Annotated in this window: 62 protein-coding genes and 3 tRNA genes (2 of these 65 running past the window's edge); 31 read left to right on the top strand and 34 right to left on the bottom strand. The window is 51.3% G+C overall.

The features are described 5' to 3' along the window. From gpJ to H3L95_RS01310, 21 genes are all read right to left on the bottom strand, one after another. Nucleotides 1–3,755, bottom strand: the 5' portion of a protein-coding gene (gpJ, locus tag H3L95_RS01410; protein WP_003757689.1) for a TipJ family phage tail tip protein. Its footprint begins 1,390 nt before the window's first position; only the first 3,755 of its 5,145 coding nucleotides appear in the window; its start codon is at nucleotides 3,753–3,755; its stop codon lies off the left edge, out of view. 135 nt (nucleotides 3,756–3,890) lie between these two features. Beyond that, nucleotides 3,891–4,613 (bottom strand): tail assembly protein, encoded by a 723-nt coding sequence (locus H3L95_RS01405; RefSeq protein WP_003757687.1) that lies wholly within the window; start codon nucleotides 4,611–4,613, stop codon nucleotides 3,891–3,893. Further along, nucleotides 4,610–5,365 (bottom strand): C40 family peptidase, encoded by a 756-nt coding sequence (locus H3L95_RS01400; protein WP_003757685.1) that lies wholly within the window; start codon nucleotides 5,363–5,365, stop codon nucleotides 4,610–4,612. The genes H3L95_RS01405 and H3L95_RS01400 overlap by 4 nt, the downstream gene beginning before the upstream one ends. Next, entirely contained in the window at nucleotides 5,362–6,084 is a 723-nt protein-coding gene (locus H3L95_RS01395; RefSeq protein ID WP_002217456.1) for a phage minor tail protein L, read from the bottom strand. Before H3L95_RS01395 ends, H3L95_RS01400 begins: the two co-directional genes overlap by 4 nt. Beyond that, nucleotides 6,081–6,413 (bottom strand): phage tail protein, encoded by a 333-nt coding sequence (locus H3L95_RS01390; RefSeq protein ID WP_003757683.1) that lies wholly within the window; start codon nucleotides 6,411–6,413, stop codon nucleotides 6,081–6,083. The genes H3L95_RS01395 and H3L95_RS01390 overlap by 4 nt, the downstream gene beginning before the upstream one ends. A gap of 21 nt (nucleotides 6,414–6,434) precedes the next feature. Next, complete coding sequence (locus H3L95_RS01385) at nucleotides 6,435–9,632, bottom strand: phage tail length tape measure family protein (RefSeq protein ID WP_003757682.1); 3,198 nt, start codon at nucleotides 9,630–9,632, stop codon at nucleotides 6,435–6,437. Further along, nucleotides 9,625–9,897 (bottom strand): DUF1799 domain-containing protein, encoded by a 273-nt coding sequence (locus tag H3L95_RS01380; protein WP_003757680.1) that lies wholly within the window; start codon nucleotides 9,895–9,897, stop codon nucleotides 9,625–9,627. Before H3L95_RS01380 ends, H3L95_RS01385 begins: the two co-directional genes overlap by 8 nt. Before the next feature lie 47 nt (nucleotides 9,898–9,944). Then, nucleotides 9,945–10,256: a phage tail assembly chaperone gene (locus H3L95_RS01375; RefSeq protein ID WP_003757678.1), complete on the bottom strand. Its 312-nt coding sequence runs from the start codon at nucleotides 10,254–10,256 to the stop codon at nucleotides 9,945–9,947. 63 nt (nucleotides 10,257–10,319) lie between these two features. Further along, complete coding sequence (locus tag H3L95_RS01370; RefSeq protein WP_003757676.1) at nucleotides 10,320–10,961, bottom strand: phage tail protein; 642 nt, start codon at nucleotides 10,959–10,961, stop codon at nucleotides 10,320–10,322. Between the two features lie 31 nt (nucleotides 10,962–10,992). Further along, nucleotides 10,993–11,412, bottom strand: coding sequence for a hypothetical protein (locus H3L95_RS01365; RefSeq protein WP_003757674.1), 420 nt, complete (start codon nucleotides 11,410–11,412; stop codon nucleotides 10,993–10,995). Next, nucleotides 11,393–11,695: a head-tail joining protein gene (locus H3L95_RS01360; RefSeq protein WP_003757672.1), complete on the bottom strand. Its 303-nt coding sequence runs from the start codon at nucleotides 11,693–11,695 to the stop codon at nucleotides 11,393–11,395. Before H3L95_RS01360 ends, H3L95_RS01365 begins: the two co-directional genes overlap by 20 nt. Then, a complete protein-coding gene (locus H3L95_RS01355) occupies nucleotides 11,688–11,915 on the bottom strand; it encodes a hypothetical protein (protein ID WP_003757670.1) in 228 nt (75 codons plus the stop codon). The genes H3L95_RS01360 and H3L95_RS01355 overlap by 8 nt, the downstream gene beginning before the upstream one ends. Nucleotides 11,916–11,972: 57 nt before the next feature. Continuing rightward, complete coding sequence (locus H3L95_RS01350) at nucleotides 11,973–13,865, bottom strand: phage major capsid protein (RefSeq protein WP_182096187.1); 1,893 nt, start codon at nucleotides 13,863–13,865, stop codon at nucleotides 11,973–11,975. Next, complete coding sequence (locus H3L95_RS01345; RefSeq protein ID WP_003757665.1) at nucleotides 13,846–15,408, bottom strand: phage portal protein; 1,563 nt, start codon at nucleotides 15,406–15,408, stop codon at nucleotides 13,846–13,848. Before H3L95_RS01345 ends, H3L95_RS01350 begins: the two co-directional genes overlap by 20 nt. 8 nt (nucleotides 15,409–15,416) lie before the next feature. Next, nucleotides 15,417–15,671 (bottom strand): DUF6148 family protein, encoded by a 255-nt coding sequence (locus H3L95_RS01340; protein ID WP_003757663.1) that lies wholly within the window; start codon nucleotides 15,669–15,671, stop codon nucleotides 15,417–15,419. A 2-nt stretch (nucleotides 15,672–15,673) separates the two neighbouring features. Next, nucleotides 15,674–15,880, bottom strand: a complete 207-nt coding sequence (locus tag H3L95_RS01335) for a hypothetical protein (protein WP_003757661.1) — start codon at nucleotides 15,878–15,880, stop codon at nucleotides 15,674–15,676. Between the two features lie 211 nt (nucleotides 15,881–16,091). Next, nucleotides 16,092–18,113, bottom strand: coding sequence for a phage terminase large subunit family protein (locus H3L95_RS01330; RefSeq protein WP_241429716.1), 2,022 nt, complete (start codon nucleotides 18,111–18,113; stop codon nucleotides 16,092–16,094). Continuing rightward, complete coding sequence (locus H3L95_RS01325; protein ID WP_003757655.1) at nucleotides 18,079–18,570, bottom strand: DUF1441 family protein; 492 nt, start codon at nucleotides 18,568–18,570, stop codon at nucleotides 18,079–18,081. Before H3L95_RS01325 ends, H3L95_RS01330 begins: the two co-directional genes overlap by 35 nt. Nucleotides 18,571–18,670: 100 nt before the next feature. Then, entirely contained in the window at nucleotides 18,671–19,333 is a 663-nt protein-coding gene (locus tag H3L95_RS01320; protein WP_003757651.1) for a hypothetical protein, read from the bottom strand. Between the two features lie 295 nt (nucleotides 19,334–19,628). Beyond that, entirely contained in the window at nucleotides 19,629–20,009 is a 381-nt protein-coding gene (locus H3L95_RS01315) for a hypothetical protein (protein WP_003757649.1), read from the bottom strand. A gap of 133 nt (nucleotides 20,010–20,142) precedes the next feature. Then, nucleotides 20,143–21,126, bottom strand: coding sequence for a phage antirepressor N-terminal domain-containing protein (locus H3L95_RS01310; protein ID WP_241429715.1), 984 nt, complete (start codon nucleotides 21,124–21,126; stop codon nucleotides 20,143–20,145). Between the two features lie 334 nt (nucleotides 21,127–21,460). Between H3L95_RS01310 and H3L95_RS01305 the strand changes: the two genes are divergently transcribed. Together H3L95_RS01305 and H3L95_RS01300 are read left to right on the top strand one after the other, a co-directional pair. Further along, nucleotides 21,461–22,102, top strand: coding sequence for a hypothetical protein (locus H3L95_RS01305; protein ID WP_128887912.1), 642 nt, complete (start codon nucleotides 21,461–21,463; stop codon nucleotides 22,100–22,102). 92 nt (nucleotides 22,103–22,194) lie between these two features. Beyond that, nucleotides 22,195–22,371, top strand: a complete 177-nt coding sequence (locus tag H3L95_RS01300; protein ID WP_003757641.1) for a hypothetical protein — start codon at nucleotides 22,195–22,197, stop codon at nucleotides 22,369–22,371. A gap of 41 nt (nucleotides 22,372–22,412) precedes the next feature. Here the strand turns inward: H3L95_RS01300 and H3L95_RS01295 are convergent, their stop codons facing one another. From H3L95_RS01295 to H3L95_RS01285, 3 genes are all read right to left on the bottom strand, one after another. Further along, nucleotides 22,413–22,787: a hypothetical protein gene (locus H3L95_RS01295; protein WP_003757639.1), complete on the bottom strand. Its 375-nt coding sequence runs from the start codon at nucleotides 22,785–22,787 to the stop codon at nucleotides 22,413–22,415. Then, nucleotides 22,762–22,956 (bottom strand): hypothetical protein, encoded by a 195-nt coding sequence (locus H3L95_RS01290; RefSeq protein WP_040668333.1) that lies wholly within the window; start codon nucleotides 22,954–22,956, stop codon nucleotides 22,762–22,764. Before H3L95_RS01290 ends, H3L95_RS01295 begins: the two co-directional genes overlap by 26 nt. Before the next feature lie 385 nt (nucleotides 22,957–23,341). Continuing rightward, entirely contained in the window at nucleotides 23,342–26,182 is a 2,841-nt protein-coding gene (locus H3L95_RS01285) for a DUF5906 domain-containing protein (protein WP_003757631.1), read from the bottom strand. A gap of 456 nt (nucleotides 26,183–26,638) precedes the next feature. Here H3L95_RS01285 and H3L95_RS01280 point away from each other — a divergent pair, with 456 nt between their 5' ends. The 11 genes from H3L95_RS01280 (at nucleotide 26,639) to H3L95_RS01230 (ending at nucleotide 31,033) form a co-directional block, all read left to right on the top strand. After that, the gene (locus H3L95_RS01280) at nucleotides 26,639–27,280 is read left to right on the top strand and encodes a S24 family peptidase (RefSeq protein WP_003757630.1); all 642 of its coding nucleotides are present in this window, start codon (nucleotides 26,639–26,641) and stop codon (nucleotides 27,278–27,280) included. 117 nt (nucleotides 27,281–27,397) lie between these two features. Then, nucleotides 27,398–27,835, top strand: a complete 438-nt coding sequence (locus tag H3L95_RS01275; protein ID WP_003757627.1) for a hypothetical protein — start codon at nucleotides 27,398–27,400, stop codon at nucleotides 27,833–27,835. A 16-nt stretch (nucleotides 27,836–27,851) separates the two neighbouring features. After that, nucleotides 27,852–28,313, top strand: coding sequence for a helix-turn-helix domain-containing protein (locus H3L95_RS01270; RefSeq protein WP_003757626.1), 462 nt, complete (start codon nucleotides 27,852–27,854; stop codon nucleotides 28,311–28,313). Beyond that, the gene (locus H3L95_RS01265; protein WP_003757624.1) at nucleotides 28,310–28,723 is read left to right on the top strand and encodes a hypothetical protein; all 414 of its coding nucleotides are present in this window, start codon (nucleotides 28,310–28,312) and stop codon (nucleotides 28,721–28,723) included. Before H3L95_RS01270 ends, H3L95_RS01265 begins: the two co-directional genes overlap by 4 nt. Nucleotides 28,724–28,965: 242 nt before the next feature. After that, complete coding sequence (locus tag H3L95_RS01260) at nucleotides 28,966–29,181, top strand: hypothetical protein (protein ID WP_040668329.1); 216 nt, start codon at nucleotides 28,966–28,968, stop codon at nucleotides 29,179–29,181. 70 nt (nucleotides 29,182–29,251) lie between these two features. Next, on the top strand, nucleotides 29,252–29,467 hold the full coding sequence (locus H3L95_RS01255) for a hypothetical protein (protein WP_003757621.1): 216 nt from the start codon (nucleotides 29,252–29,254) through the stop codon (nucleotides 29,465–29,467). Nucleotides 29,468–29,484: 17 nt separating this feature from the next. Beyond that, entirely contained in the window at nucleotides 29,485–30,060 is a 576-nt protein-coding gene (locus H3L95_RS01250; protein ID WP_003757619.1) for a hypothetical protein, read from the top strand. 17 nt (nucleotides 30,061–30,077) lie between these two features. Next, nucleotides 30,078–30,275, top strand: a complete 198-nt coding sequence (locus H3L95_RS01245) for a hypothetical protein (protein WP_003757617.1) — start codon at nucleotides 30,078–30,080, stop codon at nucleotides 30,273–30,275. Nucleotides 30,276–30,277: 2 nt separating this feature from the next. Then, nucleotides 30,278–30,418 (top strand): hypothetical protein, encoded by a 141-nt coding sequence (locus H3L95_RS01240; protein ID WP_003757615.1) that lies wholly within the window; start codon nucleotides 30,278–30,280, stop codon nucleotides 30,416–30,418. A 106-nt stretch (nucleotides 30,419–30,524) separates the two neighbouring features. Further along, the gene (locus H3L95_RS01235) at nucleotides 30,525–30,764 is read left to right on the top strand and encodes a hypothetical protein (RefSeq protein ID WP_003757614.1); all 240 of its coding nucleotides are present in this window, start codon (nucleotides 30,525–30,527) and stop codon (nucleotides 30,762–30,764) included. A gap of 2 nt (nucleotides 30,765–30,766) precedes the next feature. Beyond that, a complete protein-coding gene (locus H3L95_RS01230; protein WP_003757610.1) occupies nucleotides 30,767–31,033 on the top strand; it encodes a pyocin activator PrtN family protein in 267 nt (88 codons plus the stop codon). A 74-nt stretch (nucleotides 31,034–31,107) separates the two neighbouring features. Here H3L95_RS01230 and H3L95_RS01225 read toward each other — a convergent pair whose 3' ends face one another. Beyond that, nucleotides 31,108–31,302 carry a hypothetical protein gene (locus tag H3L95_RS01225; protein WP_107813541.1) on the bottom strand — a complete coding sequence of 65 codons (195 nt, stop codon included), beginning with the start codon at nucleotides 31,300–31,302 and terminating at the stop codon, nucleotides 31,108–31,110. Between the two features lie 439 nt (nucleotides 31,303–31,741). Between H3L95_RS01225 and H3L95_RS01220 the strand changes: the two genes are divergently transcribed. The 3 genes from H3L95_RS01220 (at nucleotide 31,742) to H3L95_RS01210 (ending at nucleotide 38,157) form a co-directional block, all read left to right on the top strand. After that, nucleotides 31,742–33,295 carry a glycosyltransferase family 2 protein gene (locus H3L95_RS01220; protein ID WP_003757602.1) on the top strand — a complete coding sequence of 518 codons (1,554 nt, stop codon included), beginning with the start codon at nucleotides 31,742–31,744 and terminating at the stop codon, nucleotides 33,293–33,295. A 164-nt stretch (nucleotides 33,296–33,459) separates the two neighbouring features. Further along, nucleotides 33,460–34,221 carry an endonuclease/exonuclease/phosphatase family protein gene (locus H3L95_RS01215; RefSeq protein WP_039405542.1) on the top strand — a complete coding sequence of 254 codons (762 nt, stop codon included), beginning with the start codon at nucleotides 33,460–33,462 and terminating at the stop codon, nucleotides 34,219–34,221. A gap of 537 nt (nucleotides 34,222–34,758) precedes the next feature. Further along, on the top strand, nucleotides 34,759–38,157 hold the full coding sequence (locus H3L95_RS01210; protein ID WP_241429713.1) for a TonB-dependent receptor domain-containing protein: 3,399 nt from the start codon (nucleotides 34,759–34,761) through the stop codon (nucleotides 38,155–38,157). A gap of 95 nt (nucleotides 38,158–38,252) precedes the next feature. On the opposite strand, the gene dnrN is transcribed toward H3L95_RS01210, so the two are convergent. From dnrN to H3L95_RS01190, 4 genes are all read right to left on the bottom strand, one after another. After that, nucleotides 38,253–38,726, bottom strand: a complete 474-nt coding sequence (dnrN, locus tag H3L95_RS01205) for an iron-sulfur cluster repair protein DnrN (protein ID WP_003757595.1) — start codon at nucleotides 38,724–38,726, stop codon at nucleotides 38,253–38,255. Nucleotides 38,727–38,973: 247 nt separating this feature from the next. Further along, a tRNA-Ser gene (locus tag H3L95_RS01200) sits at nucleotides 38,974–39,064 on the bottom strand. 94 nt (nucleotides 39,065–39,158) lie between these two features. Then, a tRNA-Leu gene (locus H3L95_RS01195) sits at nucleotides 39,159–39,245 on the bottom strand. Between the two features lie 37 nt (nucleotides 39,246–39,282). Then, nucleotides 39,283–39,369, bottom strand: a tRNA-Leu gene (locus H3L95_RS01190). Between the two features lie 93 nt (nucleotides 39,370–39,462). Here H3L95_RS01190 and rnr point away from each other — a divergent pair. Then, nucleotides 39,463–41,952, top strand: coding sequence for a ribonuclease R (gene rnr, locus H3L95_RS01185; protein WP_128887910.1), 2,490 nt, complete (start codon nucleotides 39,463–39,465; stop codon nucleotides 41,950–41,952). Nucleotides 41,953–42,139: 187 nt separating this feature from the next. On the opposite strand, the gene H3L95_RS01180 is transcribed toward rnr, so the two are convergent. Beyond that, nucleotides 42,140–42,964, bottom strand: a complete 825-nt coding sequence (locus tag H3L95_RS01180; protein WP_003757575.1) for a CorC family transporter — start codon at nucleotides 42,962–42,964, stop codon at nucleotides 42,140–42,142. Between the two features lies 1 nt (nucleotide 42,965). After that, on the bottom strand, nucleotides 42,966–43,481 hold the full coding sequence (gene ybeY / locus H3L95_RS01175; RefSeq protein WP_003757572.1) for an rRNA maturation RNase YbeY: 516 nt from the start codon (nucleotides 43,479–43,481) through the stop codon (nucleotides 42,966–42,968). 383 nt (nucleotides 43,482–43,864) lie between these two features. Here ybeY and H3L95_RS13710 point away from each other — a divergent pair, with 383 nt between their 5' ends. From H3L95_RS13710 to H3L95_RS01145, 7 genes are all read left to right on the top strand, one after another. Beyond that, the gene (locus H3L95_RS13710; RefSeq protein ID WP_003757570.1) at nucleotides 43,865–44,026 is read left to right on the top strand and encodes a hypothetical protein; all 162 of its coding nucleotides are present in this window, start codon (nucleotides 43,865–43,867) and stop codon (nucleotides 44,024–44,026) included. A gap of 49 nt (nucleotides 44,027–44,075) precedes the next feature. Beyond that, a complete protein-coding gene (locus H3L95_RS13705) occupies nucleotides 44,076–44,240 on the top strand; it encodes a hypothetical protein (protein WP_003757569.1) in 165 nt (54 codons plus the stop codon). Nucleotides 44,241–44,286: 46 nt separating this feature from the next. Continuing rightward, nucleotides 44,287–45,225, top strand: a complete 939-nt coding sequence (gene hemC / locus H3L95_RS01165) for a hydroxymethylbilane synthase (protein WP_003757567.1) — start codon at nucleotides 44,287–44,289, stop codon at nucleotides 45,223–45,225. Nucleotides 45,226–45,313: 88 nt separating this feature from the next. After that, nucleotides 45,314–45,784, top strand: coding sequence for a hypothetical protein (locus tag H3L95_RS01160; RefSeq protein ID WP_003757565.1), 471 nt, complete (start codon nucleotides 45,314–45,316; stop codon nucleotides 45,782–45,784). A 163-nt stretch (nucleotides 45,785–45,947) separates the two neighbouring features. After that, on the top strand, nucleotides 45,948–46,496 hold the full coding sequence (locus H3L95_RS01155; protein WP_003764609.1) for a carboxymuconolactone decarboxylase family protein: 549 nt from the start codon (nucleotides 45,948–45,950) through the stop codon (nucleotides 46,494–46,496). Nucleotides 46,497–46,650: 154 nt separating this feature from the next. Beyond that, nucleotides 46,651–47,739: an acyl-CoA dehydrogenase family protein gene (locus H3L95_RS01150; RefSeq protein ID WP_003757558.1), complete on the top strand. Its 1,089-nt coding sequence runs from the start codon at nucleotides 46,651–46,653 to the stop codon at nucleotides 47,737–47,739. Between the two features lie 85 nt (nucleotides 47,740–47,824). Next, nucleotides 47,825–47,995, top strand: coding sequence for a rubredoxin (locus tag H3L95_RS01145; protein ID WP_003757556.1), 171 nt, complete (start codon nucleotides 47,825–47,827; stop codon nucleotides 47,993–47,995). Nucleotides 47,996–48,081: 86 nt separating this feature from the next. Here H3L95_RS01145 and H3L95_RS01140 read toward each other — a convergent pair whose 3' ends face one another. The 3 genes from H3L95_RS01140 to H3L95_RS01130 form a co-directional block, all read right to left on the bottom strand. Beyond that, nucleotides 48,082–49,326: a beta-ketoacyl-ACP synthase gene (locus H3L95_RS01140; protein ID WP_003757555.1), complete on the bottom strand. Its 1,245-nt coding sequence runs from the start codon at nucleotides 49,324–49,326 to the stop codon at nucleotides 48,082–48,084. Continuing rightward, the gene (gene fabG, locus H3L95_RS01135) at nucleotides 49,320–50,048 is read right to left on the bottom strand and encodes a 3-oxoacyl-ACP reductase FabG (protein WP_003757552.1); all 729 of its coding nucleotides are present in this window, start codon (nucleotides 50,046–50,048) and stop codon (nucleotides 49,320–49,322) included. Before fabG ends, H3L95_RS01140 begins: the two co-directional genes overlap by 7 nt. 63 nt (nucleotides 50,049–50,111) lie before the next feature. After that, nucleotides 50,112–50,600: a hotdog family protein gene (locus H3L95_RS01130; protein WP_420911904.1), complete on the bottom strand. Its 489-nt coding sequence runs from the start codon at nucleotides 50,598–50,600 to the stop codon at nucleotides 50,112–50,114. A 111-nt stretch (nucleotides 50,601–50,711) separates the two neighbouring features. Here H3L95_RS01130 and H3L95_RS01125 point away from each other — a divergent pair, with 111 nt between their 5' ends. The 7 genes from H3L95_RS01125 to H3L95_RS01095 form a co-directional block, all read left to right on the top strand. After that, nucleotides 50,712–51,470, top strand: coding sequence for a beta-ketoacyl synthase chain length factor (locus tag H3L95_RS01125; protein ID WP_003757549.1), 759 nt, complete (start codon nucleotides 50,712–50,714; stop codon nucleotides 51,468–51,470). Further along, nucleotides 51,467–52,225 (top strand): lysophospholipid acyltransferase family protein, encoded by a 759-nt coding sequence (locus tag H3L95_RS01120; protein ID WP_009174185.1) that lies wholly within the window; start codon nucleotides 51,467–51,469, stop codon nucleotides 52,223–52,225. The genes H3L95_RS01125 and H3L95_RS01120 overlap by 4 nt, the downstream gene beginning before the upstream one ends. Continuing rightward, nucleotides 52,222–52,482, top strand: coding sequence for a phosphopantetheine-binding protein (locus tag H3L95_RS01115; RefSeq protein WP_003757545.1), 261 nt, complete (start codon nucleotides 52,222–52,224; stop codon nucleotides 52,480–52,482). Before H3L95_RS01120 ends, H3L95_RS01115 begins: the two co-directional genes overlap by 4 nt. A 12-nt stretch (nucleotides 52,483–52,494) precedes the next feature. Further along, the gene (locus tag H3L95_RS01110) at nucleotides 52,495–52,746 is read left to right on the top strand and encodes an acyl carrier protein (protein ID WP_003685738.1); all 252 of its coding nucleotides are present in this window, start codon (nucleotides 52,495–52,497) and stop codon (nucleotides 52,744–52,746) included. A gap of 111 nt (nucleotides 52,747–52,857) precedes the next feature. Next, nucleotides 52,858–53,298 (top strand): hypothetical protein, encoded by a 441-nt coding sequence (locus H3L95_RS01105; RefSeq protein WP_003757543.1) that lies wholly within the window; start codon nucleotides 52,858–52,860, stop codon nucleotides 53,296–53,298. 119 nt (nucleotides 53,299–53,417) lie between these two features. Next, nucleotides 53,418–53,957, top strand: a complete 540-nt coding sequence (locus tag H3L95_RS01100; protein WP_003757541.1) for a COG4648 family protein — start codon at nucleotides 53,418–53,420, stop codon at nucleotides 53,955–53,957. Nucleotides 53,958–54,171: 214 nt separating this feature from the next. Next, nucleotides 54,172–55,558 carry the 5' portion of an ATP-dependent nuclease gene (locus tag H3L95_RS01095; protein WP_003757536.1) on the top strand. The gene runs 80 nt beyond the window's last position, so the window shows 1,387 of its 1,467 coding nt (coding positions 1–1,387); its start codon is at nucleotides 54,172–54,174; the stop codon falls past the right edge of the window.

Below are 55,558 nucleotides of genomic sequence, written 5' to 3'. Positions count from 1 at the left end.
TTCGCCGTCAACGTGTTGATTTCAGATGACCGAGCAGCATCATTTCGACTGACGGTTTCTGCAAGACGGTCAATTTTTGCCGATGCCGTATCCGAGTAGGACTTGGCATCCGCCAAGGCTTTATCTGCTTTGGCTTTGGCATCTGCCACTGCCGCTGCAACCGCCGCCGTTTTGGCATTATCAGCATCACGCTTCCATTCTGCCGACAATGCGCTGCGGGCGATAGTGGCAACTTCGTCCTTTTCCGCCTTGGCAGTCTGCAATCGTGTGATCTCTGCCTGATTTCCGGATGCTACTGCCTTAGCCGCACGAATTTCTTCGGTTTGCGCCTTATCGGTTTCAACCTGTGCTGCTTTATAGGCAGTCAATTCAGCCGACAAAGCCGATAACGCAGACGCATCGGCGTTACTGTCCTCCGGTGCAGGACTCCAGTCAGTTGCTACCGTGCCGCGCTCCAGTTTTACACCCGAAACCTTGATGGAATCAGACGTCTGATAACGTGCCTGCACAATCAACCCGCGGACGGCCTTCACATCTTTCGCCACCGTATGTTTTGCAACCAGACGACGCTTCAGCGTCTTCGGTGCATCTTTGACTGCTTCGTCATACCATGCGCTAAAGTAGCCTATCGTGTTGTCCGAATAAGTGACAGAAAGCTCAACACCGATGCGCGGATACGGTTTGCCGAACATGGACGTCGCATTAACAATGTCGAGATCACAAGCAATAATCAGCGCGTCCCCTTGTTTTAAATCCAAACTTGAAGACACATCCAATGCAACGGATTTGGTCTGATTGTTGCCGCTTACCGTAAGAACCTTATCCGCCGCAGCCGTCGATAAGGCGTAGTTCCGTCCGCCGACTTCAACATTCTCCAGCTTCGCCGTCAACGTGTTGATTTCAGACGACCGGGCAGCATCCTGGCGCGTTACGGTTTCCCGCAATGCCGAAATACCGCTTTCTGCATTACCAAGTCTGACAGCCAGTGTTTCACGCGCCTGCGCCTCGGCTCTGTCGCCATCGGTACGGGCTTTTTTTTCGGCTTCCAGCCCGGCGGCGGTATTGCCTTGCGCAGACGTAACAGTTTGGATTTGCTGCGCCTGCTGCTCATTGACAGCTTCTGTTGCGGCAATACGCGTACCGATTTCAGATGACTTTCTAGCAAGCTCGGCAGTCCGGGCAGACGATTCTGCCTGTATTGCCGCCGTGCGGGCAGACGATTCTGCCTGTAAGGCTTTAGCACGTTCCGCCGCCTCTGCTGACACTTTCAATCCCGCTGCCGCAGCCATATCCCGATTCAGCGTATCTATCAGCTCCCTGCTTAATGCAGACTTCCCGATTGCCCCCTGAATCTGCTGCACTATCGGCGCAGGATTGTTGTCTGCCCTACCCTGTACGGCAGCGGTAAATTCCCCCGTATTTCCTGCAATATCACGAATGCGCACCCAGAAATAATAAACGTCGGCAACGCCGACGCCGGTTAAGGTATAACTGTTTTGCGGATACGCCAGCGACGCGAGTTTCGTTGCCGTCTGAAGATTGTTGGTCTTGCTATACCAAAGCTCGGAAACCAACTCGGAAACAACGGTTTGCGGCAATACCCAATCCACGGCCACAGACAGTGTTTTCGGCGTCGTCCTCAATCCGGTAACGGCATAGTCGATACTCCAAGCCTTAACCAACGGTGCAGACAGTACACCCCGTGCATTACGGCCGCGTATTTCCGCCCGATAATTGCCGTTCGGCAGATTTTCCAGACGAATTTCCGCTGTCTGTGCATCAGGGATATGGCGGTATAGGCTGTTGTTACGGTAAATCTTAATATCGTAAGTTAAAACCTGACCGTTTGCGGCTAGGTTGTCCCATGTCATCACAACTGTCCCACCGTCGGTATTGACAGCCGCATCGGTCAACACAGGGGCGGTGTTGTGCAGCGTGGTAATTTCATGGTCAAAATGCGCAAAACTATCCACCGCAGCATATTTTTTCGGGTCATGCAGCAACGCGGTAACGGTATAAGTACCAGCATCCGTATTCTCTTTGATGCCGATGGCACGGTAGAGGCGCGGCTTGACTTTGCCGGATAAAACCCACGTATCGCCAGCCTGCAACGGCACCTCACGCTCCAAAGTAACCTTATTGCCTGCTGCCGCAGTTATCTTCGCTGATTTCAGACTACCTCCTTCAGAATAAAACACCAAGGCTCCGACCGCATCGGATACAGGTCGATCCAGCGTCAGCACATTGCCCGAAATGGCGGCAACACGTCCAGACAACTCTGCACCCGCGTATTGATTGTCCATAATCTGCACGATGTCGTAAGGCAGATGCTTCAACCCCTCACGCCCGATTTCAAACGTTACGGCGTTCTGCTGCCGCAACTCAGTTTGCAGCGTCCATGCGCCGAAACGTGCCGCCTGCCCGCGCGAATCGCAGCCGAACGCAGTAATCTGCTTGATATTCAAACCATAGCGGGCGATGGCTTCGTTGTCGGCTACATATTCTGTTTTAGCGCGATAGCCATCGTATTTGTCTATATACTGCACATGAACAGCAGTATGAATGGACTTCAACGCTGCACCCGCATAATTAAACAGGCCGTCTTTAACATTGGCATTGGTATATTGCGCCACCGGATCGGCGTCGGCATCCATGACGACGGATACTTGCTGTCCGTTCCAAACCGGTAAACCGGTAAAGACGCTGGCAAGATTGTTCAAAAATTCACCTGCCTGCATCAGGTCGGTAATATAGGCATTGCAGACGAAACGCGGCTCTTTGCCGCCGAAGCCGTCATCGACCGGCTCGTCGCAATATTTCCCGATTTGGTACAGACTCCATTTGTCTATGTCTGCCACATTCAGACGACGTGCCAGCGTGGAAAATCTCGGCTGGGTCAGCACATCGTAAAAAACCCATGCCGGGTTGTTTGTCCATGCGGTTTTGAAACTGCCATCCCATGTTCCACCCGTATATTGGCGGGTTTCAGGATTGTAATTGGACGGCACTTTGACCAAGCGGCCTTTCATCAAATAATTGCGACGCGGAATCTGATTCCCGAATTGCGCCGAATCAATCGACAATGCCGCAAACGCGGTATGCGGATAGCTCAATTTCGCATCAACGATTTCAACGTAGGACGAAAAATAGGTATTGTTGCTGACCTTATCGGTCTTGGAATCAGGCGAAATTCGGAAAACACGGATATTGAACGGCACTTGCGGCACCACATCAAATTCGACATCCTGATAATATGTCCCGCTGGATTTTTCATTGAAACGCACCTGATTTGATGCCTGCACACCATTGCTGTTTATCAACTCAACACGCATTAAGGTATCTGCAGGCACGGTGTCGCCATTGTCTTCAACCTGCGCATTCCGCTCGACAGCGACCGTAATCCGCAAACGGCTGACCAATTCGTCGGTGACGGCGCGAACAATCGGCTGATTCTGCTTCACCGCAGCCGAAACGGCTACGGTGCGCTCGGAAGCATCGAAACCCGGAACATAGGACTGGTCTTGCTCGCCACGCTGGAAATAACCCGTAACTCCATTAAAATTGTAGCTGCCGTCGGAGTTTTGGACAGGAGTGTCATCAAAATACACGCTTTTGAACGGTGCATCATCGCCGTTGGCAAACCCCGAAACCACACCTTCGGATACCGCATCAATAATCCGCAGCGACTGGGCGCTGGATAAACTGTTTGGGGCTTCATAAGGTGTCCGTTGTCCTCCGCCCGATTTGCCGCCCATACTATTTCCTTTCCTGATTCAAAACCTTACTTCACGGTATTCAGAATACCGATCAAACCCCAAAAATACACAAACAAAAACAGACACGCCGCGAAGTTTGCCCCTTCGCGGCGTTTCGCTTTTTCAGACGACGTTTCAGCCCGAAAACGCCGCCTTATAATTGCGCGCCCGCACGCTGTCGTCTGAAAAGTCGGTACGGTATTTCTGCCCGTTCGGCGCGGTTGCTGCTACACCTTGAACGAATGTCTTGGACAAACCCAAATTCAACACCGCACCTGACGAAGCCGCCGTCGATGACGGTTCGATACGGCGGGACTGCACACCCTGCGATACAACACGGCTGCCGCAGTAGCAAAGCCCGTAAGCCAACGGCACAGGGCGACCCTGTGCCGCTGTATTGGCAAGGTTGGAAAAAGCAGAATTCTTACTCTCTTCCACCCCCTTGCCGCCGGCATTCAATTTGGGCTGCTTGGTCAACATTTGGGCGACACCGCCCGCTACCATGCCGATACCGACGGCGATAAGCTGCGTACCACCGGCCCAACTCGTAAACGCGCCGACTACAATCAAAACCGCTCCGATAACAGTTTGAATCAACCCGCCATTTTTACCTGCACCCTGTACGCGCGGAACAATGTGCAATACACCGTCAGCAGGCCGTCTGAACACGCTACTTATCGTTTCTTCCGACTGGTCTTTACCGTCAAACCGCACCTGATACACCCCGTCCCGAATCCGCTGACGCAAGCCTTTGATTTGGGTAAACAGAGCGTGCAGGGCTTCGGCGGGCGTCTCGACGTGCAAAACAAAACGGCGGCCGTATTCGCGCAGGCCGCCGTACAGACAAACAGTAATCATGCTTGCTCCATATGGATAAAATCGTTCTCAAGTGCCTGCATCATGGCCGGCTCGAAGTCAGGATGCCGCCAAACGCTGTGCGTAACATCCGCCCAATAGCGGGTATAAGGTACACGGCAGCTCAATTGATTGTAGGCATGGTGCAGCATCCAGTCGTTGCCCAAATACAGGACGGCATGGGACGCATGCCCGCCCGTTGCCGTCAAGACCACATCACCGGCGCAAAGGCTGTCTGAAATACGGAAAAACCCGCAATTTTCCAAATGCTTTTCCAAAAAGTCCGCCGCCGCGTCCTCATCTATATCACCGCGCGGATGGTCGGGGAAAACCAGCCCCATCAACATGAAGGCATCGCGCACCAGCGTGCCGCAATCCGTCTTGCCGTATTCGAAGACACGCCCGCGCAAATGCGGAACGGGGCGGAACAGTTTCAAACGACCTTGTGTAACCAAAATCCAAGGCAAGCCCGTTTCGACCTGCATCTGTCTGTCCGCACCCGATAAAAACGGCTCGCCGCGCGGATGGGAATGCACGACTGCCACAATCTCGCCGACGCGCTCCGCCGCCATCCAGTCGTCAGCGGAAATCTCAAAGGTTTCATGCGGGCTTTCGGCGCAATTGGACAAAGGCAGAAACTCATAGCCTTCATAACTGAAAACCAAAACCCCGCACATTTCAGACGGTACGGCTTCTTCAGCACACGCCAGCATTTTGCGCCGTACTTCTTCACTTAACAAATTCAAATCCATCATGTCGTTACCTTGTCGCTAGACGGGAAACCGCCGAACGGCAAAACCGCCGTCGCACCAAACCGCGCCCTACATCCTGTCAGTGTTTTGCTGCATACGTCTTTGGACGCATCGTCCGTGGGCATATCGAAACGGTCGGCAACCGCACGCCCCGTATAACCGCACCCTTCGCCGCGATACTGCCAGCAGCAGGTATTTGCCAGCATAATACGGGCAGGAATGACCGAACCATCCGATTCAGACGGCGCGGCGAGTTCAAAGGTTGCCGTTTCTGCATTCAATGCCGTCATCCGTTCAACCAAATATTTGCCGACGACTTCCTGCATCGGGTCTGCGGTCGGATTGCGCCCGGACTGGAAATTGACCGCATCTAAAAACTTGGCATAGGTTTGACGGCGCACAACCAGTACGCCGACGAGCTGACCGAACTGATCCGCCGCGCCCGTAATCAAACCCAAGAGATTCGATACCGTCAGCGTCGGACGGTTGCCCGCGCCTTGCGAAGTTGATTCAAAGCCGTCAGCCTTAATCGGATAAGGCTCATATGCCTGTCCCTGCCAGACAACCGCCGTACCCCGCTCGTTGACCTGATTGCAGAAATAGAAAACCCGACCACCCAGCGGCCGCAAGTCCACTTGCCACAAATCGACCAAAACATCCTGCTGCGCGGCAGACAAGGCTTGCAGCATCACGCCCGACATGGCCTTTATACGCGGATTCATGAAAACACCTCCTCAAACGTACAGCTCAATTCGTAGGCTTTGCCACCCTTCGCCGTTTCCTGATATTCCGATACCTTGACCAATACAGGCACGCCGTCGGGCGGTCTCCAATTAAACGGCTCAACACCGCGCCGGGCATCAAAAAAGGCTTTGATTTCTGCCATCAAAGCCTTTTGTCCGACTATCTTGATCTCCCAGCTTCGCAGCTTCGGTTTCAAAGATTTAGGCTGCCGTTGCTCGTAGCCGTCGCCAAAGCGGACGGAACGGACATCGAATTTATGTACAGCCTTATTATCCGAAGCAACACGCCATCGGAATGTTTCAGTCATGATCGGTTCCTTTCAGACGACCTATTTATGGTAAGTACCGTTTTCACGGTACACATTCTTGACATACCACTGTTCCACCATGCCCGGTATGGCGGCGGCAAGATGCTTCGCCATCTCCGTATCGGCACTGCTGTCCGATTCGGTGCTACCGTCCCGATTTATAGTGATGTTGACCTGCATGCCTCCAGCCCCGGTCGAACGGACTCCGGTCAAAACAGACGGCAGTCCTACTGCACCGCCGCCGGCATAACCATTCAACCGCAGCCGCTCGACAGCCGCAACGCCGCCGTGATTACGTACGTCCCGCTGGGAAAATACGACTTCGCCCTTGTGGACAATGCCGGCAGGCTCATACTTCCCGCCGTAGCCGGTATAACCACCGCCGGAAAACAACGCGTCAAACTGCGTACTCCCGCCGCCGACAATACCGCCGTCGGCATAACCCAACGCCGACTTCATTGCATTGACAATCGCCATTTTAATCAGCATTTTTGACAAATCCTGCAAAATGGAAACGGTCAGGCTTCGAAAATCAAGTTTGCCTGTGGCAACAAAGTCTGCCAGCGCATCCCCCATTTTGTCGAAGGTTTGTACGGTGGCATTTTCCATCGCCTGCCTCATCGTTCCGAATGAATCGATGTAGCTTTTCAAGCCGGACTCGATACCGCCGCGCCAATCATTGTCGCTATCTGCACGCGCCTTCTGCATTTGAGAAAGATTGCTCATCCCTTCCGCCTTGCCGCGCTCCAATAAATCGATACTTTCCAACGGCGCACCTTCTTCACGGGCTTTCGCTATCTGTCTGTCCCACAGTCTCGCCAGCGTCAGTTTCTCGATTTCTTCACGGGTTTTGCCGATAAGCGAAATTTCAAACAGCCTGTCATCCAACTTGTCTTTCGAATCGTCGGTCATTTGCTTCACTATGTCGGAATATTTTTTGGAGGCGGCCGTCAAACTATCCTGCGCGTCGGCCTTCTCCGCCAGCTCGCGGGCATCGGCCTGCTGCTTCAGCGTCCAATCGCCGAAAGTCGGGTCGGACAACAACTTCAACTGTTCGCCGATGGCGCGGTTGCCGTTTAAAATTTCCAGCACCCGCTTCGCTCCCGCCGCCGCCGCCCGACGGTTAAAATCCTCCTCCCATTTTTCGTAGCCGGAAGACGGTATATCGACAAAATCACGGCGCGGGTCATGACTTATTTCACCTTTACCGCCGCTAAGCCAATTCATGCGTGCCATTACTTCAGGAGCGTATTTTCTGCCGATAGGGCCGATACGGCCTTTATTTACATTTCCTTCGCCGCTATGATAAGCAGTCAACGCTTTGACAATATTGTTGTCATACCGTTTCAGCAAATACCGCAGATAACGAGCCGCCCCATCCGCAGAAGATGCAACACTACGAACATCAACACCGTACTGCTTCGCCGTACCAGGCATAAACTGCATCGTACCGCGCGCCCCAACTGGTGAAATCGCATTCACATTTCCGCGCGATTCCTGCATCGACAATGCAGCCAGCAGGTTTCTAGGTAATCCGTAGCGTTTTTCTAGACCTCCATAATCAAACCGTGCTGCCTGACTAAGTACGGTTTGATTAACAGTAAACTTCTCTTTCTCAATTTTGTTTTTTTTAGGCCCGCCGTGTTTTTTCTCGGCAAAACTTTCATTAATCTGCTTGACATTTGCCGCGTGCTCATTAATGGCTGCTTGCCGCCCCATCGCGTCAGTGATGCCGTCCAACGCCTTTTCCAGTGCTTTGTCGTTTTCCTGCAGTTCGCGTTGCTTTTGCTGCTCTCGAGTGGCATAACGTTCCGAAATAGCAGCCAATTCGGCCTTACCTTCAGTTCGGTTTTGGTTCTGCTTCTGTTTCTTCCGCAAAGCTTCAGCAGCGGCTGCATCCTTGTCGATTTCGGCAAGCAACCGGGCACGCCGCGCATAGGCTTCCTGCAGCTTACGCTCGCCCTCTTCACCCCAAAACAATTGCGTAACCGGATGTTTTTTGTTGGTTTCGATTTGGGAAATAAACGAATCCAGCGCGGCAATTTCATCCAGCTTGGTCTTGTCCCGGCCTATGGATTTAACAGCATCCCATGCCTCCGACGCACTTTCTTTAATATCTTTCCACGCCCGCTCAATCAATCCAAGATTGCCCAGTACGCGTTTTGCCATATCTTCCGACTCTTCGGAAAATTTCCGTTGCACCAATGCAACCGCGTCCTGCTCCCGACCTTGTGCCTGCAAAGCCTTGACCTGCTCGTAAACATCGGCAGTCATTGTTCGGTAGGTGGCTGATAGGGACACCACGGCTTTCAGCGGGTCTTTGGCGATTTCAGTATATTTATCAACCAAATCGTCAATACTTTGTCCCGTTGCCTGCGACTGGAGGGTAATACTACGGGCGAACTGTTCGTAATTGTCCGCTGCAACCTTGCCGCTTGAGACCAAGGCCGTAATTGCAGCACGCGCATCAGCATAGCCGCCCGTCGCTGCCCCGACCGAAACAGCGATTTCCTGCATCCTGTCTGCAGTAATCCCTGCTGCATCTCCGGCAAGTATCAAGGCTTTACGGTATTCGCGCGATTCCTCTGCACCCTGATACATCGCATAACCCAATGCCGCAATGCCGCCGCCCAACCCCGCAACAGCAAGGCGCATAGGGGAAATGACCGTGGCCAGCCCCTTAAGCATACCGCCGAAGCCGCCATACATATCACGCAACTGCCCACCCTGTTGCATCATGATCAGAAACGGGCTTTGCCCGCCTGCAAGCTGGGTAACGATGTCGGTAATTTGTGCCGGGGTCTGCCGCAATGCGTTATTGAACTGCTTGACAGACTGCGTAGCGCGATTGGTCTGCGTATTATGCCTGTCCAATTGGGACAGTAGCGGATTAAGCCGTGCAATATCGATACCGCGCTGGCGCGCAAGCTCTTCGTAATACTCTCGGTTTGCCTTACCGCCTGCAATCTTAACGGCTATATCGCGACGGATGGCATTTTCCAGAGAAGCCAAAGACCGTTCCGTCCGCTTCGATGCCGCCGACACTACCGTTGTCGATTTCTCCGCGCCGTCGCCACTATGTACCAATCCGTCAGAAATACGCCGCCCCTGGGAAGATGCCACGTCCCCCAAAGACTTGATGGACTGTTTTGCCTTTTCTACGCCGCTGACGACACCGCCTGTTTCGGCGGTAATATAAATCTTAGTTTCGTTATTCATGTTCGCCTGCCCACATTGACAACACTTCAAGCTCCATCATGCGGACTTTCTCCAACAGTGTTTTCCGTTTCTTCGGCTTGATATTGCCGCATTCCATAACCGCTGCGACGGCGGAATAATCCAACCCCGTCGCACCCGACATTCCGATACGCCACTGCGTCGATACTGCAATAAACAGTTGCACCGCCTGCCAGTTGCACGGCCATACGCCAAAAGTGGTCTCCTCTTCTGAAAAATCGTCCGCCGAAAATCCGAATACATTCAATTCCGCCGCGTCAGGCTGCTTCTCATAAAGCGCACGCGCGGCGGCAATCAGTTTCCCTCGCGGGCATTGAAGACTTCCTCAACATAGCCGTTGACGACGGCAAACACCGCCATCGGATAGCTATCCAGCAGGATTTCGACATTCTGCCGGTCGAATGCTTCTTCCAAATCCCAGCCTTGAACACAATCCAAGACGGTATCTGCCGTCCAGCCGTCTTTATGCTTTTCGGTAAATTCTTTCATCGCCTTGCGGCCGCGCGCCTTAAATTCAAATTCGACGTCCGCAGGCTCTGCACCGGGAACAGGGATTTTCACGGTATGTCGGAAAGTTGCATCAGGCTTCAAAGTAAGTTTTGCCATCTCAATACTCCAAATAAATAAGGTTGCCCGAGCAACTCGGACAACCTTGATATGCCGATAAAATCAATAACGGTTTACTTCGCCGGAAATGGCGTAGGACAACGTTACAGCCATTACTTGGTTACGAACCAATTCGGGGGTTTTATTCATGCTGGGATAACCGTTATAGCAAATCAGCCCACCACCTTTCAAAACCACTTTCAAAGGCCACTTGCCGCCTTTATCGCTGCATTTTGCAGCCGCCTTGTAGCCGGGCAACGAAGTATCGTCAGCGATCTTAATCGACATTGACATAGCTGATTTCGTGGACGGGATTTGCTGGTCAAAATCGTCCTCCAGAAAACCAAAATCTACATATTGCTGCTCGCCGCCACTGGTCGAAAATTCTACAATTTGCGAAACTTGCACCCAATCGGTAATTTTCTGAACAGCACCAATACCGCTGCCTGCCGGAAACTCATCTGCATTGGAAGTATCAATGCCGGTCAGCTTGAATGTATCGGTTTTGACATCGCCAATCTGGAAAACGCGTTCATTCAACTTTCCCCAGCCGCTTTTAAACAAAACCAAATCGCCGTTGGCAAACCCGTGTCCTGCTACCGTCAGGACGCATTCGGCAGCATTAGTTGCCACCGTAGCTTTTTTCTCCGCCGCCAAAGCGGTCGCAATGTGAACGGTCGCACCGTTCGGTAATTTCACTGCCATACTTTAACTCCAAATTAAAGGCAATCTGAAATCAGACTGCCGTATCAAAATAAATTGCCTGCCATCCTTGCTGATAATAGACGGTAACGGCTTCGCCGCTTTCGTCGGAATCGATATTCAGCAAATCAGGCACCAGATTTTCCAAATCACCAACACCCAAATCGGAATGTTCGGCAAACAACTGCCCAATCAAAGACAGCATCTCTTCCGCCAGTTCGTCCGCACCGGAAGCAGCCTGCACGCAAACCAACGTAACCAGCCGCACCGTATGCCGGTAGGTAGGCGGAAAATCAAACGTTTCCTGTTCTGTTCGGCGACTGTCAACGTACACCACAACACACGGCAACTGCGATTGCGCAGGCGCGAAACCACGCCCGGAATACACGCGCTGGAACTTCGTTTTCAGCACATCTGTCGCCGCATTGCGGATTTCAGTAAGTCGGCTTGTCATGTATCGCCCTCAATTGCACAACAACCATTCCGCAACCGTCAAAATCGGTTTCCGCCACCGCATAACGTTTGCCGCGCACGGTAACAACCACCGACTTCACGTCTTCCGGCAGGTCGTCTTCAGTAACGATGATTTGCGGGTCGGCATTGGCAACGACAACACCAAACCCGCTATCCGTCATAAATTCACGGTCAAATATCGCGTTTACCTCTTTACCGTCAATCATCACGGTTTCACCGAAATCAGCAGGATTGGTAAACACGTTCAGCGGCTCGTTAAACACTGCCGTCCTCACCGCCTTCACCGGATGCGTTACCGCTATCTTCAGCTTCGCCGCCATCGGCAACAGGTGATTCGGCCTCTTTGGCAGGCGCTTCTACCGCCCAACCTTCGCGGATATAGACAGCCGCCGCAGATTCGTCCACCGAATATTTTTTCCCTGTGGCAAACGTCTGTTCACCATCGAAAAAACTACGGGTCGGGATAATTTTGATTTTTGCCATTTTTAATACCTCAATTAATAAGGTCGTCTGAAATGCAGACGACCTTGGGTTTCACAATCAAGCAGCCACGATGTCTTTAATGGCTGCAAAGGATTCGACATGACGAACGGCAATATCCACATCTTGCAACGTGGTGATGCGTACCGCGCCCGCAGTAGACTTGGTGTACGGATCAACAATCACATCCAAAACGCCCCAGTGCGCAATCATCAGATCAGACCAGTTACCAAAAATCAGCGGGCTGCATTTGTTGGCCGCCGTGCCTTTGGTCAGGTTGGACGGAATTTGGTTTGATACCGCGCAACGGTAGCCGTTCAACGGCGTTGCGCCGTCCTGCCAGATGTAGCCGGACACGCCGTCGGCCTTCAGCTTGGTTTTCAGCAGACCGCGGACGCGGGCATTGGTGATGTAGGCCAAATCGCCGATGTCGGCATTGGCGGCGGCAATGGCACTTTCCAAAGCGACGATATGCTTCCATTCAGGCGCACCGCCGTTCGCACCGATTTCCACCGCGCCGATGCCGGCAGTATTCAGGATGCCGGTCGGTTCGTTGCCGGTACCTTTGCCATTGATGGCCGCCAAATCGATACCCAGCATCATCGCTTTCAACAATTCGCTGCGGGCGAACTGTTCGGCAGACAGCGAGGATTGCAAAATGAATTTGCGGCTCAATTCGGTATTGGCGGTAACGGTTTTCGGTTTCAGGCTCATTTGTCCGAAAGTGGCGTTCGATTCGGTCGCACTGCCGTTTTCATCCACCCATTGAACGGTGTTTCCAGTCAGGTGTTTCGGAATAGTGATGTCGCCGACCAAGCCGTCCAGTACGGTGGCGCCCAACTGGGCAACGGCAAGTCGGTTGCGCAGCAGTTCGATGAACAAGTCTTCGCGGAAGTCGTTTTCGATGACGTTGCCGCCGTTTGCCGCATTGCCTTTGCTGTAAGCGCGGGCAATCAAATCAGTCGGCACAAAGAAGCCTGCCGCTGCGCGACCATGTCGTTTTTCCAACTCTTCCGACACTTCGCGTTCCAAGCCCGCTTTGTCCCATTTGCCGGTTGCGGCGGCAGACATGGCGCGGAGAAGGGAAAATTCACGCTGTTCTTTATCAGTCATGCCGATTTCACCGGCGGTAACGGTCGGCTTCGTCTGCATGTTTGCCATGATGGCGGCGCGTAATTGGGCTTCACTGCCGCCCTCTTTAATAACCTTTTCGGCTGCTTCGATACCGCCGTGGGCGGCGTAACTGCGACCAATGGCCAGCAGTTCGGAAACGCGCGCGCGTTCGTTCTGCATACCGCGTTCGGCGGTGTTGTTGGTATCGGTTGCTGCGATGGCAGGGATTGCAGCAGCGGGAGTTTCCGCCGCGGCGGGAATTTGATTTTTATCCATGTTTCGATTTCCTTTTTCAGGGGTTGGGTTTACAGGGTTTTCAATAAATGGTTCCGCCGATCTGCCGACACCTACTGTCGGGTCTGCCGGAACGGTTACAAAACTGATTTCATACGGCATCCAGCGGGTAACGATGTAACGGTAGTCCTCATCGTCTGCATCGGGATTGTCCAATACCATGTCTTCCACGCGGTAGCCGACGCTGATATGGCGTAGGATGCCGTCTTGCACGTCTTGGAATTTTTCCGCCGCTTTCGCACCGTTGCCAAAACGTACCAAGGCACGGCCGCGCTTGTCGGCATCAATCCAAGCACGTTCGATGACGCCGATTTGGTCGCTCCAGCCATGATTGAACAGCACCGCGCCACCGTCGTTCAGACGGCTTAAGTCAACGGCACCCGCCGCATGACTTAATACTTCTTCGCCGAACCAGCGTTCTACCGGCTCTTCGCTGGAAAACGCTACTTCGACCGTCCGTTTTTCAACATCAACACTTTCGCGCTGAAATACGGCAAAGCGGCTCATTTGCTGCATTAGCGCCTTATCAGGCTTCATTTTCTTCATTCGGGTTATCCTCCGATTCCGGTTCTGCCGCCGATGCGGCCGGTTTTACGTCGGCAATGATTCCTTTTCCTGCCAACATCTGGTTTTCCTGTTCGATTTGGGTAATAACATCTTCAAAATCCAAACCCATTTCCGCGCAAATATCGCGGCGGGATTTGACCGCCAGCGCCACTGCCTCTTTATGCGCATTAATATCTTTCAGCGGGTCAACCCACGACCAGCGGCGCCCCTGCCAGTTGCAGGCCTTGAACTTGTCCAGCTTGCCGGCAGGCAGCGATTTGCCGGACGGCATCTTGATTGCGCCCATTAGCAACGCCGCCTCAATCCAGCGATCGAATACGTCATACAAGAACGCTTCGGCAAACCAGTTTTGCAACGTCATCCATGTGTCGCGTTCCTCCAGCGTCCCGCTGCGGATACTGGAAAAGTTCACGCCCTCAAGGTCGTTCGCCAAGCTGTGATAAGCCACGTTCAGACCGCTGGCGATACCGCGCAGGCTGGCTTTGACGAATGCGTCGTAATTGGCGTGCGGGTAATCCGGGTCGAACGGCGTAAAGTCGTAACCCTGCGGCAGTTCGTGGAACGTACCCGGCTCGACCGAATCGATTAAATCGATGCTGCCGCGCCCGTTATCGACCTCTTGCCCGTCAATCGGCGGCATGAAGTTGTCGGCATCTTCCGTCTGTTTGAAAAAGCCCATTTTCGATGCACCGACACGGGCAGCGATAATGGCCGCTTCCTGATAGCCCGACAGATTTTGCAGGCCGATGATGGCCGAAGCCACCCACGGAAAGCCGCGCCGCTGCTCTGGGCGGTCATGCAGGAAAATATGGCTGATTTGCGCTGCCGGCACCCGTTCGCGCAAATTGCCCGTATTCGTCTGTCCGTATGATTCGCCCGGATGCGCCGTCCGCAACCAGTACGCCACAGGACGGGAATAGCTGTTTAGCTCGACACCCATGCGCACGGCGTTACGCCCGTTTTGCTGCGGAACGTTGTATCCCGTATCCAAACGGTCAATATCCAGCACCTGCAACGCATAGCCGTAATCATTGTCAAACCCTGAAATATGACGAATCAGCACTTCGCCGTCCCGCGCCACGCTGCGAATCAGCAGCCGTTGCAGGTCGGTAAAAGACATCTGGCCGGTAACGTCGCACACACCGCGCCGCGCCCAGCGGGAAAACGCTGCCTCGATGGCCTTGTTCGCCAAGGCATCGGGCTTGTCGGCGTTTTCCAGCAAAACACGCATTTGCAGGGCAAAACCATCGCGCCCGATAACGTTGCTTTCGACCATGTTCAAAAACTTGCGCATGTAGTCGTTGTCGCGAGCAAGGCTGCGGGCGCGGGCGCGCAGGCGGTCAAGGTCTGACCGCGCCAAGGCGTCCGCCGACCAGTTTTGCGGCTGCCATAAAGCCAGCGATCCGCCCGGACGCGCCCCTGCAAAGCTGCGGCGGGCTGTTTTCGGAACGGCTTCCCGCCTGCCGAACAAACGCGCAAAAAAACCGCGCTTTTGCGGCGCGGCATTTGATTGTTTTGCCATAGCTCATCCTAAAATCGCGTGATGATACGGCCTGAACGGCGCGGGGAAACACCCGCCGCCGCTTCCAGCCGCGTAATTTCCCGCTGCCAGAACCGTATCTGCTTCAACAAATCGGCAAGGCTGGAAAATTCCATTTCGCGGTCTTTGATTTTGTACCGCTTGGTCATGCCCCTGCCTGCCGCATGTTCCTTGTAGGCTTTTCGAAGGCTGTTCAGAATTTCTCGCGCTTCTTCAAGCTCTACCGCATACTCATTACCGTTCATTTTCAGACGGCCTCTTTTGCATAAAATTTACTGACGCCTTCCTCGAAACGCTCTTCCACCAAGCCTTCCTCAATCAGCGTATCAATATCGCGGCGGGCAAGAATCCAGCCGCTCCACTTCTGCTTTCCATACACCTCATTGGCAACACCGGTCGATGTGCAACCCGGATGCGTCCGAATGTGTGATAGAACCTGTTCTTTCTCGTTCATGGTTACAGCCGTATAAAGGCCGTCTGAAATCTGCTGTTCAGACGGCCTTTTTCTTGGTTTGCACTTAAAAGGCGGCCGCAAACCTTGGCCGCACCCTCTAACTTCGGGCAACGTCGTATCAAGCCCTAATCTGAAATGTAGCAGAAAAGCGTTTTCTGACGTCCGGTTGACGCTTAACCGGCTGGACAGCCATCTATTCAGACGGCCTAAATCAATAATTGGTAACGAAGTTACCACCCTTACGGCGTCTGGTTGCCGCAAAACCGCTGCCGCTGTCCGCCCTCGTTTTTTCCTGTACCTGTTCGACGGGTTTCGGTTCGGCAAACAGTTCCGACTGCAACAGCGCGTTTTCGTATAACGCCCATTTTGCCGCCGACATGGTATGCGTGCCGACCGAGCGGGCGGCGTGCAGGGCATAGACTTCGCAGTCCAATGCCTCGTTTCGTACGCCGACTTTTTTCTGCCAAACCTTTTTGTGCTTGTTCATGCGGCTGGGTACTTTGACTTCGCTCAACAACTGGCCGCAGTAGTCGGCGCGGACATCTTTGTAAAAGTGCATCCGCCCTGCCCCGCTTCCTTCCAGATTGATGCGCGCATGCTCGTCTATCAGCAAGTCCTTCGCCCGCGATACGCCGACGCTGTACACCTGCACGCCGAATTTGTCGGCCTTGGTGTTTTTGTGCTTCAAGTCAATCGCCCGCGCCCGACTGAAAATCTCTTTATCGGGGTTGGTGCTGCCCTTGACCGCCATCACATTCACCGCTTTCACGCCACGGCAGCCGCGCACAAAGTGATACACCGCGTCGGAGGTATTGCCGTCCGAACTGTCTATCGATACCGCCGCTATTTTCATTCCCGCACCGGTTTCGTGCTTGTAGGCCGTCTGAAATATCATCTCGGCCAGTTTGCGCCACACGTCGGATTTGACGTCCACCGTGTTGCCGTGGATTTCGCCCCACCAAACCAGCCAGCTTTCCTCGCCGCGCCCCCATGCGCGGATGATGACGGCCAGCCGGTCATGTTGCACGTCCACGCCCATAGTCAGAATCAGGCCGCCGCGCGGAACGGTGTTTTCGGCGTAGTCTTCGCCGCGTTCTGCCAGGTCGTCTTCCTTCACGCCGTCATTGGTCATTTCGAACGGGATTCCGATGGACGAATTGACGAAGGCAATCATCGGCGATATATCGCCGTTGTCCGCTTCGTATTGCGCGGTCAACCATTTTTTCATCAGTTCGGAAAACACACTGCCGGGGAACGGGCTGTATAGCTCGTTCAGGTAGAAACCTGCCGTGCCGTGAAAAGGCGCGGTCGCCTGCCACCAACCGCGACGCACATTACGGTTTTTCTGCATGTCGTTCCACACCGCGCCGCAGTTCGGGCAGGTGTAATGCGCCGTTTCCGGCAGCTTTTTGCCGAAAACGGGATGGTTGCCGTTCGGGTCTTCGTCGCAAGAAAGGTAATCGAAGCTCAACACATGGGCTTCGCCGCATTCGTGGCACGGCACCATGCCGACGCGCTTGTCCGACAACTCCATTTCGGCGGCGATTGTCGAGACGCCCGCAATAGTCGGCGTGCCGCCTAATACGATTTTCGGTCGGCGGTAGGTTTTGGTGCGCTCCTTTGCCAGCTTGATACTGTCGCCCTGACCGCGCAGGTTCAGGTTACAGTCGTCCGGCTCCTCCACACACACAATCGGCACCGGCGACGATTTCACACTGGCGGGGCTGTTACTGCCCACCAGCTTCAGAAAACCGCCGGGGAATTTCTTGAACAACTGCCGCTGCCCTTGCGCACGGATACGGGTATCGACTTTCTCGCGCAAGGCGGGCGTCGCTTCGACCATCGGAACGAATTTTTCGTCCATGTACTCTTTAGCCGCCCCCTCTTTCGGGAACAGAACCAGTATCGGACTGGGTTCGGCATCGATGGATTTGCCCAAAAAGTTACCCAACACACCCGAAGTCCACGCCACTTGCGCCGATTTCTGGCAAACAACCACTTGCACGGACGGGTCATCCAGCGCATCAAGCGGGCTGTTTTCCCATGCCAGATACGGTGTTACGTCCAAAACGTATTTGCCCGGTCGGGCGGCCTCTATGCTGGAAAGATAGCGGTACTTTTTCGCCCAGTCGCGGGTTTTAATCTTGCGCGGCGGTGCCCATTTCCGGCACGCCTGCCGCAACACCCGCGCCACCGTTTCAGCCATCCGCGCCTGCATGGTTGCGGCTGTCATCTCCATCGTTTTCTGCTCCGTAATTCGATAATTTTTCCAACGCCCTGTTGATGTACGCCGCAATGGTATCAGGGTCTATTTCCACGCCCGACGTCGCCGTCAGTTCAGCCGCCAACTGCTCGGGCATCGTTAAAAATTCCGTCCGCGCCGCTAAAACATGGTCGCCCCATGCGCGCTCAAACATCGCGGCCGGCGCAAGCTGTCCTAATTTTTCGTCCCGCTCTAGTTCAGCCAATTCAGCCTTCACCCTATCCAGCCGATCGCGCGGCTTTTCCTTGTTCAGCCGTTCCAGTTCCCGCTGAAACATCCAGCGGATAACCGCAACGGTATCGTATTCATTCGCAAGCCCGTTTTTATCTGCATAGGCCGCCACCGGCAGACCTTCTTTCTGCCAGTTGGTCAAAGCCTGTTCCGTAACACCGACAATATCGGCAAGCTGTCTTTTATTCACTTTCATGTCAGTTCCTCATTAACCCAGCAAGCAACCCATACAAACCTGTCGCTTAACAGAAATCGCGGCTCGAATTACCCGCGTGGCTGAAAGTCCGGGAAGTACCTTATCGGGCTGTGGCGAATGCTTTTTCAAGTTCTTCGGCAAAGACTGCCTGCTGATTACTGACGACAGCTTGTTCCGCAACCTCAAAATACCGGAGACGTTTTTCATACTGTGCCGCTGACACATACACAACCAAGGCTTTTACTTTTCTTTTTTGTCGCTTATAAATTCCCGCAGGCAGCTTGCCGCGTCGTTTAAGCAGGGCGAAATGCGTCCCGTCGTTCAATCCGCGCACCATTGCCCGAAACGCAGCCAGCGTGATATTGCCGAAACGGTCAAGCCTTACCACATCTGACGGCACAATCCGATACCCCGCGGGCATCAATCCCCGCGAAACCAGAAACGCCTCGATACCTTTCGCCCGACGGCTCCCACCATAAATTTGCGCCGTCAGATATCTGCCCGCGCTTCTATCCTTTGCACCGTCCTTGAAATCGACCACGGCGGTCAATTCCTCCTTGGTTGCATACTGTCTGACAAACAGACTATTCAACGTCCACGGCTTCGGGTTGAAGAACGAATCCCTCATTTCATCTTGCAGATTGCCGATTGCCTGTGCAGCCAGTTTGTTCACCGCATTTTTAGCGGCAAACGGGACTTGTCGGCGCCGGACATCATCCAAGCGTGCGACCATTTTGCTGACATCGACACGAATTGCCGGCATGACATCTCCAAAAAGAAAGGTCGTCTGAAATTCAGACGACCTTTAATAACAGATAAGGATTCAACAAATGACGTTTCAACACACAGGACGACACATAAAGCGTCGCCCTATGTGCCGTCCTGGTTTGGAAGGGGTTACGCCCCTCCCAAATAAATTCTGATTCTACCGCCCTAAAGGGCGGGGTTTCAACCGAAAGGAAATGAGATGAAAAAAAAAACGCGGCATCGCACCTGAACGCACGAAACCGCAGTTTTCCATAATTTAAACATTCCAGTCTCAAGATTGCAAGCCTTTTTTAACGGCCGTTTAACAGCCTGCCCACCTCACCGTCCCTCAAACGCACAGCCAGCATAGCTTCAGCGTCCGAAAGATAGCGGTAGAACGAAGCCCCGCTGCACCCGCATTCCTTGACTTTCGCACTACGGGTAGCGAATCCGCCCGAATACTGCACCTTAAGCACCTCTTGATGGAAGCGCGGCAAACCCATCACCACCCTGTCCACCGCAGAAAACACCGAATCCGCGTCCACCCCATAAGGCAGCAACGGACGCGTTCCGCCCGTATTCGCATCGCCTGCCATTGCACGGTTTGCCGCACTGGTTGCATAACCCAGTCCGTTATCATCCCGAACCGAACGCCAAAAGCCCCAACGGGCAAGCAAATCATCAATAGTCATTTATCAGTCGATTTCTTCGCGCACCGACCATCCCTAGCCCCGTCGGAGTCCGCAGGGCTTTAATTTTTAAGCGCATATTATAACAAAAATGCCGTCTGAAACCCATCAGACGGCATAATCGGACAGCAAAAAATCAGCAGCAGGACAGCTCCATCACCGTATTTTTCAGGCGCGCCAATTCAAGCATCGCACATTTGAAATCCTCGTCCGTCAAATTTTGGTTTTCATTGGAGAACATAAAGTTTTCATAGGCGTCGCTGACTACCCTGGACAGATTGATGATTTCGTTTGCCGCCGCGCATTCCGCCAGCCCGATTGCCGATTTGTCTCCGTCGTATGTCAGCAGGCGGGCGATGGCGGATTTGTGGCTTTCCGCAATCTCGCGTTTTCTGCATTGGGCATCGCTTGAATCGGCAGGCTTCTTAGGAGCAGCAGACTGATTTTCCTCCGGCGCGGGCAGCGCATCGCAGTTCAAATCATATCGCGCCTCGTCAATCAGGCGGCGCACTTCAGGGCTGCGGTCGATAACCATTTTCGGAATATCCTCAATGATACGGCGGATGACCAGCGACATTTTCCAGAAGTTCAGACTGATGACCCGTTTGCCCGTTTTCCCGTGGCTGTAATCGCGGAACGTATCCGGGTGCATCACACCGTTATCATGCAGCGCAGACTCGATGGTGAAGAATATTTTCTGCATCTCATGGCGCGCATCCTCCTCTTTGATTCGGAACGGATCAGGAATCGCGGGGACGGTAAGCTGTTCGCGCGGGCGGTTGAAATGGTCGTTCAATACGCGGAAGCATTCGCGTTGGTAGGTCAGCAGGCGTTCGCGGATTTCCGGTTTCACACGCTGAGCATCAACGCCGAAAAGCCAGCCGTTGAGGTAGTCTAATGGCAGACAGAGCATTTCACGTTTTTTGCCGTCTTCTGCAACTATGGTCATCATGACCATAGTTGAATTTAAGATTTCGCTGCGTTGGATTTTTTTATGTTGTGAGACCCAATCCAAGCCGATATTTTCAACGATCGGCTTCATGGCGACGTAGTGTTGGTTGTTTTGGGAAAAAACGGATACGGTTTGGCCGTGGAAAGAGATGTTTTGAACTTGGTTCATGATGAAGTTTCCTTTGCTATACATTCGAAGTTGCCCGAAATGGGCGGTCGGGAGGTTCGAAAACCCTAGCAAATGGGCCGTGCTTATTCCCCGCTGGAAGCGGGTCTTGTATTCGCAGCCCTCCCGACCATAGGAAACTTCGGTGGTATCGAAACAAACAACAAAGGAAACCAAAGAATCGAATGGACGTAAAAAATTCACGCTGACGGGGTGAATGCCGTTTGCTAAGAGGTTTTCGACGCCTCGTGAAACTGAATGTAAACAGAAAGAAAATGATTGTCAAATAATTTACAAAAATATAACATTTGACTATCTTTGATAAGGGAATTTGATTGTGAAACATTTAATATTTTTTACGATTTCAGTCTTGATATTGGCAGGCTGCGACAATGGAGACAATACCGTATCCGTACCGTCAGCTTCTGAGGCAAGTATTGCCGTGGCTTCTTCTCCAGATTTGCCAGCTAAAAAAAGGGGGTGGGATTATTCAAAAAGAAAAGATGAAATGCGGAATAGAACTACTTATTTTGCGGTGCTTCAGTCTGAAAATGAGGTTGATATCGGCAGTCCATATGGTTCTGTCGGATTAGATTTGGCTTTTTCAATAAATGATCAAAATGAGAGGTTTCCAGTAGTAATGTTCACTTTATCGGATGGACAGTTTGATGTATGTCACCCTGAGGGCTGCAAGGTTAACTACAAGCTTGATGATGATATGATTATGACGATTGATGGTATGCAGACCAGTTCGACAAATATTGTCGGCTGTTCCGAACGTTTAATGGAAGCTCATGGTGGCATAGGTGGTTGTATGTTGCAGAATTTGGCGTTGTATCAGCCTATTATCAACGGTGCGAAAAAGTTAATTGTAGAGATTGATATTTTCGGTTACGGTAATGCACAGTTCAAGTTTGACGTTTCCGGTTTACAGCCCTGGAAAAAATGGGATGGTTTAGCCGTTCCGATGACATATTAGCCTATTAAATTTTATTGCTGTTATGTCGTCTGAAAACAGACGGCATAAAAAAAGCCCGACAAATCGGGCTTTTATGCTGAAAAGGAAACATCATGGCTCTATCAAGAACGGAAATTCAAAAACGCTCCAATGAAAAACGGGGTATTGTGCAGAAAAATTTCAAGCTGCCCGCCGAAACGGTGGAACTGATTAAGACGGAAGCGGAAAAACGGGGGATTCCGCAAGCCGCGCTAATTGCGCTGGCGGTCAAGTCTTTGTCGGAGGGGTAACAAAATGCCGTCTGAAACAGACGGCATTTTTCAACCAGTTGTTATCTTCGTTTCAAAAAAGCAACGGCAAGTGTGCCGATAGATACCGTTGCAATCGTCATTGCAAGCTTTTCGCTACCCTGATTTAGCGCATAGACAGAACCGAAAACGCCGAAACTGCATATAAAGGCGGCAAGCAGCAAACCACCCATCCGTTCGATAAAGGTAAATGTAACGACCCGCTTTTCCTCTTTTCGGCGGTTTTCCGCCTCTTCGCGCGTCTGATTGATGACAAAATCCACCAAATCGGGACGGAAAGACTGCAACCGCTCCAATGATGCAACATCGATAATCGGGCTGTCGGTCTGACTGTGCGACAGACTGACTTCATTGCCCGTTCTGTTTTTCGCACTAATCCGCGTATTTTTGCTTGCCATAAACCTTTTCCGCCTTCTCGTTGAGTTCACCGGCAACGCGCCGGGCATCCCGTATCAGTCTTGCATGGTCTCGTGCAAAACCGTTCCTTGCGTCAGGATAGGCTTTCGGCTCGGATAATACGGAGGAAATCAGCCCCATACCTTCCCAAATATTCTTCAAATGCTTCATTTTCATCTCCTTGTCCGTATCTTACCACATATCAAAATTACCGACATTTCGAAAAAACCTTAAAAATCAAGATTTAGACGGGGCAACATACCGTTTGGACAGGGTTGAACAACTTTTAAAACACCTTTTTTCCCTTTAAAATCATCGTTTAGACCGTTTGGACATACTTTTTTATAAAAATCCGCGTATAAGAAGAAAAAAATAAAAACAAAATATGACAAGGTGTATAAAAAAGAAAAAAATAAAAGCGCGAAGATGATGTATATCTTCGCGCGTATGGGATAACTACCCTGTCCAAACCGTCCAAACGGTCTAAACGATGTTTTTAAAGGGATTTTTTTCGACTCTTACCCCGTCCAAACGGTGTCCAACCCCGTCCAAACGCCTAAAACCGGTCAGAATCCGAGGCAAGGGCAAATGCTTCTATCTGCCTGCCGTAATAATCTGCCTTTGAAACCGACCCTTCAGAACCACGTTCGGTCTTGTCGGTATTCGGCGGCGGAAACTTCTCCTGATTGTCGGGCGACAGCCACGAATGCGGCACGGCGAAAAACCGTACTTTTTTCGGCTGTCCGTGGATTGTAACCGTGCTTCGCAAATCCGCCAAGCGTTTTGCCATATTTGCATAAAAATTCTTCTGCTGCATATGGAAAGTCTTGGTATCGATGCACCATTTCTTGTATGCCGACCACAAATCGCCTGCCGCGCAGGAGATGAAGGGCAAGCCCAAATCGCCGCGCCACCAGTCGTCCAAAAACGCTTCCCAAGAAGGCTTGTTCAGGTTGATCATCCGCCGTTTGATTTCTGTCGTCAGCGGCTTGGTATGCGGCGTGAACGCCCGCCGCGTATCACCGTCCGAATACATCAGCGGCAGCGCATAGAGAAACCGCGCGAATTCGTCCACTCCGCCATTGTCGATTTCCGCCTGCAATGCCTCGTATTGTGCGTCCGAATACTTGCGGTTGCACGACAAGACCATAAACCGCCTGTCGTTGCTTTCGATGGGGATAGACCGCTCGTCGTTCGAGAAAATGATAAAAGAATTGAAGTCGTTGTGTTTTTCCGCATCGCGCCCTTTACGCTCCACCATAATCACATCCGACGTAATCATGTTTTTCAGTTTGCCGATGACGTTCAGCCGCTCGTCTGACGGACTGATTTCCTCGAATATCGTAACCAGTGCAAACAGCAGCGACGCATTGAAGCGCGATTCCAGCGCGTTTTGGTCGAGTTGGCGCAGATACTCGCCGAAAAGCTCCTTGACGACCTTCTCGCCAAACGTCGATTTGCCCACGCCCTGCGTTTCGGAGATAAACACTAATGCGGTAGCGGGCTTTTCGGCTGGCCGCCTGAAACGGCAGGCAAGCCAGTTCAGAACCCATTCCGTGCAAGCCTCGCTCAAATTGCCGTTGCCCGAACACAAATGCCGTACCAGCCCGATAATGTTTGCACATTTCGGAAAATGTTTTTCCAATTCAGCCAGCGGCGTTTCCGGCGCGAACGGCTTTTCAGGCGCTTCAGCCTTTTTCGGCAAGCCCTTGAACGCATTGATATGGCTTAATTTCTCGTTTTTATACACCACACCTTGCGGCATATCCGGCTCAAACACATAATTGCTCATCGGACAGACGAGGCGCGCGGGCGACTTGCTCCAGTCGTCAAATTCTTCAGGCACGGCAGCCTTGACCGCCGCCAGCGACACGATGGCTTCCAACTGCCTGTCGTAGGCGTCCGTCGTCCCGTCCAGGTAGATATAGCGGGCAAGCGCGTTTTTAAAAACGGGGCTGACATCCGCCATCGCCTCCAATTTTTTCTGTTTGATTAAAATCCCCGCCTCAAGCTCCGATAGCTTGTTTCTATCGTGCAGATGAAACCAAGTCAGCACGGCAGGACGCGAAAACACTTTTTCCAACTGGCTTCGGCTGAAAGATTCCCCTGTTTCCAAGTTTAAAACCTTCTCTTTTAACCCGATTTGCGCGTAATTTTTCAACAATTCCGCCAAACGCGGATTTTCTCCGTCGTATTCCGCATCATCGCCGTCCCCGCCGCCCCCTTTCGTTGCCGTGGGCGCATTTTGCGCCGCACGCTCCTTATCGGATAGGCGCGGGAAAGGCTGCCCGTCAATGTCGTCTGAAAACGGGAAAACCAGCGTATCCGCCATCATTTCACGCACCGTCGTCAGCGGCTCGGTATCCGAAATCACGTCTGCAATATCGTAGCCCGAAGGCCACACGCCCGGATTCGGAATATTCACGATTTTGACCGTACAGCCCGACTCCTTGAGAACTTGGGCAATCCCCAGCGCCGCCTTCATGCCGGGCTGTCCGCGCCACGGCAGATACGGCATATCCGACGGCTTCACACCCGCCGCCTCATCCTTCTTCGACAGCTTTTCCCGCTGAGAATCGCAGTCAGGCCAAATCAGCACATTGCGCCCGGCAAGCGGCGACCAATCCGCCTTTTTCCAGCCGTTGCAACCGCCCAGCCAAGACACGGCAACCCAGCCCTTCAAATCAAAATACGCCTCTGCCGCCAGCTTGCACTTTTCGCCCTCGACAATCAAAACAGGCGCATCAGGTCTTTCCGCCAAAGCATCCAACCCGAACAGCGGCTGTGGATCCTTTAGGCGGCGGCTTGTCCACTTCTCTACACCCTCGCTGTTTTTCGCCCACACAAACGGCAAATCGGATTTTCCGCCGTCCTGGTCGATAAAGCGCTGCACAACGCAAAGCGGCTTGCCGTCCGCATCGCGGTACACTGCCCGCAAGCCTTCCGCCCGCTCATTTTTACAAAGACGGTAAACCTGACTGCCTTCCAGATATTTCAGACGGCCTTCATCGAACGGCGCAATAGGCTGCCAGCTTTCCCGTTTCGACTTGCCCGTCTTCGGCTCGCCGTCCCATTCCTTCCTTTCGACCGCTCCGAAATTGCCGATGCGCAGCCGCTCGGCGACCGCTTTTAGCGCGTCGCCCTGCCGTCCGTTGCAGAAAAGATAGGCATAGAGGCTGACCAAATCGCCGCCTGCATCGTTCGTCGCATAATCCGCCCACGCGCCCGAATGCGTATTGACCGCAAAACTGCCAAGATGCTTATCCGCCCGAGTCGGATTCAGAGCGAAGAACTCATGCCCTTTATATTTGCCCGACGGCAGCCATTCCGCAAGCAGGTTGTCCACCGCATTCAAAGCCGCATCGGCAACCGTTTTAAAATCCAGTTTGTTTTCCATATCCGTTTGTCCTGCATATTTTTTAGGCGTAAAAAAGGCCTGCCCCCCCCCTTGAGAGGGCAGGCTGAATCACTGATTGCGCGTTAATCAGTAATGGGGGAAAAATGAGAAATCCGTACCAAGGCTATGATCTCGTTTCGGAAATCAGGTCGGATACAGAAACCCGACCATTGGTAAGCAAAATTACATTTTCGTAGCACCGCTTCGGTGTTACAGCCCTTCGGTTTTCGATTTGCCACAAAAACGACAGAGACAAACCCAACTTTTGGGCATATTCCGACCTTGCTCCACGCTTAGTCGAAAGCGTTTTAATAAATTCAGCGTGAGTCATATCTGCTCCATTTTTAAACATTAAACAAGTTTAGCAGTCATTAAACGCAAAAGCAAATATATTTATCATTTGTTTGTTTAGTAGAAACTAAATAGAATATAAATAATTACTGCTGGGAGATAGCTATGAATAAGTCAGAATTGAAAGAAATACGGATTGAGAATTTAAAAAAATTCTTTGAAGACAAAACCCTACCGACAAAAGACAAAAGCCTTTTGTCCCAATTGATGAGCGGCAAAGCATCTTTTGGCGAAAAAGTCAGCAGACGACTGGAAGAAGACTACGGCATGGGACCATATTATTTGGACTCCACGCCAAACAGTCCGATTGGTTCAGATGACGATCAACAAATCCGCTTTGAACGCCTCAACATCGAAGCGGCATGCGGCAATGGTATCGAAAACTTGCCCGCGGAAGTCGTCGATTACGTCAACGTATCGCGCCTGTGGGCAAAAGACAAATTCGGCGGAAACCTGTCCCACATCAAAATTATCACCGCACGCGGCGACAGCATGGCAGGAACTATTGATGAAGGCGACGTTATATTTGTCGATACCGCCGTTACTGAAATGGTGGAAGACGGCGTGTACCTTATTCACGTCTCCGACGGCCTGCGTGCCAAACGCCTGCAACGTACCGTTACCGGCGGCGTCAAAATTCTAAGCGATAACAAACGCTACGAAACCGAAACTGTAGAGAAACACGACCTTGAACAGCTTAAAATCTGCGGCAAAATCAAAGGTGCGTGGAAGCTCGAAGAGATGTAGCAGAAAAAAGACTGTTACCGGCAGAAGGCTATGGATTTAAAATACTTGAACAACTGATTTATTACCGCATATTGCGCGGTATAACTAAAAAGATATAATATATAAAAAAGGGCACGCATGGAGCTGACCGTCCACTTTAACGCCGAGCAGGATTTAGACCGCCTCTTTGAAAAAGACGAAGACGCGGTCGGTTATCTCGATACCGTCATTGAGATGATTCAGGCGGACTCTGCTATTTTTGATGGCTTATACGAAAACAGATACTTCAGAGAATATGGCGAACCCATAGGCCCGATTGACTTGGAAGTGAAACCCATATTGTCATTATGGGAAAAAGACATCAAAGTTTTGCGCGTCCGATTTGGCAGCGAAGAAGCCGCCGGATACAGAATAATTTACGCACCATGCCATGAAAAACAGCCAAACGGCGCGTATATCCGCCGCATAGATATATTGGCTGTTGTAAACAAGAAGACAGACAAATTTGACTATCAGGCAGAACACCCAATCACAAAACGGATTATCAAAGACTATGAAGAACTGTACTCCAACTAACGGCACATGGTTTCAAATGGGTGCAACACTCACTGTTGCCGTGGCCGCCTGCACAGTATCAACACCTACATCCGCCACCCCCGTCACCCACATAAACTGCCTGCGGATAAACGGGCAGATTAAATGCATCAAACCGATCAGCCCCAACACTACCCCCGCCGCAGAGCATATTGAACATGTACGGAAAAATCCGCGCCGCAAAGCAGCGATGGACAGGGCGGCAGCGAAAATTGCCGATAAAATAGCCCTCAAAGCAGGCGGAGAGACATTTGTCAGCCTGAGGATGAAAAAGGGGTTTACCCAGTCTGAATTGGCAGCCGCCGCAGGATTGCGTCAACCCTATCTGTCCCGCATCGAAAACAGCAAACAATCCCTACATAATGAGACTGTACAAAAACTGGCAAACGCATTAGGCGTTTCCCCGCTTGAAGTTCGCGCAGCGTTTGAACAGCAGTACGAATATATGGAGCAGGCATGATTCACTTAAATGTCCACTATTGCGATGAAATCATCCGCCATGCGGAAAATGACAAATACAGTCTGATAGGTATATTTCCCGATATATGCCATATCCCGGCGCAACAATCTATTTTAGGTCGTCTATGCCTGTCTATTTCATTTTACGCCGAAGATGAGTATATGCAGACATTGCAAACCCAACCAATCTTTTTAGAGATTGTTCACAACGACGATGTAATTTCCAATTTTGAAATCCCGCCGTATGATAGTGTCGGTCAAGAAGAAAGTATTTCATTCATGCTGCACCAAACAGTTAGCGGCCTTCCCGTTTCTAACGGTGACCGTATTTATGTAAGAATGAAAACACACAACCATATTCTCTCCGAGAGCCACCCTCTGTTTTTTTCTTGGCTTCCTTACCACTCATAACAATCCCAACACCTCAGCCTAAATTCACTTTGAAAAAACCGCCCACTGGGCGGTTTTCTTTCACCTAGACATCCAAAACCGCCTACCGCCAGTCCCGTTAGGCATTTTTTTTTGCAAATTAAATTCCCTTAAAAATCAGATAATTTAATATTTATTGAACAAACAATAAACTTCTTACTTGACTATGAATTAAGTGTTTACTAAACTACATCCATCGAAACAAACAACAGGACACAGTAATCATGAAACCCATCTACGTTAAATTCGGCACCCACGCCACCGCCGGCAAAGTCGAAGTCGCCACATGGCAGGACGGCAAACTAGCCATTCAAAAGCGCAACAGTTCCCGAGAAGGTGGCGGTATTTACAGCGAAACCGCCCGCCGCGAAGCCAAAACTCTGAAAGATGCAGTGCGACTGGTACAAAACATTTACCCCCACGAAATCGTTTCAACATAAAGCAAAAGGTCGTCTGAAAGCGTGAATCTTCAGACGACCTCCACAAAACCCCACCCCGAAAGACCCCAAAATGACCATCACAGAAGAATACTCTATCGACATCCGCGTAACCGCCGAAACCACCCACACTGCCTACGGCCACCCCGTAGAGCACTACGGTTGCGACATCATCAACACCGACGGCGAACTCATTGTCGGACTTGTTCCCGAGTACAAAACTCCCATGGCGGCAGTCAAACAAGCACTGACAGCCCTAACTCAAAACGATCTGCAAAAAGCCTGCTGATTTAAACGGAGATAAAAATGAAACATTTTTCAATTAAAAAAAATCTTTTGAAAGCCGCCGCTGCCGCAGCAGCAAACAACGACCCAAGACATTACATCAACGGCGTTTTCCTCGATAAGGAAACAGGCGAAATCAAAGCAACCGACGGTCATGTACTTTGCATTATCAAACACGAAGAACTGAAAGAAATCGATGAAGACATCTTCATTCCAAACATTGTATTGGGCGCGGTTTTAAAAGACAGAGAAAGCGACATTGCCAATATCGAAATCAGAGACGACTGCATTGCAGTGGGCGCATTAGAGTTTAAAAAGCCTGACACATCCGACTTCCCCAAAACACAAAGAATCGAAGAATACGCTAAAGATCCAGTCATGATTGAAGACGTGATCAATCAAAATCTGGCCATTGACATCAGCTTGATTAAAAAATTGGATAAATGCCAAAAAAGTTTAGGTTTCAAACACCCCATCTTCTTCCCTTTTTATCTGTCAAACAAAAACAAGGACGGCGGAATATGCTCAATTTTATTTAAATTCAAAAACTGCCGCTTCTACATCATGCCAACAAGAGCGCCGGAAGGCGGACTTTAATTGCATAAGGATTGAAAATGAAAACCCTGCTCACCCCAACCCTACTTGCCATACTTGCAGCCTGCACCACACCTCAACCTTCTCAAGAAACCGAAGCCCAACGCCTCATCCGCCAACAACAGGACGCTGCCGACTTCGCAACCCTGCAACTTGAAAAAACCTACGAACGCATGACCACAGAAGAACGTATGCGTGGCATCGTTTACGGAGAGTAAATATGGAAAACATCATCAACATCGCCACCGCCATTATTATTATTGCCGTACTGATGGCTGCACTCATCATGTTGACAGTAGAAATAATGGTACAGAACCGAATTACAAAAATACTAGAAATCCTCTTCCAAGAAGAAGAATAATGCCGCCCATCATTGCCCTGATACTAATCATCCTTCAAATCATCACCGAGCGCATCACCGGCATTAAATTCAAACGGTGGGCGGACGGCACCACGAAAGACACAAAATGACCCTGACAGACCGCATACAGCATACCCAAATTAACACCCAACCCAATATAGGCTTCCGGCATCACGACGGCAAATGGCAGGTAATCGAATACCAGCCTCCCCAATATAACAAAAAACACTGGACAAAAAATAACGCAGGCAGACGGCGAAGCACCAAAGTTCTGAAAGAATTCACCACCCGAACAGACGCGGAAGACTACGCAGAAAGAATCAGACAACAACACAAGGCACACTAAAAATGGAAAACCTACCTACCCGCCACCGGCTCATGCTCATCTACGGCAAAACCCATATCACCCTCGAACAGGCCACTGCCGACTGGTTACCGCACATAAACGAAAAAACCGCCCGCCGCCGCGCCAAAACCCAAACCCTCCCATGGCCGGTCATCAATACGGACAACAGTCAAAAAAGCAGCCAATTCGTCAGTCTTACCGCCATCGCCGACTGGCTAGACCAACGCGAACAGCAGGCAAAAACCGAATGGCGGAAAATACATGGATAACAAAAAGGCCGTCTGAAATTCAGACGGCCTCAATTTTATTCAGAACAACCTCAAGATGATTGATGTAGATAAAATCATACAGGCAGTTTTCCTCTGCTTCTTGCCGTTCCATCCCGGATTTCCTTTTCAACCAAAACCTTTTTCCGTTCAAATTCAGCACTATTGCTGGCAGCGGCAGCAATGCCTTCTGCAATCGCTTTTTTTTCCTGACTCCCAACCTTATCGCCGAAATACGCCAAAGCAGCCTTATAAAGTGATTTTTTGAACATAATTTCCTCCTTGCGGAGCATTTTCCAATCAAACAGTTTTAGTTTACTTGGTTTTCTGTACCCAAACAACCGTAACCTGACTGCCTGACTGTATGCAATTTCAGATTCACAATTTTGCAATCACACATCCACAAAACATGCTCATTCGATATGATTTGATAATGGCGTCTTTTTTGAACCATATTTACACCATAATCTTCAATAAAATTACAATTCATTGATTCTATTGAAACATAAAACCCATCTTCAAAGCCCCTGCATGGGCGCAAGGATAAGCTGCATATCGGAGGAGGTCGTCTGAAAAAAAGGAAATGCGTATTGTAGCGGTATATCGGTTAAAATACACGCTTTCCACGAAGAACTGACCGCCGCCATTGCCGAACTGCCTTGATTTCCCGATTTTGATTTTTCAGACTACCCCTTTTCAGACGACCTCATCATGAACCCGAAAATTCCCGCCACAGCAGCCATGTTGGTCAAAAATTCGGAACGCTATCTGCACGAAGTTTTGACCGCGCTTCAAGACTTCGACGAAGTATTGCTGCTCGACAACGGCTCGACCGACCGTACCTTCGAAATCGCCGAACGCTTCACCAACGTCAGTTATTACAAATACGACTTCATCGGCTTCGGCCCGATGAAAAATCTTGCCGCCCGCCTCGCGCAAAACAATTGGATCTTCAGCATAGACAGCGACGAAGTGGCAGACGGAGAACTGATTGCCGCCATCCGCAAAGCCGTGGCGGAAAACAAAGAACAAAACATCTTCTCGCTCTCGCGCCTGAACCACTACAACGGCCGCCTGATCAAAGCCTGCGGCTGGTATCCCGACATTATCCCGCGCCTTTACCACCGCCGTTTTACCCGTTTTTCCGACCGTCAGGTACATGAATCGCTGATCTTGCCGCCCGATGCAAACGTCCGTCCGCTCGAAGGTCGTCTGAAACACTATTCCTTCGAAAACGCCGAAGGGCTGATTCAAAAAATGCAGCAATACAGCTCGCTCTACGCCGAAGAAAACCGCTACAAAAAAGACAGCTCGCCCTTCAAAGCCCTGTTGCACGGCAGCGTATCGTTTGTCAAAAACTACCTGCTCAAACGCGGTTTCGCCTACGGCGCGGACGGCTTGACCATTTCCATCGCCAATGCCCAAGGTTCGTACTACAAATATGTCAAACTTTACGAACGCAACCGCAATATCAGCGTCGCCCTGATTGTAACCACCTACAACCGTCCCGACGCACTGGAGCTGGTTTTAAAATCCGCACTCGCGCAAACCCGCCTGCCCGACGAAATCATCGTCGCGGACGACGGTTCGCGCCAAGACACCGCCGAAGTCGTCGAGTTCATCCGCAGCCACACCGACATCCCCGTCAAACATTCTTGGCGGCCGGACGACGGCTTCCGCGCCGCCGAATCGCGCAACCGCGCGCTGGCGCAGGCAAAAAGCGACTACATCATCCTTATCGACGGCGACATGATACTCGACCCGTCCTTCATCGCCGACCACCTCAAGCTCGCACGCAAAGGCAGGCTGATACAGGGTTCGCGCGTTATCCTGACCCAAAGCCGCACCCAAGAAATTTTAGATTCCGGCGAATTGCCCGATTTGTCCGTGTTCAGCCCAGGCATAGAAAAACGCCTGTCCGCCCTGCGCTGCCGCAGCCTGTCCGCCCTGATCGGCAGACAAAGCAGCCGCAAACACAAAGGCATCAAAACCTGCAATATGGGCTTTTTCCGCAGCGATGCGCTGGCCGTCAACGGCTTCGACAACCGCTTTGTCGGCTGGGGACGCGAAGACAGCGAGTTCGTCGCCCGCCTCTTCCATAACGGCATGAAACGCCACAACCTCAAATTCGCCGGCATCGCCTACCACCTTTGGCACCACGAAGCCGAACGCGACGCCCTGCCGCAAAACGACGCCCTGCTCAAAGCCACGCTGTCCGAACAAAAAATCCGCTGCGAAGACGGCATGGACGAATTCATAAAATAAACCGTTTTGCGCGCGGTCCCCCCTCAAACGTCGTCTGAAACCTTTCAGACGACGTTTTACCTTCAAGCAGCCGTTCAACCATCAAATCTTTACTGAAACCAAACACTTGCAGTGTTATACTATCAATACAATGACAAACTACTCACACACTACGGTTACACATCATGTCCCCCCGCCCGATTACCATCACCTCATACAACATGCACAAAGGCATGTCCGCGCTCAACCGCAAAGTCCAAGTGGACAGCATGGCGGAAGAGCTTCGCGGCATAGGCTCGGATGTCCTGTTTTTACAGGAAGTGCAAGGTCAACACCTGACCCGCAGCAGCAGGCTGCCCGATTTTCCCGAAAAACCGCATTACGATATCCTCGGCGACCGCCTTTCCTACAACCGCAGCTACGGCAAAAACGCCGTATACCCGCAACGCCACCACGGCAACGCCATCCTCAGCCGCCTACCGCTGGAAACCCGCCACAACCTCAACATCAGCGTCAACAAACTCGAACAGCGCGGCGTACTCCATTGCGAAGTCCTGCCCGAAGGCTGGGAAACCCCGCTCGTCTGCCTGTGTGCCCACCTCAACCTGCGTGAACCCGACCGCGCCAAACAATACCGCGCCATCTTCGAATACGTCGTGCATCACATCGACCCGCAAAGTCCGCTGATTCTCGCCGGCGACTTCAACGACTGGCGGCAAAAATCCGCCCTATCCTTAGGCAACGCCTTGAACCTGAACGAAGTATTCGTGGACAGCAACGGCAAACGCCCCAAAACCTTCCCCGCCCGCCTGCCCGTCCTCAGCCTCGACCGCGTCTATACCCGCAACTTGGAAGTCCTAGACTCCCAAATCCACAACGGCAAAAACTGGCAACGCCTCTCCGACCACTTGCCCTTAAGCGTCAAAGTCAGGCCTAAACTGCCTTGACCGCCCCCATGCCAAAGGTCGTCTAAAAACCTGAAATCGGGATTTTCAGATGACCTTTTTATGTCGGTCAATCAAATTCAAGCCATTATTCAATCAACTTCAAACTCAGCAAACTTTTTACGAAATCCAATACAACCCCGGCCCGTCCAAACTCAAAAATATGATTTTCTGAGGTACCAAAATGCCAAAGTTGTATTGTTTGGCATCTGTTTACACATTATCGGGTTTTAGTTAAAATTATTATATAAATAGTAATCATAATCAATTTATGTTATTTTGCAGCTCTAAAGAAACAAAGTATTTTGTCCGCATTCCTTTCCACACAATTGGTAACCTACGGATATTTTCCTTTTGTTTTGTCAAAATGCCCTTCCCTTGCGTGAAGCAAGCGCATCCATATTAACGGTCCGCACAAACCGTTTAATCAATTGGCTGCAACCCCATTACATTCGGTTCGCGTTTTATTTTCCGATGCCATCTGGAAGCATTTCAGATTTCGCCTATTTTCAAGCTGTTGCGAACAAAGGAAAATCCATCATGAAACCTGTCAAATCCGTCGAATTCCCCTCTACGCCCAAAATATTGGTTTTATTCTTGAGTATGCTGTGGCATACGCCGTTATGGGCGGAAAATACTACCCCCACCCAAAGCGTGCAGATGGATACCATTACCGTCAAAGCCCATCGCAACCGGGATAAAAGCGGCTACACCCAAGTCTACAGCCGTGACATCAGCAATATGTACAAAGGCAAGCAGGAAATCGAAACCTACCGCGGCAGCAGCGTAGCCGATTTAATCGGCGGCATGGCGGGAGTTTACAGCGGCGACGCGCGCAACAGCGGCGCGCTCGACCCCAACATACGCGGCATTCAAGGCGAAGGCAAAGTGCCGGTAACGTTAGACGGTACGGAACAAGCCATCAGCGTATGGCGCGGTTTTGAAGGCGTATCCAACCGCAACTACATCGACCCGAATCTCGTCAGCAGCGTGTATGTGGAAAAAGGCGCATCGACAAACCGTGACATCCGCACCGGTATAGGCGGCTCGGTCAGCATGAAAACGCTGGAAATTGATGACGTTGTGCCGAAAGACCAAAAATTCGGCATGGAAGTCAAAATGGAAACCGGCAACAACAGCATCAAACAGCGCGAATACGCCCATGCTGCATCATGGAACAAAGACTACCGCCGCTACCCGAGTCCCTACTCCTTCGACCGTATGGACTGGGCGATTATGCTGGACGACAGTGACCGCCAGAAACAGCGTTTCGGCGGGCGTGGCAAATTGTTTAAAGACAACGCGTTCCGCATTTCTGCCGGTATGCGCGGCGAAGTGTTTGACGGCTTGATTGCCTACGCATGGCGGGACAAAGGCAATTATTTTACCGGCAGCAAGGGGGCAGAACGCTACGGCTACCTCCCCAATGCCAGCTCCATGACCGAAGAAGAATTTACCAAAAAAGTTACGGATATTCAGGAATATACCGCCAATGTCGGTACGTATTACCATCCGTCCGGCGAAGTGGCCAACACCTCCCTGAATATGCGTTCGTGGCTGGCAAAAGGCACGCTTAAACTGCCCGACAATCAAAAAATACAGCTCGGCATACGCCGCACCCACGCCCGTTTCGGCGAAATCATGCCGTACAGCATCCTGTTCGGCAACATCGGCGGCAGCATGCTCAAACCGGACGGTTCCGCCCAAACCGACATGAGCAAGCTCACCAAAGGCACGCTGATGGCAGAATGGCCGCAGGCATGGGTGAAGCAGACCGCCGTCAACCTCGACTACACATGGAAACCCGAAAACAACCGCTGGATAGATTTGAAGGCAGGGATTTGGGGGACGTTTAACAATTCGCAAACCAATTCCACCGGCGGCTATCCCGCATCCACCCTGTTTCTCGACAAAATATTCAACGAAAAATACGCCGAAGACTGGTATTACAAAGGCAAAGAACCCGAATGGGACAAACTGCCGCCCAATACCAACAACCGTTTCAACGTTTTTAATGCCGCCGCCTACCGCGCCAAAAACAACCGCCTAGGCATCAACCTTTCCAATAAAATGAAATTATCTGACAAATTGGAACTGACCCTGATGGGCGACTACCAGCGCGAAAAACTCAAAGGCAGCAGCGATACCAGTTGGATACTTGCATTGCCCGAAGAAGAATCCCAAAAATTATTCTGGGAAGACCCTGAGACCACCTTAAATTCCAACTTCGCCCTGACCATGCCGCGTAAAGGCAAACGCGACGAATGGAACCTTGGCTTCAACTTCAAATATCAGCCCACTTCCTGGCTGACCCTGAACGCAGGCGGCCGCTATACCGACTACCACCAAACCGACAACTTCCTCCGAGACTACATCGACAAAAACCGCACATGGTTGGAAAGAGAAAACAAATTCGACGTACTGTCGGACAACAGCAGGGATTTCGTCTATCTTCAACACCGGCTTGCCACGCCTGAAGAATACCGGGCCTACCGAGAATTGTCCGACCAATATCACGCCGCGCAAAAAGCTTACGACCAAGACCCCGCGACCATACGGGCGAAAGCCGAAAATGAAGCCTACAACAAGCGTTTTTGGAATTGGATAAACAGCCTGCCCGTTCCCGAATATCTCTGGGCATTAGATAACCGACCCGAAGAAGCACAACGCTGGCAAGATAACCAGCCCCAACTTCCGGAAGAACCCGAAAAACTGACAGAGCTGCGCAACCGTTTTATGGAAGCGGAAGATCTAAGCAGCGGCTGGAAATCAATACCCAACTGCACCGAAAACGAAGCAAATGGAAACTGTATCTACTGGCGGCGTTCGCATCCGGAAGAAAACCCCGTCCGGACAGGCGCACTCAATTTCTTAAATGAAACCGGAATCAACCCTGCCACAGGCAAAGTTGAAAAACGTTATGCTGCCGCCGTAACAACCGATGTCAACAATCCCGCTATCGAATACCGGCATCTGACCGAAGAAGAACTGCGCAAAATGTGGAACAAACGCGGCCATGCCTTCGCCCCCATGTTCTCCGCCACCGTCCAACTCGGCGACAACACCCGCCTGTTCGCCCGTTATACCCAATTCAAACGCTTCCCCAGCATGTATGAAGGCACATTCGGCTTCGGTAACCACAGCATCGCCAAAGGTTTCAGCGTCCCGTTTGGCAGACTCCTGAACCCGCTCAAACCCGAACACGCCAAAAACTGGGAAATCTCCCTCAGCCACGACTTCACCCGCCTGCTGCCCAAAATGCGTTACGCGGACGTGCGGCTGACCTACTTCCACAACAAAACCCACAACGTCATCGACCGCAACTATGCCACCTGGCAAATCAGCAATTACGACAAACAAGTCATCAGCGGACTGGAACTCCAAACCCGCTTCGACAACGGCAAAGTATTCGGCGACCTTTCCGTCGTGCGCAACATGAAAAACGAAGTCTGCGACCGCCGCGCCATTGAGCAGCAATATGATGTAGACCAATACGTCTCGCACGGCCGCACCTTCCCCGTACCTTACTGTCAAAACGGCGGTTTCGCCAGCGGTTGGTTGATCAACCGCATCCAGCCGCGCTGGTCGGTCGTTGCCAACCTCGGCGGCAGGTTCCTAAACGAAAAACTCGAAATCGGTTCGCGCCTGACCTTCCACAGCCGCGTTGAAGACAAACAACAGCCGTCCGCCCGCTGGCGCGAATACTACCTGCAACGTGACGGCGCAAACAGCAAAGCTTTCAACAGCGACAACGGCAACGCCAACTGGCAGCCCGTTACTGTCGTGGATGCCTATGTGCGTTACAAATTCAACAAACATTTCAGCGCAGAGCTAACGGGCAGCAACCTGACCGACCGCTATTACCTCGACCCCATGAGCCGCTCCTACATGCCCGCCCCGGGACGTACCCTGCGCATCGGTTTGACGGGGAAATGGTAATTGCATCCAACAGAAAACAGCCTCTTTGCATACTGGCAAAACATTAAGGTCGTCTGAAAAACAATTTTCAGACGACCTTTGGACCAGCTTTATTTTTAAGAAGCCAATACGCGCGGGAACAGGATTTCATTTTCCAAATGGATATGGTTGGTCAAATCGTCCACCATTTCGCGTGCCAATGTATACAGGCGCGTCCAACTTCCGCAAGCGTTTTCGGGAACGGTCAGGTTATTGGTCAACTCAAGCAGCTTGGCTACGGCTTGGTCGTGTTCCTCATGCTCGTGCATCATTACATTAATCGGCATTGCCGCTCCGCGACCGACGCCTTGTTTGATCATCGGAAACAGCATGCGCTCTTCCTTCATCATGTGCATCAGCAGTTCGTTTTGCATATAGGCAAGCAACTCCGGCACTTCAGCCGGAAAACTGTCGGCATGAACTTCCGCGACTTTTTGAGCCAACGGAACCAGCTCTTCAAATTGCCCGCGGTGTACATCGTGGTAGCGTTGCAGGATATGATCGATGGTTGCACCAAACGGCGCGGTTTCCCATACGGTAAAATCAGTCATGGCAGTGTCCTTGGATTTGTGTCAGGCCGGCGTATTCAGACGACCTTTTTAAAGATGGATTTTTTATGAATGTATATAACGGAGTGAAGGATACACCTGCAAAACTGATTTGTATAGATGGAGCCGAAATGTATAACAAATTGAGAATAAAAGTAATTTCTTTTCTGAAGAGAGACTGAAGCAGCTTGCCGCCTGAATTGAAGGCAAGAAAAAAGCCCGTCTTGATTAAGACGGGCTTTTTGGAATCTGGCAGAGAGGAAGGGATTCGAACCCTCGATACGCTATTCACGTATACACGCTTTCCAGGCGTGCGACTTAAACCACTCATCCACCTCTCTGTGGAATCAAACATATTTTGTCGTCTGATATTGTAGCTTAATCAGACAAATAAATCTATTCAATAAAAAATCCGGATAAGCCGGATAATTGATTTGGTGCCCAGGAGAAGACTCGAACTTCCACACCCGTGAGGATACTAGCACCTGAAGCTAGCGCGTCTACCAATTCCGCCACCTGGGCAATTAGGATGGATAAGCAAAGCGGCGACCAAAAGGTTTGGTGCCCAGGAGAAGACTCGAACTTCCACGCCCGTGAGGACACTAGCACCTGAAGCTAGCGCGTCTACCAATTCCGCCACCTGGGCTTTGCTTTATTTCCTGTTTTGCGTTACAGTGATTGACTATTTCGCAAAGAAGCGGTCATTATATATTTTAGAAAAAGAATGTCAACCAATAAAATGAACAAAAATATTAAATCTTTAAATTTACGAGAAAAAGACCCGTTTTTGAAACGGGAGAAACAACGTTACGAACATCCGCTGCCAAGCAGGGAGTGGATCATTGAATTATTGGAGCAAAAAGGCGTGCCGTCGAAAATCGAAGTCTTGGCACGCGAGTTGTCGATTACGGAAGAAGAGTACGAATTTTTCGAACGTCGTCTGAAAGCGATGGCGCGGGACGGTCAGGTTTTAATCAACCGCCGCGGTGCGGTTTGCGCGGCAGACAAATTGGATTTGGTCAAATGCCGTGTCGAGGCGCACAAAGACGGCTTCGGCTTCGCCGTACCGCTCACGCCCACCAAAGACGGAGATTTTGTCTTATACGAACGCCAAATGCGCGGCATCATGCACGGCGACATCGTGACCGTCCGCCCTGCCGGCATCGACCGCAAAGGCCGCCGTGAAGGAACGGTTTTAGATATTGTCGAACGCGCGCAAAGCAAAGTGGTCGGACGTTTCTATATGGATCGCGGCGTAGCGATTTTGGAAGCGGAAGACAAACGCCTGAACCAAAGCATTGTTTTGGAACCTGACAGCGTCGCGCATTTCAAACCTGAATCCGGTCAGGTCATTGTCGGCGAAATCGAGATTTATCCCGAGCAAAACCGCCCTGCTGTGGCGAAAATCATCGAAGTATTGGGCGATTATGCCGACAGCGGTATGGAAATCGAAATCGCCGTGCGCAAACACCATTTGCCGCACCAATTCAGCGAAGCGTGTGCCAAAGCTACGAAAAAAATCCCCGACCATGTTCGTAAAAGCGATTTGAAAGGCCGCGTCGATTTGCGCGATTTGCCTTTGGTAACCATAGACGGCGAAACGGCGCGCGATTTCGACGATGCCGTGTTTGCCGAAAAAATCGGACGCAATTACCGTTTGGTCGTGGCGATTGCCGATGTCAGCCATTATGTCCGCCCCGATGACGCTATCGACACGGACGCGCAGGAACGCAGCACCAGCGTTTACTTCCCACGCCGCGTGATTCCCATGTTGCCGGAAAACCTGTCCAACGGCATCTGCTCGCTCAATCCCGATGTCGAGCGTTTGTGCATGGTGTGCGACATGGTCATCACTTACGCGGGCAATATTAAAGAATACCGCTTCTACCCTGCGGTTATGCGTTCCCATGCCCGCCTGACGTACAACCAAGTCTGGGATTGGATTTCAGACGACCTAGACCACCCGCACAAAGCCCAAATCGACATTCTCTACAAACTCTTCAAAATCCTTCAGAAAAAACGCTTCGAACGCGGCGCGGTGGAGTTTGAAAGCGTCGAAACCCAAATGCTTTTCGACGACAACGGCAAAATCGAAAAAATCATACCCGTTGTCCGCAACGACGCCCATAAACTGATTGAAGAGTGCATGTTGGCGGCGAACGTCTGCGCGGCAGAGTTCCTGATAAAAAACAAGCACACCGCCCTCTTCCGCAACCACTTAGGCCCGACACCTGAAAAACTCGCCACCCTGCGCGAGCAGCTCGGCTTACTGGGTTTGCAACTGGGCGGCGGCGACAACCCGACACCGAAAGACTATGCCGCGCTTGCCGAACAATTCAAAGGCAGGCCCGATGCCGAATTGCTGCAAGTCATGATGTTGCGCTCCATGCAGCAGGCAGTTTACGAACCGCATTGCGACGGACACTTCGGCCTTGCCTACGAAGCATACGCCCACTTCACCTCCCCCATCCGCCGCTATCCCGACCTGACCGTCCACCGCGCCATCAAAGCCGTGTTGAACCAGCAAACCTACACGCCAAGCAAAAGCTGGCAGGCTTTGGGCGTACATACCTCGTTCTGCGAACGCCGCGCCGACGATGCCAGCCGCGACGTGGAAAACTGGCTGAAAACCTATTACATGCGCGATAAAGTCGGCGAAATATTCGAAGGCAAAATCTCCGGCATGACCAACTTCGGCCTCTTCGTTACCTTAGACGGCATCCACATCGACGGCTTGGTACACATCAGCGATTTGGGCGAAGACTATTTCAACTTTCGTCCCGAAATCATGGCGATAGAAGGCGAACGCAGCGGCATCCGTTTCAACATGGGCGACAAAGTCAGCGTCCGAGTGGCGCGCGCCGATTTGGACACCAGCAAAATCGACCTGACCTTGATCAGCGGCGGAAGCAGCGGCAAAAAACGCCGCACTAAAACCACTGCACAAACCGGCTCGAAAACCAAACGCAAACTGACGGCGAAAGAAATCGACGACGCGATGAAAACGCCTGTAAAACAGGAAAAACCTGCAGCCAAACGCCGCAGCAAAGCCCAACCGGACAGCGCAGCAACGTCGTCTGAAAACGGCAAAAAGAAAACCGCCAAAGCCAAAACGGCAACGGAAAAAGCCAAACGCAAAGACAAAAAGCCAAGCAAAAGCGTGAAAATCAAGGTGAAAAATCCGGATACCGCGCCAACCAAGCGCAAAGGCAGAAGCAAGGCTAAATAGTCTGTCTTTTGGCCAACTTCAAAAGCCGTTTAACGGACAGATGAGATAAAAAACGGCGGTTGTCCATCATCTACATTTCTACATAACCACCGTTCCATTTCTCCTTAATTCAAGACCAAAAGGTCGTCTGAAAACCTGTTTCCAAGTTTTCAGACGACCTTGCTTCATTTGTTCTTCAAGTAAATTGTTATTTCACCTTAGTCGCCATCAACGTATGCAACCGGCGGTTGTCGGCGCGGGCGACAGTGAACTGCAAACCGCCGATAACGACTTTTTCTCCGCGCACGGGCAGGTGTCCCAATTCCTGAATGACCAGTCCGCCGATGCTGTCGGCTTCTTCGCTGCTGTAATCCGTACCAAAAAAGGCGTTGATGTCTTCGATTTCGGTTACGGCGTTGATACGCCAGCGTTCGGTGGAAACGGCGTGGATATTGTCCGCGCTTTCGTCTTCGTCAAACTCGTCTTCGATGTCGCCGACGATTTGTTCGATAATGTCTTCAAAAGTTACCAGACCCGACGTGCCGCCGTATTCGTCGATAACGATTGCCATGTGGTTGCGCTGCTCGCGGAATTCTTTCAAAAGCGCGTTCAGCGATTTGCCTTCGGGTACAAAGACGGCGGGACGAAGGATGGATTTGAGGTTGAACTGCTCTGGATTGAACATGTATTTGAGCAGGTCTTTGGCGTGCAGGATGCCGAGGACTTCGTCTTTGTCTTCGCCGATGACGGGGAAGCGGGAATGGGCGGTTTCAATGACGTAGGCAGTGATGCGCTCGATGCTGTCGTTTTCTTTCAAAACGTTCATATGGCTGCGGGTAATCATGGCATCGCGCACTTCCAAATCGGCAAAGTCGAGGACTTTTTCCAGCCGCAAAAGTGTATCCGCGTCAAACACTTCCTGCTCGTGCGCCTGCCGCAGCAGGCTGAGTACGTCTTCGGCGGAATCGGGTTCGCCGGCAAGTCGGGAAATCAAACGTTCGAAAAATGTCGGTTTCGACCGGGTGTCGTCCATTTCAGTATTCGTCCTCTTGGTAGGGGTTGGGATAACCTGCCGCCTGCATCAGGCGGATTTCGAGCGCCTCCATTTCTTCGGCCTCGGTCTCTTCGATGTGGTCGTAGCCCATCAGGTGCAGCGTGCCGTGCATGGTCAGGTGGGCAAAGTGCTGCTCGGCGGTTTTGCCCTGCTCGGCAGCTTCTTTCAATACGACTTGCGGGCAGATGATCAAATCGCCGCAAAGCTCGTCTGAAAACTGATCGGGCAGAATTTCGCCTTCGTTCAAGGCAAAACTCAACACATTGGTGGCGTAGTCTTTGCCGCGGTAATCGCGGTTGTAGGCGCGTGCTTCTTCTTCGTCCAGAAGAATCAGGCTGATGTCGGCGCGGCGGTATTCGTTTTTCAACGCCGCCCATGCCCAGCGGTAGAAATCGCGTTCGCTCGGAAGATTGGCGGCGGTTGAGGCGTTTTCAAAATTCAGGCAGAAACGTTGCCGCTGCAACGATAAGAAGGGATATTTTTTGGCGCGTTTCATGCTGTAAGGCTGTTGGGTTTAAAATGTTTTTAGAGAATAAGTTTTATTTTACGGCAGTATGAACTAACATCATGCCGACAGACCCTGTATTCCGTTTCTTGCGGTCTGTCGAAATCGGCATTTCAATGCCGGTACACATTATAGTTTATTTCGTTGCAACAGATATATAGTGGATTAACTTTAAACCAGTACGGCGTTGCCTTGCCTTAGCTCAAAGAAAACGATTCTCTAAGGTGCTGAAGCACCAAGTGAATCGGTTCCGTACTGTCTGTACTGTCTGCGGCTTCGTCGCCTTGTCCTGATTTAAATTTAATCCACTATAGTGCAACGGCTTCTCCGACAGCTTCGCAGCGGAATACCTTTATCAACCACGGTAATTGCAAATGAACAAATTTCTTTTCCCCCTACTGATTGCCCTGACAGCCTGCTCCCCGCAAAACAAAATCGAAACGTCGGCTGCCAAACCGACGGAAACTCAGGTCGAAAAAAACAGCGGCGATACGGTTAAAATGACTGGAACAGTCCATTACGCTCGCACAGGCTGAATTTACTGCCGACGGGAAAACCTATTTCATCAACGGAGGCGAAAGCCTGATGGATCAAGTAGAAAAGAACCGCCTGAGTTCCGGCTCATATAACGTTACCCTGAACAATATCTGCATTCAGGGAAAAGTGCTGACCAAAGAGCAAAACCAAGGCAACGGATTCGGTCCTTTGGGCAAGTACAGTCAGGCGGTTACCGTAGAAAGTTTGTGTTAGACTGTCGAACTTCCCGCCTCATGAATTAGAAAATCAGAAACCGCAAATGAACCCGAAAAAACTCGTTATCGCCAGCCGCGAAAGCCTGCTTGCCATGTGGCAGGCAAAACATATCCAAGGTCGTCTGAAAACCCTGTATCCCGACTGCGAAGTCGAAATCTTGGGCATGACCACGCGCGGCGACCAGATTTTGGACAAAACCCTGTCGAAAATCGGCGGCAAAGGCCTGTTTATCAAAGAGTTGGAACAAGCCTTACAGGACGGTCGCGCCGATTTGGCAGTACATTCGATTAAAGACGTGCCGATGGATTTGCCCGAAGACTTCGCCCTTGCCGCCATCGGCGAGCGCGCCAATCCGTTTGACGCGTTCGTATCCAATCAATACGCGCGTTTGGAAGAAATGCCCAAAGGCGCCGTCGTCGGCACATCCAGCCTGCGCCGCGAAGCCCAGTTGCGCGCCCGCTATCCGCACTTAGTCATCAAACCCCTGCGCGGCAACGTGCAAACCCGCCTGTCCAAACTCGACAACGGCGAATACGATGCCATCATCCTCGCCGCCGCCGGATTGCAGCGTTTGGAACTGGACGAACGCATCCGCCTGATTCTCTCCGAAGCCGACAGCCTGCCCGCCGCAGGACAAGGCGCGTTGGGCATCGAAATCGCCGCACACCGCACCGACCTTTTGGACGTCTTGAAACCCTTAAACCACGATGTCACACACGCCTGCGTGACCGCCGAACGCGCCCTCGCCCGCGCTCTGGGCGGAAGCTGCCAAGTGCCACTTGCTGCGTATTGCACCGAAGAAAACGGCCTGCTCACCCTGCGCGGACTGGTCGGACATCCCGACGGCTCGGTAATCTTGCAGGCAGACGCGCAAGCCCCCGCCACCTACGCCGACGCGCTCGGACGCGCGGTCGCCAAAAAGCTGGCGGACGACGGCGCACAGGAATTGATTGAAGCCGTATTGAAAGAACAAGCCGAATAAATCGGTTCGCAAGAAAAGGTCGTCTGAAAACTGTATTTTGGTTTTCAGACGACCTTTCATATAAACCGTTAAAACAAAGAAGGGCAAAATGAAAAATATCGGTAGATTTCTGGCTGCCGCGACATTAACCGTATTCGCCGCATCAGGTTGCAAAAGCGTTTTGCACAAAGAAACGTCTACGCCTCAAGGGCTTTGCGCCATAAAGGAAAATCCTCACCCGCCGGCAACCATTTATTATGCGAAACGCAGCAGCTTGAACCCTAAAATGTTGATGTTCATTGGTGAAGAAAATGATCTGGCTTTTCTTTGCGGATTTGGACCGCAGGAAAAAGAATGGTGGCATGTTCTCTACGACCAGACCGGTGTTTTACAATCTGCATGGCTGTATGATGAACATGCCGGGCATGTGGCTATATATGAAAGGAAGAAGAATGGATTTAACGGGGGACGTTTGGATGACGTTTCAAAAAATATCAGCGAGGCTGAGATGCTTGAAATATTGGGTATGAAAAGCCCGTATTTGTCGGAAGAGGTCAAGTTGCTGAAGAAGATTCGTTAAAGTTTATATAAGGTCGTCTGAAAACTGTATTTTAGTTTTCAGACGACCTTTCTTGCTTATAACTTTTGGTTTGCAGCACATAACCAATCAGTCTTTCCTGTCAAACGACAATCGGAGTAGTATGCCACATTCCGTTCAATACACTGAAAACAAAGGTATAAATATGGCACGCTTAACCGTACACACCGTCGAAACCGCTCCCGAAGCAGCAAAACCCCGCGTCGAAGCCGCGCTGAAAAACAACGGCTTCATCCCCAACCTCATCGGCGTATTGGCCAACGCGCCTGAAGCGTTGGCGTTCTATCAAGAAGTCGGCAAACTGAACGCCGCCAACAGTCTGACTCCCGGTGAAGTCGAAGTCATCCAAATCATCGCCGCCCGCACCAACGAATGCGGTTTCTGCGTGGCAGGCCACACCAAGCTGGCAACCCTGAAAAAACTCCTGTCCGAACAATCCATCAAAGCCGCGCGCGCGTTGGCGGCAGGCGAATTTGACGATGCCAAACTGGGCGCGCTCGCCGCGTTTACCCAAGCCGTGATGGCGAAAAAAGGCGCGGTATCCGATGCTGAACTCAAAGCCTTCTTCGATGCAGGCTACAACCAACAGCAGGCTGTCGAAGTCGTAATGGGCGTTGCCTTGGCGACTTTGTGCAACTACGTCAACAACGTCGCTCAAACAGAAATCAACCCTGAATTGCAGGCGTTCGCCTGATTCTGACCCAAGGTCGTCTGAAAAGCGGCGGCAAAACCGTTTGCCCGTTTTCAGACGACCTTTTTCAAAAACGCCGTCCCTGTAACGGACCGCTTCCTCTTTCCAACGGAACGCCCTCCCTGCGCCGTCCGCACACATTTTCAAGGATAAGACCATGAACCGTGAAACCTTATTGTCTCAAGTTGCCGAACTCGTCAAAACCAAACTCAAACCCTTAGTGGACGAAATCGACCGCAATGGCTTGTATCCCGAAGAATTTATGCGCGAACTCGGCGCTATCGGCGGATTCGGCGCAGTCGGTACGGAAGCGGAAGGCGGCAACGGCTTGGGTTTGGCGACGCAAATCGCCGTCTTGCGCGAAGTCGGCAAAGAATGCGGCGCGACCTCGTTCAGCGCATGGTGTCAGGCGGCTTGCGCTTGGTATCTGCACCAAACGCCCAACCAAGCCGTCAAAGACAAATACCTCGCCGACATCCTGCAAGGCAAAGTCTTAGCGGGTACGGGCATGTCCAATACCGTCAAACACCTTGCCGGTATTGAAAAACACAACCTTCAAGCCGAGCGTATGGACGGCGGCTACAAAGTCAACGGCGCGCTGCCTTGGGTATCCAACATCGGCGAAGACCACATCTGGGCGAATACCGCCCAAATCGGCGACAGCTACGTCATGTTCATTACCGGCGGACAATGGGAAGGCGTGACCCTGCAAGCCTGCCCCGAATTTTGCGCCCTCGAAGGCACGCGCACGTTCAGCCTGAACTTCAAAGACGTATTCATCCCTGACGAAGACGTGATTGCCGCGCCCGAACAGTTCTCCGACTACATCGCCTCCATCAAGTCCGGCTTTATCCTGCTGCAAATCGGCATCGGCGCGGGCGTGATCGACGGCAGCCTCGGCATCATCCGCATCGCCAACGTCGTCAACGCCGAGGTCAACAGCTATCTCGACGACAGCTACGACAGCCTCAAGGCCGCCTTGGACGAGGCATGGCAAACCACCGAACGGCTGGCAGACTTGGCTTGGAACAACACGCCCGACAACCTCGCCACGCTGAAACTGCGCGCCGCCGCCGCCGAGCTGACGCTTGCCGCCGCCCAATCCGCCGCCTTACACGCCGGCGCCAAAGGCTACCTCATGCGCAGCCCCGCCCAACGCCGCGTCCGCGAAGCCATGTTTGTCGCCATCGTTACCCCCGCGTTGAAACACTTGCGCAAAGAAATCGCGGCGCTGGAAGCGGCATAAGGGCTGAAACAGACCAACAAGGGGTCGTCTGAAAACCTTTTGCCGACCGTTTTCAGACGACCTCAACCATTAGAAGGAACACACCATGGCACAATACATGTGCGGCCCCTGCGGCTGGATTTACGACGAAGACCTCGGCGATCCCGAACACGGTATCGCCCCCGGCACCAAATTCGATGACATCCCCGACGATTGGAAATGCCCCGAATGCGGCGTGGGCAAAGAAGACTTTTATCTGCTGGACTTCGTGATATAGCTTTGGACACGCTAAAAAGGTCGTCTGAAACGTTGGGTCAAACGGTTTCAGACGACCTTTTGGATTTTGTGATAACGCGGCTGCGATTAAGCGTTTTCATCCCGCCAGCGTTTGAACACCAGCGAAGTATTCACGCCGCCGAAAGCGAAATTGTTGCTGACCACATAATCTGTTTCGATTTCGCGGCCGCCGCTCAAAATATAGTCCACCTTGCCGCAGCGCGGGTCGATATCGTTCAGATTGACGGTCGGGGCAAACCAGCCGCTGTTCATCATTTCGATGGTGAACCACGCTTCCAGCGCACCGCACGCGCCGAGCGTATGACCGAGATAGCTTTTTTGCGAACTCATGGGAATGAATCCGAACACGGCTTCGGTCGCCAGCGTTTCGGCGATGTCGCCTTTTTCGGTCGCCGTACCGTGGCCGCTGACGTAGCCGACTTTATCAGGCGTAATGCCCGCGTCTTGCAGCGCGAGTTCCATACATTTCTGCATGGTTTCTTTTTGCGGCTGGGTAACGTGGCTGCCGTCGCTGTTGGCGCCGTAGCCGACGAGTTCGGCATAGATTTTCGCACCGCGCCGTTTGGCGTGTTCCAATTCTTCCAACACGAAAATCCCTGCGCCTTCGCCAATGACCAAGCCGTCGCGTCCGTTGTCGTAAGGACGCGGGGTCAATTCGGGTTCGCCGTTGCGGCGGCTGGCGGCGTAGAGCGAGTCGAAAACATACACTTCGGACGGACAAAATTCTTCGCCGCCGCCCGCCAACATCATGTCTATCATGCCGTATTTGATGGCTTCGTAGGCATAGCCTATGCCTTGGCTGCCGGACGAACACGCGCTCGAAGTCGGGATAATACGTCCTTTCAATCCGAAAAAGATGCCGATATTGGCGGCGGTCGTATGCGGCATCATGCGCACATAAGTATTGGCGTTGAAATTGCGCGATGTACCCGTAGTCAGCAGTTCGCCCATATCGCCGATGTCTTTGGTACTGCCGACAGACGAACCGCACGCCACGCCCATGCGTCCGTCGGTAATGCTTTCGTCTCCAAGTAAACCTGCGTCCGTCAGGGCCTGCTCCGCCGCATCAACACACAGGTGCGACACGCGCCCCATGCTTCTGAGCTGCTTGCGCGTCCAATGTTCGGGCGGGGTGTAGCCTTCAATCGGCGCACCCAGCTGCGCTTCCAATTCGGGGAAACGTTCGCGCCAATCCATGTATTTGACGGCATTTTTTTCAGCTTTAAACGCCGCCTGTATGCTTTGCCAATCACGACCGAAGGCGGTAATGCCGCCTATGCCCGTTACTACGACTCTTCTGGTATTCAACACAAACCTCCGTTCACCGCAATCACTTGGCGCGTGATGTACGCCGCTTTTTCATCCATCAGGAAGCGCACCGCATGCGCCACTTCTTCCGGCAGCCCCATACGCGCGGCGGGGACGGCTTTCAAAATTTCTTCAACGGGTACATTTTCATCGACAATCTCCGTATCGATTAAACCCGGCGCCACGCAGTTGACAGTGATTTTGCGTTTCGCCAGTTCGACCGCCAAGGCTTTCGCCGCGCCGATCAAGCCCGCCTTGGACGCGCTGTAATTGACCTGCCCGCGGTTGCCCGTCAAGCCGGACACCGACGCCATGCACACAATCCGTCCGGCTTTGCGGCGTCGTATCATCGGCATGGTCAACGGGTGCAACACATTATAAAAACCGTCCAAATTGGTTCGCAGCACCAAATCCCAATCGTCGTCTGAAAACGCGGGGAAAGCATTGTCGCGCGTCAGTCCGGCGTTCAACACCACACCGTAATACGCGCCGTTTGCTTCGATGTCGGCAGTCAAAATATCGCGGCAGGCTGCGCGGTCGGACACGTCAAACTGCAACACCCTCGCCTGTCTGCCCAAAGCGCGGATTTCTTCCGCTACGGCTTCGGCTTCATCGCGGCGGCTGCGGCAATGGACGACTATATCAAAGCCGTCCTCAGCCAAACCGAGTGCGACGGCTTTGCCTATGCCCCGGTTGGAGCCGGTAATCAAGATGGTTTCGCTCATAATGTTTCCTATTGGTTGGCGCGGTCTGCTTATTGGTCATCATCTGGACAGAGAAGGCTGTTTTCAGACGACCTTTCCGTCTTTCGGACTGTACACGTTCAACGAGGCTTTTGCCACCAGCCCGTCCGCGGGCAGCTTGGCGCGGGCAGCTTCAGGCGCATCCGTCCAATGCAGTTCGCAATCGAATACGCCCATGCCGCCCGGGTCCTGTATCGACAGATTGGCGACCACCTTCATCTGCGTTCCGACGGGCAGGCTGTCGGCAAACAATTCCAGCTTGCGCGTTCCCAGCAAAAAGCCAAGCCGCACCGGCTCACCCGCTTCCAAAGCCTGTATGCCCGCAAACGCGCCTATGCCCTGCGCCATGATTTCCATCAGCGATGTCGCCGGCAATGCCCCGTCAACCAACAAGATGTGCTTTTCCCCCACGCCGGCTTGGGCGCAAACGTGTTTCGGGCTGTATTCCGTCACACAATCAAGCAACACCATATGGCCGCTGTGTGGCAATAAAGAAGCAACATCATGAATGGGGCAAATTAAATTTACAGTCATAAAGGTCGTCTGAAAACAGAATACGTTAGAATATCGCGATTATATCAGACCCTAGAATGTGTTAAGCTATTTCGTTAAAATACATCACAATGTAAACTTTTGAAAACCATCATGTCATCCAACATTTGCCGTTTTTCTTTCAATATCGCCGCTTGGCACGCTTCAAGCAGTAAAATCGCCACGCCCGAACAATGGCGGCAATGGGCTTCAGGCACATTAGACACCGCCGGGCTGCCCGACCACAAACCCGCGCTTGCCTTCCTGCCCGCCCTGCAGCGCCGCCGTTTGGGCAAAGCCGCGCGCCTGATTTGCGACGCCTCGTGGGAATTGGCGGAACAATACCCCGGCAGCCCGTTGGTTTACGCCTCGCATGACGGAGAAATCAACCGCAGTTTCGAATTATGGCTTGGGCTGTTGCAAACCGACAGCGTTTCACCGACCTCCTTCGGACTGTCCGTCCACAACGCCCCTGCCGGACAATGGTCCATGTTGCGCGGCGACATGAGCGAACACACCGCCCTCGCCGCCGGCAGCGACAATTTTGAAACCACTTTGGCAGAAGCCTATGCCCTGCTGCAAGACGGCGCACCATCCGTGTTGGTCTTAATCGCCGACGATCCTTTGTCCGACGACTACCCCGTCCACGCCACACGCGCCCCGTTTGCCTACGCCCTGTCGCTTGTATTGACGCAGGGAGACGGCTACACACTCAGCCTCGATGTTGACGACACGTCGTCTGAAAACCCGTCCGACCTGCTGTCAGCCGATTACTGGGGCGCGCTCGACTGGGTCCGTTTCTTACTTTCAGACGACCTTTCGGCAGAGTGGCAACATGAAAAACGCCGATGGACATGGTGCAAAAATCCATGAAAACCCTAGACTACTGCCGCCGTTTCTTCGCTACCCTGTTCGGCTTCATCCTCTTCGGCGTTGCAGGCGTATTGTTCAAAATCGCGCTTTTGCCCTACACGCTCAAATCCACCAAAGGCGACATCCCGCGCCAACTTGCCGCCCGCCGCATGATTGGCCGCGTGTGGCGGTTTTTCGTCGGCTATCTGCAATGGTCGGGCGTCTTGAGCGTCCGTTTCAACGGTTTGGAAAAACTCGGCCGGCCGGGGCAGCTCGTCCTCGCCAACCATCCCTCGCTGCTGGATGTCGTCTTGATGGTCAGCCACTTCCCCGACCCGAACGTGCTGGTCAAAAAAGACCTGTTGAACAACCCCAGCATGAAGAGCCAGATTATCGCTTCCGGCTACATCCCCAACGATGAAAGCATGGAAATGTTGGAAGAAATCGACGCCGTGTTCAAAAGCGGGCAAAGTATGCTGATTTTCCCCGAAGGCACGCGCACAGGCTGGGACGGACAGGTTAAAATGCACCGTGGCGCGGTATCGCTCGGTTTGCGCAGCGCATCGGTCATCACCCCCGTGTGCATCAAAATGACGCCGCCCAATTTCAAAAAAGGCCAGCCTTGGTACAAAATACCGCCGCACAAAATCCATTATGAAATCACCGTCGGCGACGACATCCTGCCCGAAGAATGGCTGGCGGAAAAACCCCTACCCATCGCCGCAAGGCGTTTAAACGAATACCTTCAAGACTATTTCACAAGGAAAACCACATGAATAACTTAGAAAACCAAATCAAAGAATTGATCATCGACAGCTTGGGGCTGGAAGACATCACCCCTGCCGACATCGGCAGCGAAGACCCGCTCTTCGGCGACGAAGGCTTGGGTCTGGATTCCGTCGACGCGCTGGAACTCGGTTTGGCAGTGCAAAAAACCTTCGGCTTCCAGCTCGACGGCGAAAACGACAACCTGCGCGAAAACTTCGCCAACGTTAAAACACTGGCAGAATTCGTCAAAAGCCGTCAGGCATAAAGGAGAAGCGATATGACCGAACAAGAAGTACGCACCCTTCTGACCGATGCACTGGTCAACCTGTTTGAAATCGAACCCGAGCGCATCAAACCCGAGACCAACCTCTACGAAGACTTGGAAATCGACAGCATCGACGCCATCGACCTCATCGACCACATCAAACGCGAAACCGGCCGCAAACTGCAAGCCGAAGACTTCCGCAACGTGCGCACCGTAGAAGACGTGGTTCAGGCGGTTTTGAAAGTACAAGCACAAGATTCCTGATTCTGATTTAAATCGGCATATTTTCAGACGGCCTTGTCAATCGGCAAGGTCGTCTGAACATCAATAACAACATCAACCTTTCTCACTTATCCATAATATACAACTAACACCATGAAAAAATTCATTTCCCTACTGCTCTTACTCCCCGCCTTGTCTGCGCACGCTGAAATTTCCCTCATCAAAAAAATGACACATGCCGAGTGTATGCAAGTCATTCATGATTCATTTGATATGTATCACGATATGGAATTTTGTGAAAAAGAGGCAAACGATGAGACTGAACGCAACGGCATAGTGGCATGGAATATGGCTGGATTTGCCAACAGCAAATCAGAAATGTCCCCTATCTGCCCAACGGTCAAAAAAATGACCGAACAAGAGCAAGCTCAATTTTCTTCCCGCTATCCGGAATCTCATGAACCCAAAGAGGTAGAAAAATTCTGTACCCCGAAAAACCGCAAACGCATTGCCAAGCTTTATCCAAAATACTATGAGCTGCTCGTGGAACATGAAGCCTTTGAAAAAAATAAAAATAAGGAAGAAAACGAATAATCCAATATCGCAGAAAATCTCAGAGCTTATCCTCTGAGATTTTCTGCCGCCCAAACGCCCTTACCCCGACATTTTCAGACGACCCCTCAGCGAAGCCCGTCTGAAGAATAACAACACCCATGAAAATATTAGGAAAACTCCTGCTGACCCTCGCCAGCCTTGCCTATCCGCTCCTATGGTATTACGGCAGGGAAAACGGCGCGTTTTTCTGGCTTGCCGCCGCCATGTGCATCCTGTGGCTGATACGCGCCGCCATGCCGCAAACCACAGCACAACGCATTACGGCGATTATCCTTGCCGCCTTTTTCGCCGCCGTACTGGTTTTCAGACGACCCGACTCGATGTATTGGTATCCCGTCGCCGTCAACGCGCTGATGCTTGCCGTTTTCGGCGGCAGCCTGTTTGCCAAACAAACCGTCATCGAACGCCTCGCCCGACTGCAACACCCCGACCTGCCGCCCGAAGGCGTGCGCCACACCCGCCGCGTTACGCAAATCTGGTGCGGCTTCTTCATCCTCAACGGCGCAACCGCCGCCATTCTGGCAGGTTTGCAATATTATGACTGGTGGGCGGCTTATACCGGCATCGTGTCGTATGTGTTGATGGGGCTTTTGTTTGCCGGAGAGTGGGTGTATCGGAAAGCCGTATTGAAAGTGTAGGTCGTCTGAAAAACATTAACTATTTCATTAAATCATAACTTGTTTGAAAAAACTGATATTGTTTTAGAAAAACACGGTTTTAAAAACGAAGAGTTTACGAATCTTAGTACATTGATATAACTTGGTATTGGATATTTGAAAGACGATTTTTAGTGTTTTTTTTGGTGGGGAAACTTAATACAATACAGATAATTTTAACCAAGGGAATTTTACTATGAACTTATCAATACATATTCAAAACATTAAATCAATTAAAGAACTAGATATTTGCTTGCCATTAGAGAAAGGGCTTTACGGAGTTACAGGACAAAATGCTTCAGGTAAAAGCACTCTAATCACTTGTGCTGCATCTGCTTTTTTTAACATGAGAATGAATGAATATCTTGGGAAAACTCCAGAAAATGCTGAGATCCACTTTCAATTGAATGATGGAAAGAAAATATGGAAAAAACAATCTGGTCGTTGGAAAAAATATTTTGAAGGAAAATTCCAACTAAAAGGGTTTTATGAGGGAAGTATTATTTTCGGTACTAGATTCCGAAATACAAATTATGAATTATTAATGAAACTTGATAAAATTGATGACAGTAAACTCCTGCCAGTTGACGATTTTATTAGAGTAAATTTAGGAATGATTCTACACAACAATGAGAACTATTATGAAAAAATTCTTAAATTACAGAATACTGATACTGACAAAGAATTCAGTGGGGATATTTTCTATTATCAAAAAGGTGAGAGTCGTGTAAGCCAATTTCACATGTCTACAGGAGAGAATCTTCTACTAAGCGTCTTAAATTCCCTTTTAAAACGCAATACAGATAGAGAAAATCAAGATTTCCCCTGCTTGTTATTACTAGATGAAATAGAATTAGCCTTACATCCTTCATCACTCAAAAGGTTAATTTCTTTCTTGAAAGAAATGGCTGAAACCTATAATTATGCAATATACTTTTCCACACACTCGATAGAACTAATTAGCAATATCCAGCCTGAAAACATTTTCTTCTTAGAAAGACATAGTGACAATACCATAGAAATATTAAATCCCTGCTACCCAGCTTATGCCACCCGTATTTTATATGATCATGAGGGATACGATTACATAATTATGGTGGAAGATGACCTGGCTCGAGGAGTTATAAATAAAATAATAAGAAATAATTCATTAATTAATAACAAATTAATTCATGTTCTTCCTTGCGGAGGCTACACAAATACGATTGACCTAGCAAATGAAGTTGTAAATAGTAATTTAACTGGGAAATTATCTAAAATTTGTATAATTCTAGATAGAGACGTTGAAGTTGAAGCTCAAGATTATATCAAAAAGCACAATATTAAAAACAATATCCCATTAAATTATTTACCTATTGAAAGTTTAGAAAAGTTTTTAAAAACCAAATTAATTGATAATGTTGACCATAAACTATTTAGAAAACTAAATGACTTTATATTCCATCAAAAAAGTCTAAAAGATTTAACTACAGAATACGAAAAGACATTTGACAAAACAAAAGATAAAAATGGTAAAAAATTCTATAGTATCTTAGAAACTGAATTGAAAAAACGAAATAAAGGCAGAGCGGAATTAATAGATA

It is taken from the genome of Neisseria sicca, assembly GCF_014054945.1.
Lineage (GTDB): Bacteria > Pseudomonadota > Gammaproteobacteria > Burkholderiales > Neisseriaceae > Neisseria > Neisseria sicca.
This window is presented reverse-complemented; position numbering and strand designations above follow the sequence as displayed.

What these genes read in the sequence shown, in the direction of transcription:
- H3L95_RS01225 (WP_107813541.1), bottom strand. Translation starts at nt 31,302, where the DNA reads ATGTTCAAAAAATCACTTTATAAGGCTGCTTTGGCGTATTTCGGCGAT.
- rnr (WP_128887910.1), top strand. Translation starts at nt 39,463, where the DNA reads ATGAACAAAAATATTAAATCTTTAAATTTACGAGAAAAAGACCCGTTT.
- fabG (WP_003757552.1), bottom strand. Translation starts at nt 50,048, where the DNA reads ATGAGCGAAACCATCTTGATTACCGGCTCCAACCGGGGCATAGGCAAA.
- H3L95_RS13710 (WP_003757570.1), top strand. Translation starts at nt 43,865, where the DNA reads ATGAACAAATTTCTTTTCCCCCTACTGATTGCCCTGACAGCCTGCTCC.
- H3L95_RS01345 (WP_003757665.1), bottom strand. Translation starts at nt 15,408, where the DNA reads ATGGCAAAACAATCAAATGCCGCGCCGCAAAAGCGCGGTTTTTTTGCG.
- H3L95_RS01290 (WP_040668333.1), bottom strand. Translation starts at nt 22,956, where the DNA reads ATGAAGCATTTGAAGAATATTTGGGAAGGTATGGGGCTGATTTCCTCC.
- H3L95_RS01385 (WP_003757682.1), bottom strand. Translation starts at nt 9,632, where the DNA reads ATGAATAACGAAACTAAGATTTATATTACCGCCGAAACAGGCGGTGTC.
- H3L95_RS01255 (WP_003757621.1), top strand. Translation starts at nt 29,252, where the DNA reads ATGACCATCACAGAAGAATACTCTATCGACATCCGCGTAACCGCCGAA.
- H3L95_RS01150 (WP_003757558.1), top strand. Translation starts at nt 46,651, where the DNA reads ATGAACCGTGAAACCTTATTGTCTCAAGTTGCCGAACTCGTCAAAACC.
- H3L95_RS01320 (WP_003757651.1), bottom strand. Translation starts at nt 19,333, where the DNA reads ATGCCGGCAATTCGTGTCGATGTCAGCAAAATGGTCGCACGCTTGGAT.
- H3L95_RS01105 (WP_003757543.1), top strand. Translation starts at nt 52,858, where the DNA reads ATGAAAAAATTCATTTCCCTACTGCTCTTACTCCCCGCCTTGTCTGCG.
- H3L95_RS01115 (WP_003757545.1), top strand. Translation starts at nt 52,222, where the DNA reads ATGAATAACTTAGAAAACCAAATCAAAGAATTGATCATCGACAGCTTG.
- H3L95_RS01370 (WP_003757676.1), bottom strand. Translation starts at nt 10,961, where the DNA reads ATGGCAGTGAAATTACCGAACGGTGCGACCGTTCACATTGCGACCGCT.
- H3L95_RS01350 (WP_182096187.1), bottom strand. Translation starts at nt 13,865, where the DNA reads ATGAAGAAAATGAAGCCTGATAAGGCGCTAATGCAGCAAATGAGCCGC.
- H3L95_RS01145 (WP_003757556.1), top strand. Translation starts at nt 47,825, where the DNA reads ATGGCACAATACATGTGCGGCCCCTGCGGCTGGATTTACGACGAAGAC.
- H3L95_RS01400 (WP_003757685.1), bottom strand. Translation starts at nt 5,365, where the DNA reads ATGATGGATTTGAATTTGTTAAGTGAAGAAGTACGGCGCAAAATGCTG.
- H3L95_RS01250 (WP_003757619.1), top strand. Translation starts at nt 29,485, where the DNA reads ATGAAACATTTTTCAATTAAAAAAAATCTTTTGAAAGCCGCCGCTGCC.
- H3L95_RS01245 (WP_003757617.1), top strand. Translation starts at nt 30,078, where the DNA reads ATGAAAACCCTGCTCACCCCAACCCTACTTGCCATACTTGCAGCCTGC.
- H3L95_RS01310 (WP_241429715.1), bottom strand. Translation starts at nt 21,126, where the DNA reads ATGAACCAAGTTCAAAACATCTCTTTCCACGGCCAAACCGTATCCGTT.
- H3L95_RS01210 (WP_241429713.1), top strand. Translation starts at nt 34,759, where the DNA reads ATGAAACCTGTCAAATCCGTCGAATTCCCCTCTACGCCCAAAATATTG.
- H3L95_RS01335 (WP_003757661.1), bottom strand. Translation starts at nt 15,880, where the DNA reads ATGAACGAGAAAGAACAGGTTCTATCACACATTCGGACGCATCCGGGT.
- ybeY (WP_003757572.1), bottom strand. Translation starts at nt 43,481, where the DNA reads ATGAAACGCGCCAAAAAATATCCCTTCTTATCGTTGCAGCGGCAACGT.
- H3L95_RS01220 (WP_003757602.1), top strand. Translation starts at nt 31,742, where the DNA reads ATGAACCCGAAAATTCCCGCCACAGCAGCCATGTTGGTCAAAAATTCG.
- dnrN (WP_003757595.1), bottom strand. Translation starts at nt 38,726, where the DNA reads ATGACTGATTTTACCGTATGGGAAACCGCGCCGTTTGGTGCAACCATC.
- H3L95_RS01100 (WP_003757541.1), top strand. Translation starts at nt 53,418, where the DNA reads ATGAAAATATTAGGAAAACTCCTGCTGACCCTCGCCAGCCTTGCCTAT.
- H3L95_RS01390 (WP_003757683.1), bottom strand. Translation starts at nt 6,413, where the DNA reads ATGACTGAAACATTCCGATGGCGTGTTGCTTCGGATAATAAGGCTGTA.
- H3L95_RS01285 (WP_003757631.1), bottom strand. Translation starts at nt 26,182, where the DNA reads ATGGAAAACAAACTGGATTTTAAAACGGTTGCCGATGCGGCTTTGAAT.
- H3L95_RS01215 (WP_039405542.1), top strand. Translation starts at nt 33,460, where the DNA reads ATGTCCCCCCGCCCGATTACCATCACCTCATACAACATGCACAAAGGC.
- H3L95_RS01300 (WP_003757641.1), top strand. Translation starts at nt 22,195, where the DNA reads ATGGCTCTATCAAGAACGGAAATTCAAAAACGCTCCAATGAAAAACGG.
- H3L95_RS01325 (WP_003757655.1), bottom strand. Translation starts at nt 18,570, where the DNA reads ATGAAAGTGAATAAAAGACAGCTTGCCGATATTGTCGGTGTTACGGAA.
- H3L95_RS01355 (WP_003757670.1), bottom strand. Translation starts at nt 11,915, where the DNA reads ATGGCAAAAATCAAAATTATCCCGACCCGTAGTTTTTTCGATGGTGAA.
- H3L95_RS01125 (WP_003757549.1), top strand. Translation starts at nt 50,712, where the DNA reads ATGTCATCCAACATTTGCCGTTTTTCTTTCAATATCGCCGCTTGGCAC.
- H3L95_RS01155 (WP_003764609.1), top strand. Translation starts at nt 45,948, where the DNA reads ATGGCACGCTTAACCGTACACACCGTCGAAACCGCTCCCGAAGCAGCA.
- H3L95_RS01405 (WP_003757687.1), bottom strand. Translation starts at nt 4,613, where the DNA reads ATGATTACTGTTTGTCTGTACGGCGGCCTGCGCGAATACGGCCGCCGT.
- H3L95_RS01365 (WP_003757674.1), bottom strand. Translation starts at nt 11,412, where the DNA reads ATGACAAGCCGACTTACTGAAATCCGCAATGCGGCGACAGATGTGCTG.
- H3L95_RS01270 (WP_003757626.1), top strand. Translation starts at nt 27,852, where the DNA reads ATGGGTGCAACACTCACTGTTGCCGTGGCCGCCTGCACAGTATCAACA.
- H3L95_RS01375 (WP_003757678.1), bottom strand. Translation starts at nt 10,256, where the DNA reads ATGGCAAAACTTACTTTGAAGCCTGATGCAACTTTCCGACATACCGTG.
- H3L95_RS01180 (WP_003757575.1), bottom strand. Translation starts at nt 42,964, where the DNA reads ATGGACGACACCCGGTCGAAACCGACATTTTTCGAACGTTTGATTTCC.
- H3L95_RS01295 (WP_003757639.1), bottom strand. Translation starts at nt 22,787, where the DNA reads ATGGCAAGCAAAAATACGCGGATTAGTGCGAAAAACAGAACGGGCAAT.
- H3L95_RS01330 (WP_241429716.1), bottom strand. Translation starts at nt 18,113, where the DNA reads ATGACAGCCGCAACCATGCAGGCGCGGATGGCTGAAACGGTGGCGCGG.
- H3L95_RS01235 (WP_003757614.1), top strand. Translation starts at nt 30,525, where the DNA reads ATGACCCTGACAGACCGCATACAGCATACCCAAATTAACACCCAACCC.
- H3L95_RS01265 (WP_003757624.1), top strand. Translation starts at nt 28,310, where the DNA reads ATGATTCACTTAAATGTCCACTATTGCGATGAAATCATCCGCCATGCG.
- H3L95_RS01275 (WP_003757627.1), top strand. Translation starts at nt 27,398, where the DNA reads ATGGAGCTGACCGTCCACTTTAACGCCGAGCAGGATTTAGACCGCCTC.
- H3L95_RS01260 (WP_040668329.1), top strand. Translation starts at nt 28,966, where the DNA reads ATGAAACCCATCTACGTTAAATTCGGCACCCACGCCACCGCCGGCAAA.
- H3L95_RS01130 (WP_420911904.1), bottom strand. Translation starts at nt 50,600, where the DNA reads ATGACTGTAAATTTAATTTGCCCCATTCATGATGTTGCTTCTTTATTG.
- H3L95_RS01160 (WP_003757565.1), top strand. Translation starts at nt 45,314, where the DNA reads ATGAAAAATATCGGTAGATTTCTGGCTGCCGCGACATTAACCGTATTC.
- H3L95_RS13705 (WP_003757569.1), top strand. Translation starts at nt 44,076, where the DNA reads ATGGATCAAGTAGAAAAGAACCGCCTGAGTTCCGGCTCATATAACGTT.
- H3L95_RS01240 (WP_003757615.1), top strand. Translation starts at nt 30,278, where the DNA reads ATGGAAAACATCATCAACATCGCCACCGCCATTATTATTATTGCCGTA.
- H3L95_RS01230 (WP_003757610.1), top strand. Translation starts at nt 30,767, where the DNA reads ATGGAAAACCTACCTACCCGCCACCGGCTCATGCTCATCTACGGCAAA.
- H3L95_RS01395 (WP_002217456.1), bottom strand. Translation starts at nt 6,084, where the DNA reads ATGAATCCGCGTATAAAGGCCATGTCGGGCGTGATGCTGCAAGCCTTG.
- hemC (WP_003757567.1), top strand. Translation starts at nt 44,287, where the DNA reads ATGAACCCGAAAAAACTCGTTATCGCCAGCCGCGAAAGCCTGCTTGCC.
- H3L95_RS01340 (WP_003757663.1), bottom strand. Translation starts at nt 15,671, where the DNA reads ATGAACGGTAATGAGTATGCGGTAGAGCTTGAAGAAGCGCGAGAAATT.
- H3L95_RS01110 (WP_003685738.1), top strand. Translation starts at nt 52,495, where the DNA reads ATGACCGAACAAGAAGTACGCACCCTTCTGACCGATGCACTGGTCAAC.
- H3L95_RS01280 (WP_003757630.1), top strand. Translation starts at nt 26,639, where the DNA reads ATGAATAAGTCAGAATTGAAAGAAATACGGATTGAGAATTTAAAAAAA.
- H3L95_RS01315 (WP_003757649.1), bottom strand. Translation starts at nt 20,009, where the DNA reads ATGACTATTGATGATTTGCTTGCCCGTTGGGGCTTTTGGCGTTCGGTT.
- H3L95_RS01120 (WP_009174185.1), top strand. Translation starts at nt 51,467, where the DNA reads ATGAAAACCCTAGACTACTGCCGCCGTTTCTTCGCTACCCTGTTCGGC.